The organism is Acidovorax sp. JHL-9, from assembly GCF_000426205.1.
GTDB classification, from domain to species: domain Bacteria; phylum Pseudomonadota; class Gammaproteobacteria; order Burkholderiales; family Burkholderiaceae_C; genus Acidovorax; species Acidovorax soli.
The window spans coordinates 1-54,902 of record NZ_AUEX01000021.1; the positions used below are offsets into that span (position 1 = coordinate 1).

The window sequence follows — 54,902 nt, forward strand, 5'->3', positions numbered from 1 at the left end:
AGCCTCACACACAGAAATTCGGACAGGCCCGCTCCAGCCAGCGCTGGTGGTAGCTCCTGACCGTCTTGCGGTCGATACCCGTGATGCGGGCGATCTCGCGTTGCGATGTGTTGCGCTCCAGCAGTGTCTCTATGGTGGCGCGTTGGTTGGACTTCAAGACATTCACTCCTTGGCCTTCCCTCAGGGAAGACCGGATCAATGTCCTGCCAACAGGTGCCGACGACGCCGGCGTTAAACCCCTATCCCCGATCAGTTCAGGTGGGGGAGTTTGAGGTGGCCATAGACGGGGGAATTTGGGTGGCCATCAGGGGGCAAAGGCGCGCTAAAGCCACGCCTCTTGCTCAGCCTTTCGCCCCTCTTTATGCATTTCCAGACACAACTCGCGCAGCACCTGCGGCAGACTGGGGCGGGCCAGAAGAACGTCGATCAAACGACGGTCATGATCGTTCAGAGGCCAGTCTTGTGAGGTCTCGGACAATTGAGTCACACCCATTCGATGAGGCTGCCAGGACAAGCCCTGAGCCTGCCACACCGCGCCAACCGTGCAGGCGATGTCCACCCCACTTGGATCAGCGTCGGCACTGATCCAAGCCGGCGCAGGTGCGCGTCGCAGCAGGTGAGCAACCGCTTCCAGCCAAGCGATCGACGGGCGCCCCGGCATCCACACCAGCACCACCCCAACTTCAAGTTGCAGCGCCTGGCGCTCGAAACTCGCGCGGTTTTCGATCAACCACCAGCGCTCCGGCTTCGATGCCGCACTCACCCGCATCAGATCAGCCAAAAGCAATCCCAGGCAGTGCAAGGGGCCCAGTTGAACCTGCTGGTCGTTCCATTGCAGGTTCAAGTTCCCTGCCAACCAGGCCACCGCCGCGAAGCGCGCAATACGCAGCCTCTCCAGATCGAAAGCCACCTCCAACCAGCGCCAGTCGGCGTCGCCCAAAGCTTTCGTCGCGCCACGCGCGTGCAAGGCGAAATCGCGCCGCGACCCTTGTCGGCCATCGTCATGCCATACAGCGACCGCGCGCAGGAGTTGAAGGCGAATCGCCAGCAAGTCCAGCCGCAGGGCTTTTTCCTCGCGCAACTGCATCAACGCCCTGCCCAGCTCATCCAAGAGATCTGGATCCAGCGCAGACCCGTCGGCCGTCTCAGCGCGTGACTGCAGCCAGGTATCCGCATCCTCGATCAGCGCCTGCCGCTCCTCCACACGCAAGCGCGGGCTCGACACACCCAGTAGCCCTTGCAGCCGAGGCAGATCCCGCCAACTGATGAACGCCCACTGCCAAACGCCACCCACCAGTCGATCGTGCCGAACGATCCACCCTTGGCGCAGCAGCAAATCACACAGTGCTTCTGCAGTCTCAATGGACACCGGCGCAGCGTCCTTCAGCAGGGCTGAGCGGCTGCGGCGAGCCCCGTCGCTGCGCGCCCAACGCTGCAACACGGCACCGTGATCCGGATCAAGCATGGGCAACGCCTCCGGCACAGGCCCAGATGCATGTCGGTCCCGCGCACCTCGCCCCCGTGCCGTATCAACCCACTCCATAGCTCTTCGCCCTCTTCTTCAGACTGTCGCGACACGGCGCTGCAACACACCAATCGGAGGTGCCCAGCGCGCATCGCGTGCTTTCTTGGACGTGACCAGCGTGATGTCCGCCGGCTCGAACACCTCCACGTTGTGCGTGATCGGCGTGGTCAGCACGTACTGGGCTCGGGTTGATTTCAGGAAATGCCCGACCAGCTGGATATTGCGCACATCCAGATGCGCGAACGGCTCGTCGATGAACACGAAGCCACCCGGCGTCTCGTCGTCCTTTAGCAGCCCCACAAGCAGAATCAGTGACTTGATCACCTGCTGCCCACCCGACGCCTCTCCATCGTTCAGCCCGATGTTGCCTTTGCCATCGAAGTTGAAGCTGACCTTGAGTTCGGCCTGGCGCAGCACGGTGTCGTCGTTGTCCAGGTGCGGCAGATCGGCATGCACCTCCACACCAGCCAGCACACCCAGTTCCACGATGTTTTTGCGGTAGCGGCGCACAGTGGCTCGCATTACGTCGATGTAGCGTGCACGCGCATTGCCAACCGCTTCAGAAGCGGACACATTGCGCTTTTTGCATTCGTCCAGACGGTGCGACTGCTCGCCCACGGTGGCATTCATCAGCGTGAGCTTTTCTTCCACGGCAGGGTCCGTCTCCCACTGGCCCTGCTGCAGTGCCAAGTCCACATCCCGGCTGCGCAATTTGGCCTGCGTCGCATTGACGTAGTCCGTGCACAACGTGCCGAGAGCCGCTGTTTTGACCCAGCGCGCCGGAAAACGGCGCTTCTGCGCTTGCGACTGGACCGACTTGACTCGCAACTCCTCTCTGCGAACACGCCATTCACGCTCGTAGCGCTCCATCTCACGCTCGCTCTCGGTCATGCGCTGCTGCATGGTTCGGTAGCTGGTCTCGGCCTGCGTCTCACCGACGACGGCATTCTTGTATGCCTGCTCCAAATCCTGCAAGCGCTTGCTGGCGTTGACGCGAATCTGTTTCAGCGCTGGCAACTGCTGACGCGCCTGCTGGAATTCATCGCTGCGCCGTGCCAGTTCTTCTGCGGCTCGGTGCCCCTTGCCAGCTTCGATCGCTGCATCCAGCTGACGCTTCACGTCCCTTTGATCCTGCGAAATGCCGCTCAAGTCCTTGTCGAGCTTGATCAGCCGCTGCTCGATTGAAGTCTTCCGCGATGCCAGGGCAGCCGCGCCATACTGATGGTCTGCAGGATCTACCCAAACACTGCGTCCTCCTCGACCGTCTCGCCAGTACGCCTGGGGCGTGATCCACTCCCCGCCATGCCGCGCCCCCTCTTCCGTGCTTTCGACACGGCGAATATGAGCCAGTTGCCGCAACAGCCACACCGGAGCCGAAGCTGAGAACCGCAGCACTGCTAGCAGGCTGTGGGGCTCGGGTTGGCGCGGTGCTTCGGCAGCATCTGATACTAGGTAGTGTTTGTAGCGCTCGCGCTCGGCCATGGCCATGGCCTGACCTTCATCAGCCTTGGTCTGCAGCACGACGACCCAGCGAGCAGCCTTCAACACACCCTCTGCGGCAACACGCCAGTGCTCGTCGGCGATCTCGATCACATCGGCCATCACATGGTGGGCGATGTCCTTTTGTCTCAAAACACGCAAAAAACGCTGCACCTCGGGAGGCGGTGGTGCCTGGCGCTGGCCCTGTAGCCGATCCAAAGCGTCCTGGGCCACCTGGCGCTGCCCGCTCACCTCGTGCCAACGCCCCTCCAACTCGCTCTTGCGCTTTTCCAGCTCACCCACACGGTCGGCCAACTGTGCAGCGTCGTTTTCCACGGCGGCCAGCGCCTGAAGTTCATCGGCACGCTTGACCAAGTCCTCTGCCGGACGCTCGGCATCTCGGGCCTGCTGTTGGGCGCCCTGCGCGTCGGTCTTTTGCTGCTCCAGTTCACCGACCAGTTTTGCAGCAGCGTTTTTCGCCTCCAGCAACTGCAGCAACTTGGTGCTGTCTTCGCCGCGCTGGCGCTTCTGTGCCGCATGGTGCACGCGTTGCCGATGCATATCGCCCAGTTTGGAGGCAGTGTCTCGGCGCGCCTCGTGCCATTCGAGCACGGGAATGACCTCGGTCGCCAGCAACTCGCGCTCACGGACCTTGGCCTGGTACTGCCGAAACAGATTGACCCGTGCTTCCAACTGCGCCAGTTGGGCCTGGCCATGGGCCAGCTCGCGTTCGGCCGTCTCAACTTCGGCGGCCAGTTCGCGTTGGTGCTTGCGCGCTTCCTCGTAACGGTCCAGCACCTCCTGGTCGCCGAACACATCGAACACCAAACGCAACAGCTCTTTGGGCGAGTATTCGCACAGACGGTCGGTCTGCCCTTGCTCCAGCGCTAGCACTCGGGCAATAGCTCGGGACAAGCCCGCCCCCTCCAGGCGTCTGCGCCAGTGTTCGATGCCCAGCCACTCCTTTTCGGGCGACTGAATCAAAGTTTCTATCGGCACATCGCCCTCGGCCATGATGTAGCGGCGCTGCCAATCGCCACCGTTGCGATCGATGCGACATGCCAGCGTGACCTGGTCCGCATAAAGCAAGTTGCGTGCAAACGGTCGGCTCGATGTCTGCCGGCTATGCGGGCGGTTGTCTACGGTGGCGCGCAGCCAGGTGGTGTCGGCGTTTGCGTGACGAGCGTAGGTCTTGTAGCTGCGGCCGCCGGAACAATCCAGCCCCAGCAGCGTGCGCATGGCATCGAGCAGCGTCGTCTTGCCCGAACCGTTGGGACCGGCCACGGTGATGATGGCGCCGTCCAGTGGCAGCGTCAGTCGCTGGCAGTAGTCCCACTGGAGGAGTTCAATAGATTGCAGATGGAACATCAGTCCTGCGCCTCCTGCGCGGTGTCACCGGAATCAATGGCCTTGTCCGCAACTTCCGCCTGACTGCGCTTGCGAGCCAGAATGTCCCCCAGCGCACCGTCAAGAATCCGGGGCGCAAGCGCGTCGTAGTCCAGCAGCAAATCCAGCAACGGACCTTCGGCGATGTCATCGCCACGTCGAGCGATGAATCCGTGCGTCTCCAGCCGCTTGAGATTGCCATCCAAGCGTGTCTTGCGACCCAACTGGGTTCCGAAATCGGCCAACAAGGCTTTGTAGGACACCAACGGACTCACGGTCGCAGCAGTGGGCATGGGTCGCTCGGTGCGAAACATCTCGTCCTGCGAATCACCCTCGGCTGAAGCAGCCCGCGCGGCCTGGCGCTCGCGCTTGGGCAGGATGATGAGGGACCACAGAACCACCAGCAAGGAAACCGCGTCTCGAGGCAAATCCACGTTGTTGTTGGCATCGAGGCCTACCTCGCCGAACACGGCGGACTCCACCCCGCGCAGCAAGGCCACGCTGACATGGTCGGCATGGATGTTGTCGATCAGGCGCAGTCCGATATGAGCCAACCGATCTTGAACCGATTGCCAGAGGTCGGCGTCAATCAGTGCACGGCGCACGCGGGGGTGTTGTCGCGGCAGCCAGCGGCGCGCCAACAGTTCCGCCGCCAGCAAGGCGGCTTCGTCGGGGGCTTCAATCATCAGAGTCGCTTTCGATATCGGGTTGAAGCTGGCCAACGCTGATGGCGGCCACCTGTTCGTCATCCACGCGTTGCACCACTGGCTGCAGCTCCACACTCCATGGCAGACGCGCTAGTTCGCCAGTCCGGCCCCGGAGGGTGCGAGCCTGCGCATCACCCAGCAGAGGCAGCAGTTGCATGCGGTAAGCCGCCTGGGCAAAGCGGCCACCGAGCACAGCGTCCGCTACGGGGTGCGCCTCGGGCACGCGACCCACGCTCGCGCCCGTCCATACGCCTATTTGGGCAATCAGGTCCGCCAGTTCCACGGGCATGCCGAGCACCTCCATCTCACCCACCCCAGCCTGGGAGGGTGGCGGCAAACCTTGTGACCGATGTGGATCCGGGCGGTCTCGATCAAGTTCGGCCTCGGCGACATCGAGCAAATCGTGTCCGCTGACGAACACAGGACGCACACCAATCGACAACGCATCTCCCAACAGTCCGTGCAAGGCCGGGTGAGCCTGCAGCCACTGGCGCACGTCCGAACTGGTGACGCCGGTGGAGCCCAGCGTCACGCGTTGACGGTCGGCCTGCTGCAAGGCACGGGTGAACTGGCTGGCCATGGCGAGCAGCTTCGCCTGCCCGAAACCCAGTGCTCGCGCTTCTCGCTCCAGGCGAGGATCATCGTGCTCGCTGCGGATCAGGGCCGTGAGCGCCTCCCCTGCTCGCTCGACCAGTTTCAAAGCCCGCTCAAAACGGGGCTGCGCCTCACGCAAACGCGCTTCGGATCCACTCGCAATGGCATCGGCAAAGTCGTCATACAGGCGGGCCAGCTGCGCGTGCAGGTGCCGTATCTGACCGGCGTCTGAGAGCCCCAATGCCTGGGCACCTGCCACCTGCGCCAACAAAGACGCCATGTCATCATCTTCGCTTGCTGTGCGGGCCAGTGGAGCCAGCAAGGCTTGTACCTGGAGGGCAGCAGGTGAGAGGTGGTAGTCCTGCGCCGTGGCCTCCCAGATCAACAGGCCCAGATCTCGCAAGCGCTTGAGCGCCATGTCCAAAGCCTCAGGTTTTAGGCCGTGGAACAACTGGTTGAGGTCTTCGCGCTGCAACCGGGCATGCGGCTGGGCAGCCAGTTCCAAGAATACCCAAAGACGCAGACGGGCAGTGGCCTGACCGCCGGAAAGCAGCCCCCGCAACGCATCGATCGCATCCACACGCTGCCCCAGCGCCCAGGCCAGAGGTGACTCCGCTGCGAATCCGGGATCGCGAAAATAGCCCTCGAAGGAACTGGCCTCAGGCTCCTCTGCAGGGTGTGGAATTCCCATGTTGCGATCAGCTGTGTTCATTTTCCTGACGGAGGATACAGCTTGAGCGGTTTGCCGAAGGAGCCCGCCGCGATGCGAGCGGATGCCCTCTGTCCATACCGCCCATGGGACAGACGCTCACCGATGTATAAAACGGCCATGTCCCGCGCTTCGAGTTCACCCTCCTCGCTCGATGTCCTGATCGAGTGGCTGTACGACGCAGCGGTGGACGCACGGGCATGGGACGGTGTGGCACCGGCGCTGGCCGCCACCTTCGACGCTGACAGCGCCGTCTTCAAGCTCCATGGCAACAGCGGCGTGCATCTCCTGGAATTGACCGACAACCTCCATACCGATTCCAAAGACGATGCGTGGGCCGATCACTGGCACCGCAACGACCTGTGGGTGGAGCGCACGTTGGCGCTTAACACCTCGGGCATCGTCACCAGCCAGCAGTTGCTACCCGATGCGGAATTCGAGCGCAGTGGCTACTACCAGGACTGGAACCGCCGCCTTGGCGTGTACCACATGATCGGCTCGGTCTTCCCCGTTGCCAATGGCCTCAGTGGCGTGTTGGGCATCCACCGCCCCCGCGCAGGTGGCTCATTCGGTACAAGGGAACGGCACCGCTTGGCCAAGCTGTTGCCACATCTCCAGCGAGCCATGCGCATCCGCAGCCACCTGGCGCCCTCAAGGCTTGTCGCAGACGCTCAGGCCGCCGCGTTCGACCGCCTTCAGACGCCAACTCTGGTGCTCGATGCGGAGGGGCGACTTCTGCATGCCAACGCCCAGGGCGAGAGCTTGCTGCGCGAGAGTTCAAGTCTGGCCCCGAGCGCTGGCAGAGTGGTTGCAGTGGATCCGCATTTGGGGGTTCGCTGGCGCTTGCTAGTGCAACAAGCCGCATGTGCCGTCGGCGGTTCTTTGCTGTTTGAAAGAGCGGGTCGCCAGCCCATCACCGCGTTGGTCTCGCCGCTGCGTGGTGTGTCGCTGCCCGACGCTGCGGTCCTGGTGCTGTTGCGCGACCCTGAGCACCAGGTCCCGTCACCCGATCTGCTCTGTCAGTTGTTTGGCCTCACGGCGACGGAAGCCAGGGTTGCCGCAGCGATCGCCGAAGGGCAGGCGCCCGAACAGATCGCGCGGCGCATGGCCATCGGCGTAGGCACGGTGCGTTCGCACCTGCGCCAGGTGCTGACCAAAACCGGCACCCACCGGCAGAACGAGCTCGGTGCCCTGATCATGCGCAGCGTGGCGATGCTGGGCGAGACAGCCCACCCCGAGCGCGGCTGAAGCGCGCCCTTTCCCGACCGCCCCCCTCTTCCATTTGGCAGAGGCGCATCTGCCGCGTCGTGGCTATCCTGCGCCTGAATCCACCGAAAGGAATCTCGTCATGCGCAGGCCCTTCGCTCCACCCCGTGCCAGCCTGATGGCTTTGTTGCTGGGTGCCACCCTGGCACCGGTGCTTGCAGCGCCGGGCAGCTTTGACATCGTCGGCCTGCGGCTTGGCATGACCGAGCAACAGGCCCGCGATGCCCTCAAGGCACACGACCCACAATTGCGGCTCAACACGAAGACCGTGAGCTACACCTATTCCGATGGCGTGAAGCAGCACCAGACCGCGCCCGCGTTGGCCGAAATCGTGGCGGCATCCATGCAGGGAACAGAGAACATCACCCTGCTGTTCTCCCAGCCGCCCCAGCCGGCACGTCTGGTGGGCGTGCGCCGCGTGGCTTCCTTGCCCAACCCACCCACACACGACCAGATGGTGCAGGCCACGTTGCAGAAGTACGGCCCGCCCGCCGTGAACCGACCACGTGAGCGGCTCAAGCCCGAGACGCGGCTGATCTGGATCGAACCCGGCAAGCCCCAGTGCTGGCGCACTAGCGCGAAGCAGGTCGCGGTGTTCACACCCGCATCGCCCGTGCTCGACGTTCTGCAGCAGTTCGCACAACGCCAGAAGATGGGCTTCGCTCCAGCCGACCTGTCGCAATGCGGCGCCATCGCTCAGTTCGTCACCGCCACCGATCCGGTGCGCAGCTTCACTGTGGAGATGACCGACACCGGCCCGTGGCTGGACACCCTGAAGGCCACCAACGCATGGGTATCGGGCTTGGAGGCGGAAGCAAAGCGGACCCGGGTGGGTGTGGGTGCGACACCCAAGCTCTGAAGGCGCAGCAAGCAGCCTTTCGTCTGTGCCGCAACAGCAATAAAAGGACCCTCTGATGCCTGATTGTTGAATTCCACTGATCTCTGACCCGAGGGGGGTGCGGACGAAAACTTGGACTACCAGGAGGTAGTTCATGTATTCGTACGAAGACCGAATTCGGGCGGTTGAGCTCTACATCAAGCTTGGCAAGCGCCTCAGGGCCACCATCTGCCAGTTGGGGTATCCGACCAAGAACTCGCTCATTGGCTGGTACCGGGAGTACGAGCGGAGCCAGAACCTGCGAGTCGGGTATTCGCGATCAGGACAGAAATACTCCGATCAGCAGAAGCATGCGGCGGTGAAGCACTACCTTGATCACGATCGGTGCATTGCCTCGACCATGCGGGCATTGGGATATCCCGGTCGGGCGTTACTGACCGAGTGGATTGATGAGCTGCACCCCGAGGTTCGCTACCGTATGGTGGGCCGCGCACCGAACATCCTGCACCCCGACGCGCTTAAAAGTGCGGCGGTGATTGAGCTTTGCACCCGAAAGACCAGCGCACAAGAAATCGCCCAGAAGCTGGCGGTGTGTCGGCCTACGCTGTACAACTGGAAAAACCAGTTGCTCGGGCGCGAGGTACCCGCATCCATGAAACGTCAAAACAATTCACCGCCAGTGCCTGATGCTGCCGAACTGCAGCGCCAAGTCGAGTCGCTTCAACAGAGCATTCACCGTCTTCAGCTCGAACATGACATCTTGAAGAAGGCCAATGAACTGTTAAAAAAAGGCCTGGGCGTCAACCCTCAGCTCCTGAGCAAGCGGGAGAAGACCCTGCTGGTTGACGCCCTGAAGCCTATCTACTCGCTCACAGAGCTGCTCGGCGAACTTGACCTAGCTCGCAGTTCCTACTTCTACCACTGCGCCCGCCAGCGAAGGCCTGACAAATACGCTGACGCCCGCGTTGCCGCTGCCGATGTGTTTCAGAGCAACCACCGCAGCTATGGTTACCGGCGCATGCGTGCGGCGCTGGGCAGACGCCAGTTGCACCTGTCTGAAAAAGTCGTGCAGCGCCTGATGAAGCAGGAGGGCTTGAGTGTTACCGCGCGCAAAAAGCGTCGATACGGGTCCTACCTCGGAGAGATCAGCCCTGGGGGTGCGGACGTTTACTTGGACTGGTTTTATGCCGTGAGTCCAAGGCTCTCCCGGTATTCGATGGGACTGAGAGAGCCAAGGGAGATCTTGATGCGCTTCTCGTTGTACCAGCGGATGTAGGAGTCCACAGCGTCAATGAATTGCTCAATGGTCGTGGCCTGCCAATTCCTGGGATAGAACAGTTCCGTTTTCAGTCGGCCGAAGAATCCCTCGCATGCAGCGTTGTCCGGTGAGCACCCCTTGCGCGACATCGAGCGAATCAGGTTCGCTCCCCCGATCCTCGATAGCCAGCCAGGCCAACGATAGTGGGCTCCACGATCAGAATGGACGACTGGCCGGTCGTTGGTATCGACCACCGTTTCAATGGCTGCATCGAGCATCGTGTTGACGAGTTCAGCGTCAGGGCGCGTCCCGATGGTCCAGCTGACGACCAAGCCATCGAAGCAGTCGATGATGGGCGACAGGTACACCTTGCCGGCCGGGATCTGGAACTCGGTGATGACGCGACTGCAGCGTTCGGCGAATCACCGATGACCTGATCACGGCTTGGGAGCTCTATCTGTTCTGCAGTGCGGTCGACGACGTTTCAGCCCGCATTCATCCCAGAGAACGATGCAGGGAAGTTCTCTGCCAGGTAGCTCTCACCCCGCTCCAACACGAAGTAGCGAAAGGCCTCGGCAGCTGGAGACAGCAGCTTGGACAAGGTGTGCACTACGTTCCAGGCGCGCACCACCGGAGCACCTTCCACGTCCAGCACCGTCAGCAGCCGGCTGTTCAGCTCCAGCCCCACGGTATGCAGCGACAAGAAGCTCAGACCCATGCCGGCCATCACGGCCTGTTTGATGGTCTCGTTGCTGGCCATTTCCATGATCACGCGCAACTCGACGTGCTCGCTGAGCAAAAACTTCTCCAGCGCGGCGCGTGTGCCGGAACCCTGCTCACGCACGATGAAGTCGTATTCCTTGAGCAGAGCTGCGGGCATCTGGGCCGCCAGCGCCAGCGGGTGATCGACCGGTGCCACGAACACGTGCGGGTGCGCAGCAAACGGCTCGGCGCGCGTGGCCAGTTCCTTGGGCGGGCGGCCCATGATGGCGATGTCCACCTCGTTGGCGTGCAGCATCTTCACCAGTTGTTCGCGGTTGCTCACTGCCAGACGCAGGTCGATGTTGCCGTGCTCGCGCCGGAACTCAGCCAAGAGATGCGGCAGAAAGTATTTCGCCGTGCTCACCATGCCGATCACCAGAGTGCCGGTCTCCAGTTTCTGTAGTCGGGCCGCGGCGTCTTCTGCATCCTTGAGCGTGGCCAGCATCTTGCGCGCATAAACCAGCATGTACTCGCCCACGGTGGTCAGCGCCACCTTGCGGCCGTTGCGCTCGAACAGGGGCATGCCCACGTGCCCTTCCAGCTCCTTGATCTGCATCGTCACCGCCGGCGGGGTGAGGTGCAGCACCTGCGCCGCCCGCGCAAAGCTGAGGTGGCGCGCCACCTCGCTGAACACGCGCAATTGCCGGAAGGTGGCGTTCTTCATTAAGTAAAACCTTAATCGAAATTCAAGAAATCGTGAATTTACTTTATTTACACCCAAATTTAAAGTCCGCTCCACCCCAGACAAACCTCACTTTTTGGAGCAACACATGAGCAACGCCCCCGTAGGTTCCACCGAGATCAAGGACGCCAAAAAGCGCTACAGCGCAGGCGTGCTCAAGTACAAGCAAATGGGCTACTGGATGCCCGATTACGTGCCCAAGGACACGGACACGTTGTGCCTGTTCCGCATCACCCCGCAGGACGGGGTGGACCCCGAAGAAGCCGCCGCCGCTGTGGCCGGCGAATCGAGCACCGCCACCTGGACGGTGGTGTGGACCGACCGACTGACCGCCTGCGACAGCTACCGCGCCAAGGCCTACAAGGTGCAGCCGGTGCCCAACCGCCCGGGCGAGTACTTTGCCTGGGTGGCCTACGACCTGATCCTGTTCGAAGAAGGCTCCATCGCCAACATGACGGCGAGCCTGATTGGCAACGTGTTCAGCTTCAAGCCGCTGAAGGCCGCCCGCCTGGAAGACATCCGCATCCCGGTGGCTTACGTGAAAACCTTCAAAGGCCCGCCGACCGGCCTGGTGGTCGAGCGCGAACGGCTGGACAAGTTCGGCCGCCCGCTGCTGGGCGCCACCACCAAGCCCAAGCTGGGCCTCTCGGGCCGCAACTACGGCCGCGTGGTGTACGAAGGCCTCAAGGGCGGGCTCGATTTCATGAAGGACGACGAGAACATCAACTCGCAGCCTTTCATGCATTGGCGCGACCGCTTCCTCTTCGTGATGGACGCGGTGAACAAGGCCAGCGCCGAGACCGGTGAAGTGAAAGGCAGCTACCTGAACGTAACCGCCGCCACGATGGAAGACATGTACGAGCGCGCCGAGTTCGCGAAAGAACTGGGCTCGGTCATCGTGATGGTGGATCTGGTCATTGGCTACACCGCCATCCAGAGCATGGCGAACTGGTGCCGCAAGCACGACATGATTATGCACATGCACCGTGCGGGCCATGGCACCTACACGCGGCAGAAGAACCACGGCGTGAGTTTCCGCGTGATCGCCAAGTGGCTGCGCCTGGCGGGCTGCGACCACCTGCACACCGGCACCGCGGTCGGCAAGCTCGAAGGCGACCCGCTCACGGTGCAGGGCTACTACAACGTCTGTCGCGACAGCTACACCAAGACCGATCTGCCACGTGGCCTCTATTTCGACCAGGACTGGGCCGACCTGAAGAAGGTCATGCCCGTGGCTTCGGGCGGCATCCACGCCGGCCAGATGCACCAGCTGATCGACCTCTTCGGCGACGACGTGGTGCTGCAGTTTGGCGGCGGCACCATCGGCCACCCCATGGGCATCCAGGCCGGCGCGGTGGCCAACCGCGTCGCGCTGGAATGCATGGTGAAAGCGCGCAACGAGGGCCGCAACCTGCTGGAGGAAGGCCCGACCATCCTGAAGCAGGCCGCGCAGCACTGCAGCCCGCTCAAGGCCGCGCTCGATACCTGGGGCGAGATCAGCTTCAACTACCAGAGCACCGATTCCAGTGACTACGTGGCTACGCCCGCGATGGCCTGACCCGCTCCAACACAGAGGACCGCACACCATGATGACCAACCCCACCGGCCGCCTCACACAAGGCCAGTTCAGTTTCCTGCCCGAGCTCACCGACGCGGAGATCACCGCGCAGATCGAGTACGGCCTCAAGCGTGGCTACGCCTGGAGCGTGGAATACACCGACGACCCGCATCCGCGCAACACCTACTGGGCCATGTACGGCCACCCGATGTTCGACCTGCAGGACGCTGCCGGCGTGCTGCAGGAAGTGCAGGCTTGCCGCAAAGCATTCCCGCGCCACTACATCCGCATGATGGCCTTCGACTCGACGCGCAACGTCGAGACCATCGTGATGAGTTTCATCGTCAACCGACCCCCCACCGAACCCGGCTTCATGCTGGAGCGACAGGAAGTGAACGGCCGCAGCCTGCGCTACACCACGCGCGGCTACGGCGCGGTGCGCCCTGAAGGCGAGCGTTACCAAGACGCAACCTGAAAGCACGGGCCGCCATGTCGTACCTCATTCCTGGCAGCACGCCGCCACCACTCGATGCCGCCGTGACCACCGCGGCCGCATCGGTGGAGGGCCCGGCACCGGCCCACACCCCGGCAAAGGCACCGCGCTCGGTGGGCGCGGTGCTGGCCAGCACGCAGGTGGAGGCCGTGCTGCAGGAACTGGACGATGAGCTTGTGGGCCTGGCGCCAGTAAAGGCCCGGGTGCGCGACATCGCGGCGCTGCTGGTCATTGACAAACTCCGCACCGGCCTGGGTCTGCCTTCGCAGCCGCCCAGCCTGCACATGTGCTTCTCGGGCAACCCCGGCACCGGCAAAACCACGGTGGCACTGCGCATGGCGCAGATCCTTCACCGGCTGGGCTATGTGCGCAAGGGCCACATGGTGGCCGTGACGCGCGACGATCTGGTGGGCCAGTACATCGGCCACACCGCGCCGAAGACGCGCGAGGTTTTGAAGAAGGCCATGGGCGGCGTGCTCTTCATCGACGAGGCGTACTACCTCTACCGCCCCGAGAACGAACGCGACTACGGGCAGGAGGCGATCGAGATCCTGCTGCAGGTGATGGAGAACCACCGCGACGACCTCGTGGTGATCCTGGCCGGCTACGAGGACAGGATGAACACCTTCTTTCAGTCCAACCCCGGCATGCGCTCGCGCATTGCGCACCACCTCACCTTTCCCGACTACAGCGCCGGCGAGCTGATGCAGATCTCGCGCAGGATGCTCGCCGAGCAGAATCACCGCTTCAGCCCGGAAGCCGCCGAGGCCTTCGGACGTTACCTCGGCCTGCGGCTGGAGCAACCCCATTTCGCCAATGCGCGCAGCGTGCGCAACGCGCTCGACCGTGCACGCCTGAGACAGGCCAGCCGTCTGTTTTCGCAGCCTGACCACGAGCTCAGCGCGGAAGAACTCACCACGCTGCAGGCGAGCGACATCCTTGGCAGCCGCCTCTTCGGCGCCGAAGGAGCAACCCATGCTTGAGGCCCTCATCTTCGACGTCGACGGCACCCTGGCCGACACCGAAGAAGCCCACCGCACCGCCTTCAACGACGCCTTTGCCGAAGTGCGCCTGGACTGGCATTGGGACGAGACCACCTACATCCGCCTGTTGCAGGTCTCTGGCGGCAAGGAACGCATCGCACACCACTGGCACATGGTCGAACCCGAGATCGCCAGCGGCGCCGCGGCGCGAACCACCATCGACCGCGTGCATGCCATCAAGACGCGCCTCTACGAAAGCCGCGTGAGCGGCGGCCAGCTGCCGCTGCGCCCAGGCGTGTTGCGCCTCATGCGCGAGGCGCTCGCTGCCGGCCTTCGCCTGGCCATCGCCACCACCACCACACCAGCCAACATCGATGCCTTGCTGCGCACCCCGCTCGGGCCGGATTGGCGGCGCCACTTCGCGGCCATCGGTGATGCGGCCACCGCCGCACGCAAGAAGCCCGACCCGCTGGTGTACCAGCAGGTCTTGTCCACCCTGGGCCTGCCGGCGCAGGCCTGCCTGGCCTTCGAGGACTCGGCCAACGGCCTGCGCGCGGCCACCGCCGCCAGCATTCAGACCCTGGTCACACCCACCGTGCACACCACCGGCCAGCGTTTTGACGACGCCCTGCTGGTGTTGCCGCACCTGGGCGATCTCGCACAACCCTTGCCCCAGGGTGTCGCTGGCATGGACCAGCGCTGGGTCACGGTGGACGCCCTGCGCCGCTGGCACGCCGGCAGCACCCTGTTCGAGTCGGCCTGATCGGTCGCGTCCATTTCCCCCACACAACAGAGTCGCCCCACGATGTCCCGAGCGAACCCGCCCCTCCTGCCACCCTCCCCCGTTCGGCTGGCACCCTCCATCCTGTCAGCCGACTTCGCCCGCCTGGGCGAAGAAGTGCGCGCCATCGAAGCGGCGGGCGCGGACTTCGTGCACTTCGACGTGATGGACAACCACTACGTGCCCAACCTCACCATCGGCCCGCTGGTGTGCGAGGCGATCCGCCCGCATGTGCAGATTCCGATCGACGTGCACCTGATGGTGGAGCCCGTGGACGCGCTGGTGCCGCTGTTCGCCAAGGCGGGTGCGAGCTGCATCACCTTCCACCCCGATGCCTCGCGCCACGTGGACCGCACGCTGCAACTGATCCGCTCGCACGGCTGCAAGGCAGGGCTGGTGTTCAATCCCGCCACGCCGCTGGCCTGGATGGACCACGTGATGGACAAGCTGGACATGGTGCTGCTCATGAGCGTGAACCCGGGCTTCGGCGGCCAGGCGTTCATACCTGCCACGCTGCACAAGCTGCGCGAGGCGCGCCGCCGCATCGACGCGCACACCACCGCCGGTGGCCAGCCCATCTGGCTGGAGGTGGACGGTGGCGTGAAGCTGGACAACATCGGCCAGATCGTGCAGGCCGGCGCCGACATCTGCGTGGCCGGCAGCGCGGTCTTCGGCGCGCCCGACGCGGGCGGCGGCTACTACGGCGTCATGGGCGCGCTGCGCAAAGCCGCAGATTCAACCGATCGTCATTCCAGCAACCCCACGCGGAGCACACCATGCCATTGACCGGCCGCAAGACCCTCACCCAGTACCTGATCGAAGAACGCCGCCGCTTCCCCCAAGCCAGCGGCGACTTCAACGCGCTCATTCTTGACGTGGCCATGGCCTGCAAGGCCATCGCGCGCGCGGTGGCATTCGGCGCGCTGGGCGACGTGCTGGGCAACCACGCGGCCGAGACCGGGGGCTCGGTCAACGTGCAGGGTGAAACACAGAAGAAGCTGGACGTGCTGAGCAACGAGTACTTTTTGCGCATCACCGAATGGGGCGGCCACCTAGCGGGTATGGCGTCGGAAGAGATGGACGCGCCGTACCAGATTCCCCGGACCTACCCGCGCGGCAAGTACCTCCTGGTGTTCGACCCGCTCGACGGCTCCAGCAACATCGACGTGAATGTGTCGGTGGGCAGCATCTTCTCGGTGCTGCGCGCGCCGGCAGCCGAAGACCGCGAGGTGACCGAGTCCGACTTCCTGCAACCCGGCACGCAGCAGGTGGCCGCCGGCTACGCACTCTACGGCCCCACCACCATGCTGGTGATCACGGTGGGCAATGGCGTGGCCGGCTTCACGCTCGACCCCAACCTGGGCGAATTCATCCTCACCCATCCCGATCTCACCGTACCCGCCGACACGCAGGAATTCGCGATCAACGCGTCCAACAGCCGCTTCTGGGAAGCGCCGGTGAAGCGGTACGTGGACGAATGCCTGGCCGGCAAGACCGGCCCGCGCGCCAAGGACTTCAACATGCGCTGGATCGCCAGCATGGTGGCCGAGGCGCATCGCATTCTCATGCGCGGCGGCGTGTTCCTCTACCCGCGCGACACGAAGGACGCATCGAAGCCCGGCCGCCTGCGCCTGTTGTACGAGGCCAACCCCATCGGTTTCATCATGGAACAGGCCGGCGGGCGCGCCAGCACCGGGCGCGTTCCCATGCTCGGTGTGCAGCCCGAGGGCCTGCACCAGCGCATCGGCCTGGTGTTCGGTTCGAAGGACGAGGTGGAGCGCATCGAGCGCTACCACGCCGAACCCGTCCGCAAAGACCTGGACAACCCCCTGTTCCACGAACGCAGCCTGTTCCGCGTCTGAGCGGTCGGCCTCCACGCTTGCATTCGCACCGATTCTTCAACTTCACGGGACGTCACCATGTCTGAGCGCCACCCCATCATCGCCATCACCGGCTCGTCGGGCGCGGGAACCACTTCGGTCACCCGCACCTTCGAGAACATCTTCCGCCGCGAAGGCGTCAGCGCCGCCATCATCGAAGGCGACAGCTTCCACCGCCACGACCGCAAGGAGATGAAGCAGCGCCAGGCAGAGGCCGAGCGCGCCGGCAACGGCCACTTCAGCCACTTCGGCCCGGAGAACAACCTCTTCCCCGAACTCGAAGCGCTGTTCGCCGCCTATGGCCGCAGCGGCACCGGCATGTCGCGCAAGTACCTGCACGATCCCGACGAGGCCGCCCCCTACCGGCAGGAGCCGGGCACCTTCACCCCATGGGAAGAACTGCCTACCGGCACAGACCTGCTGTTCTACGAAGGTCTGCACGGCGCAGTGATCACGCCCGACGTGAACATCGCCCAACACCCCGACCTGCTCATCGGCGTCGTGCCGGTGATCAACCTGGAGTGGATCCAGAAGCTCTGGCGCGACAAGTCCAAGCGCGGCTACAGCACCGAGGCGGTGACCGACACCATCCTGCGCCGCATGCCCGACTACGTGAACTACATCTGCCCGCAGTTCGCGCACACGCACGTCAACTTCCAGCGCGTACCGTGCGTGGACACGTCCAACCCCTTCATTGCGCGCGAGATTCCCGCGCCGGACGAAAGCTTCGTCGTGATCCGCTTCGCCAAACCCAAGGGCATCGATTTCCAGTACCTGCTGAGCATGGTGCACGACTCGTTCATGTCGCGCGCCAACACCATCGTGGTGCCCGGCGGCAAGATGGAGCTGGCGATGCAGCTCATTTTTACGCCCTTCATCTGGCGGATGATGGAGCGCAAGCAGAGGGCCTTCGCATGAGCACCGCCCGCCAACAACCCAATCTCGATCTTGCGCGCCGCATGGCGAACGCCATCCGCATGCTGGCGGTGGACGCGGTAGAGGCCGCGAACTCGGGCCACCCGGGCGCACCCATGGGCATGGCCGACATCGCCGAGGTGCTGTGGAACCGCCACCTGCGCCACAACCCCGCCAACCCCGCCTGGCACGACCGAGACCGCTTCGTGCTCTCCAACGGCCACGGTTCCATGCTGCTGTACGCGCTGCTGCACCTCACGGGCTACGACCTGTCGATGGACGACCTGCGCCAGTTCCGCCGCCTGCACAGCAAGACCGCCGGCCACCCTGAAGTGGGCGTGACACCGGGTGTGGAAACGACCACCGGACCGCTGGGCCAGGGCCTGGCCAACGCGGTCGGCATGGCGCTGGCCGAGAAGCTGCTCGCGCACCAGTTCAACCGCCCCGGCCACGACATCGTGGACCACCACACCTACGTGTTCCTGGGTGACGGCTGTCTCATGGAAGGCATTAGCCACGAGGTGTGTTCGCTCGCAGGAACGCTCCGCCTGTCCAAGTTGATCGCGCTGTACGACGACAACGGAATTTCCATCGATGGCCATGTGCAGGGCTGGTTCACCGACGACACACCGCGCCGCTTCGCTGCCTACGGCTGGCACGTGGTCACAGTGGACGGTCACGACCCCAGCCTGATCCACGCCGCGCTGCAGCGCGCACGCAGCGCGGCCGCGCAGGCCGAGGGAAAGCCCACGCTGATCTGCTGCAAGACCGTGATCGGCAAGGGCGCGCCCAACAAGCAGGGCAGCCACGACGTGCACGGCGCCGCCCTGGGCGCCGCCGAGGTTCAGGCCACGCGCGAGGCGCTGGGCTGGAGCACCGCGCCCTTCGAGATTCCGGCCGACATCGCTGCCGCATGGAACGCCACCGAGCGCGGGTGTGCGCTGGAAACGCAATGGCTGGCGCGTCTCGCCGCCTACCGCCAGGCCTTCCCGGTCGAAGCCGCCGAGTTCGAACGCCGCATGGCCGGCGACCTGCCCGAGGCCTTCGTGAACGAAATTCCCGCGCTGGTGGCGGCGCTCGGCCAGTGCACCGATGCGGTGGCCACCCGCAAGGCCAGCCAGCTCGCGCTCGATGCCATGGCACCGAAGCTGTCTGAAATCTTCGGCGGCAGCGCCGACCTCACCAGCTCCAACCTCACCAACTTCAAGGGCTGCGTCACCGCCGGGCCAAACAAGGCTGGCCGCTTCAGTGGTGGCAACCACCTGAGCTACGGCGTGCGCGAGTTCGGCATGGCCGCCATCATGAACGGCATGGCACTGCACGGTGGTTTCATTCCCTACGGCGGCACCTTCCTCGCGTTCAGCGACTACAGCCGCAACGCGGTGCGCATGGCCGCGCTGATGAAGCTGCAGGTGGTGCATGTGTTCACGCACGACAGCATCGGCCTGGGCGAAGACGGTCCGACCCATCAGCCGGTGGAGCATGTGCCCAGCTTGCGCATCATCCCGGGGTTGGACGTGTGGCGGCCCGCCGATGCGCTGGAAACGGCCGTGGCCTGGTCCCATGCGCTGCTGCGGCGCGACGGTCCCACCGCGCTCGCGCTCTCGCGTCAGAACCTGCCGCAGCTGGGCGATGCGTCGCGCGCAGCGGACATCCGGCGCGGGGGCTACGTGCTCTCGGACATGGACGGTGCTCAGGCGGTGATCGTCGCCACCGGTTCCGAAACGGCGCTCGCCATGCAGGCACAGACCGCGCTCGCGGCCGAAGGCATCGCCACACGCGTGGTCTCCATGCCCTGCACCAACCTGTTCGACCGGCAGGACGCCGCCTGGCAGGACGCGGTGCTGCCGCCCGCGCTGCCCGCTATCGCGGTGGAGGCCGCGCACCCCGATTTCTGGCGCAAGTACGTCGGCCGCACCGGGCGCGTGGTGGGCATGGCCAGCTTCGGCGAATCGGCACCCGCGAAAGACCTGTACGCACACTTCGGCATCACCGCCGCGCGCGTGGCCGACGAGGTGCGCGCACTGGTGCACCCACGCCCGCGTGTGCGCGCCGGCATCGAAGCGGTGACGGCATGAGCGCGAACGTCCAGGCTTTCGACTTGGCAATGTTCGACCTCGACGGCACCCTGGTCGCCACCGCCGGCGAGATTGGCGACGCCGTCAACGACACGCTGGTGCGCTTCGAGCTGCCAGCGGTCTCGCAGGTGCAGGTGGAGCGCTGGATCGGCCACGGCACGCGCGAGCTGCTGATCCAGGCACTGGCATCGGCCAGCGACACCACCGCCGAGGTGATCCGGTCCAGCAGCTCACTGAGCTTGATCGCTGCCGAATTCGATCGCCACTACCAACGCCGTTGCGGCACGCGCAGCCAGCTCTACCCCCAGGTGCGCGACACCCTGTTGGCCCTGCGCGAGCGCGGCGTCAAGCTCGCCGTCGTGACCAACAAGGAAAGCCGCTACACCGCCACCGTGCTCGATGCACACCGCCTCGCACCGCTGTTCGACCGCGTGATCAGCGGCGACACCCTGCCCACCAAGAAGCCCGACCCCGCTGGCATCCACAGTTGCCTCACGCAGTTCGGCGCGGCCGCAGAACGCGCGCTGTTCGTGGGCGACTCCTCCATCGACGTGGCCACCGCGCGCAACGCCGGCGTGCGCGTGTGGGCGCTGCCCTATGGCTACAACATGGGTGAGCCCATCACCGCCAACCAACCCGATCGCGTCATTCCCGACATCTCTGTCCTGTTGAACTGAATTTCCCTCGAACACCCCATGACACAGAAAGCCCCCATCAAGATCGGCATCAACGGCTTCGGCCGCATCGGCCGCAACGTGCTGCGCAGCGCCATCCAGAACTTCCAGGACATCGAAGTCGTGGCCATCAACGACCTGCTGGAGCCCGAGTACCTGGCTTACATGTTGCAGTACGACAGCGTGCACGGCCGCTTCAAGGGCGACGTCAAGGTCGAGGGCAACACCCTGATCGTCAATGGCAAGAAGATCCGCCTGACGCAGGAGCGCGACCCGGCCAACCTGAAGTGGGCCGACGTTGGTGCGGAGGTCGTCATCGAATCCACCGGCCTGTTCCTGGACAAGGTCACCGCGCAGAAGCACCTGGACGCGGGCGCCAAGAAGGTCATTCTGTCGGCCCCGAGCAAGGACGACACCCCGATGTTCGTCTTCGGCGTGAACGACAAGACCTACAAGGGCGAGGCCATCATCTCCAACGCCAGCTGCACCACCAACTGCCTGGCGCCCATTGCCAAGGTGCTCAACGACAAGTGGGGCATCAAGCGCGGTCTGATGACCACGGTGCACGCGGCCACGGCCACGCAGAAGACGGTGGACGGCCCGAGCAACAAGGACTGGCGCGGCGGTCGCGGCATCCTGGAAAACATCATCCCTTCCAGCACCGGTGCGGCCAAGGCCGTGGGCGTGGTGATCCCCGAGCTGAACAAGAAGCTCACGGGCATGTCCTTCCGCGTGCCGACCTCCGACGTGTCGGTGGTCGACCTGACGGTGGAACTCAACAGCGAAGCCAGCTACGACGAGATCAAGGCCGAGATGAAGGCCCAGTCCGAAGGCGCGCTCAAGGGCGTGCTGGGCTACACGGAAGACAAGGTGGTCGCCACCGATTTCCGCGGCGATACCCGCACCTCGATCTTCGACGCCGAAGCCGGCATCGCGCTGGACAAGACCTTCATCAAGGTGGTGAGCTGGTACGACAACGAGTGGGGCTACTCCAACAAGTGCCTGGAAATGGTGCGCGTCGTGGGCTACGCGAAATGAAGCCTCTGCGATTCAGCGATGTGTGTGCAACCGGCTTCGCGCGCGGCAAGCGGGTCTTCATCCGTGCCGACCTCAACGTGCCTCTATCGCCCCCCATGCTTCGCTGCCCCCCCGAGGGGGGAGCAACCGCCTTGGGGCGGCCCGGCGGCGGCTGGGACGACAGCGGCCGCATCACGGAAGACACGCGCATCCGCGCTAGCATCCCGGCCATCCAGATGGCGCTGGACGCCGGCGCGGCGGTCATGGTCACGAGCCACCTGGGCCGGCCCACCGAAGGGGCGTTCAAGCCCGAGGACTCGCTCGCCCCCGTGGCCGCACGCCTGGGCGAGCTCATGGACCGCCCGGTGCGCCTCGTGGCCAACTGGATCGACGGCGACTTCTCGGTCGCCCCCGGCGAGGTCGTGCTGCTGGAGAACTGCCGCCTCAACGTGGGCGAGAAGAAGAACAGCCCCGAACTCGCGAAGAAACTCGGCGCGCTGTGCGACATCTTCGTGCACGACGCCTTCGGCACCGCCCACCGGGCCGAAGGCACCACCTACGGCATCGCCGAGACCGCGCCCATCGCCTCCGCCGGCCCGCTGCTGGCGGCCGAGATGGACGCCATCGCCAAGGCGCTGGCCGCGCCGAAGCGCCCACTGGTCGCCATCGTGGCCGGCAGCAAGGTCAGCACCAAGCTCACCATCCTCAAGAGCCTGGCGAACAACGTGGACAACCTGATCGTCGGTGGCGGCATCGCCAACACCTTCATGCTGGCCGCCGGCCTGAAGATCGGCAAGAGCCTGGCCGAAGCCGACCTGGTGGACCAGGCCAAGGCGGTAATCGAGGCGATGAAGGCGCGTGGCGCCGAGGTACCGATCCCGACCGACGTGATGACCGCCAAGGCTTTCAGTGCCGATGCGCCGGCCACGGTCAAGAAGGCCACCGACGTGGCCGACGACGACCTGATCCTGGACATCGGCCCCGAGACCGCGGCCAAGCTGGCGGCACAGCTCAAGCAGGCCGGCACCATCGTCTGGAACGGCCCGGTGGGCGTGTTCGAGTTCGCCGCGTTCGAAGGTGGCACCAAGGCGATTGCGCAGGCTATTGCCGACAGCAGCGCCTTCAGCATCGCCGGTGGTGGCGACACGCTGGCCGCGATTGCCAAGTACGGCATCGAGAAGGACGTGGGCTACATCTCCACCGGCGGCGGCGCTTTCCTCGAAGTGCTCGAAGGCAAGACGCTGCCGGCGTTCGAAATCCTCGAACGCCGTTCGTCCTGATGCCCCCTTTTCTTTTTCAATCCACAGGAGATTCCCATGGCGCTCGTTTCCCTCCGACAGGTGCTCGATCACGCAGCCGAACATGGCTACGGCGTGCCCGCCTTCAACGTCAACAACCTTGAACAGATCCTCGCCATCATGGAAGCCGCGCAGGAGACCGACAGCCCGGTGATCCTGCAGGCCTCGGCCGGCGCGCGCAAGTACGCGGGCGAGGCCTACCTGCGCCACATGGTGCTGGCGGCGGTGGAGGCCCACCCCGACCTGCCCGTGGTGCTGCACCAGGACCACGGCGCCACGCCGGCGGTGTGCATGCAGTCGATCCGCTCCGGCTTCACCAGCGTGATGATGGACGGCTCGCTGCGCGAGGACGGCAAGACGCCGGCCACCTACGACTACAACCTCGCGGTGACACGCCGCGTCTGCGACATGGCGCATGCCGTGGGCGTGTCGGTGGAGGGTGAACTCGGTTGCCTGGGTTCGCTGGAAACCGGCGAGGCGGGTGAAGAAGACGGCGTGGGCGCGGTGGGCAAACTTACGCACGACATGATGCTGACCGATCCCGACCAGGCCGAGGACTTCGTGCGCCGCACCGGCGTGGACGCACTGGCGATCGCCATCGGCACCAGTCACGGCGCCTACAAGTTCACGCGCCAGCCCACCGGCGACATTCTCGCCATCGACCGCATTGCAGCCATCCACGCCAAGGTGCCGAACACGCATTTGGTGATGCACGGCAGCTCCAGCGTGCCGCAGGAGTGGCTGGCCATCATCCGCGAGCACGGTGGCGACATCAAGGAAACCTACGGCGTGCCGGTGGAAGAGATCCGGCGTGGCATCCAGAACGGCGTGCGCAAGGTGAACATCGACACCGATATCCGCCTGGCCATGACCGGCGCCATGCGCCAGACCTTCGCGAAGGAACGCAGCGAGTTCGATCCGCGCAAGGCGCTGCTGGCCGCCAAGAAGGCCGCGCGCGGCGTGTGCCGAGAACGCTTCGAAGCGTTTGGCAGCGCGGGACAGGCAGGAAAGATGAAACCCGTGCCGCTGGACGCAATGGCCGACAGCTACGCCTGAGGTGCCAGCGGCAGCTCCAGCACAAACTCGGCACCGCCACGCTCGGCATCGGATTCCGCGTTGCGGGCGCTCAGCCGTCCGCCGTGCTGCTCCACGATGCCGTAGCTGATCGACAGGCCCAGGCCCGTGCCCTTGCCCACCGGTTTGGTGGTGAAGAAGGGATCGAAGATGCGCAGCAGGTGCTCGGGCGGAATGCCCGGGCCGTTGTCGCGCAGCACCACGCGTGCCATGCCATCGGCCTGGTCGATGCTCACCCAGATGCGCGGTGCCGCGTGCTGGCCCACGGCGTCAAAGCCGTTCTGCAGCAGGTTCATCATCACCTGCTGCAACTGGCCGGCGCTGCCCATCACGGTGCAGGGTGCGCCGCCGGCCCATTGCACATCGATGGGCGTCGAAAGCCCCTTCTGCACCCAGTGCACGGCGCGCTCGATCACGTCCACCAGGTTGACCGGTTTGCGCTCCTCTGAATCCATCGCCGAGAAGCGTTTGAGGCCATGCACGATGTCGGCTGTGCGCTGCGCGCCTTCCAGCGTGCCCTCAATCAGCGAGGGCAGATCGGCCAGCAGGTGCTCGATTCGCAGCTTGCGTCGCATCTCATCCAGCACGGCCGGCGGCTCGTGAGCATGCATCGCAGCGAGGTAGGTGCGCAGTCGGTCGCTGTACTTGCTGAGCGCGTGCACGTTGCCCAGCACGAAGCTGATCGGGTTGTTGAGCTCGTGTGCCACGCCAGCTACCAGCTGGCCGAGCGAGGCCATCTTCTCGGAGTGCAGCAGCTGCTGCTGCGTGCGCTTCAAGGCCTCGTGCGCGGCGCGCATCTCGTGGTACGCGCGCTTGAGCTCGGCCGTCGGACGACCCACCCACACCGTGCCGACGCGACGGCCCCGCTCGCCGATGCGCGGTGTGCAGTTCGCATCCACCGAGACGGCCTGGCCTTGCCGGTCCAGCAGGTTGAGTTCGATGCCCTCGCCTGCACGCGGTGCGTCGGCCTTTTCCATCGCCGCACGCGCCAGCTCCTGGCTCTGAGCGTCGGCCAGCAGGCCGTAGAGCGGCGTGCCGCGCAGCTGCTCCTCGGGGCGCCCGGTCAGCTCGCAGAGCGCGGCGTTGGCCTGCTCGATCACGCCGCTGTCGTCGCAGACCACCAGCACGTCGGACATGGAGGTGAGCACGCTGAAGATGAACTGTTGCGACTGCTCCAGCTCGGCGTTCTTCTTCTCAAGTTCGACCTCATCGTCGATCAGCCGGGTGTAGACCTCGTCCATCTTCTGGATGACGTCCATCCAGGTGGATTCGTCCACACCATCCATCGGGCCGGTGGGAAGCGGCAGACTGGGCGGGCGCGGCTTGTTCATCGTCAGTGGACGGTGCAGACCATGCACGGGTCGAACGAGCGAACGATGTGCTGCACAGCCACCGGTGTCTTCTCGCCTTCGCGCACCGGCGCGTTCACCAGCGCCTGTTCGAGTGCGCCCGGTATGCCGGCGGCGTCTCGTGGCGAGAAGTTCCAGCTGGTGGGCGCCACGATCTGGTAGTTGGCGATGCGCCCGTTCCTCAGGACCACCCAGTGCCCCAGGCTGCCGCGCGCGGCTTCCGACAGGCCGACGCCACTGCCCTCGTCGGGCAACTCGGACGGCACGCAGAAAGGCTCTGTCGGGCGCAGAGCGCCGAGCCAGTCTTCCATCATGGGGACCACGCGCGCGAGCTCCAGAACACGCGCGAGCACGCGGGTATAGACGTTACCGCCACAGCGCACCACCGCATCGCGCACTAGGGGGTGGCCGGCGGCGAGCTGGCGCGCGATGGCACCGGTCTCGATCACTTCGCCACCAAGACGCGGCGCCTTGTTCCAGGTGTAGCCGCGCGCCTTGTCGGGGTCGGGCCGGGTCTGGCCCTGCAGCGGGTGCAACGGGCCGCTGCCGTCGGCCAGCCACGCGTGTGTGGCGTCTTCGGTGATGGCGCTGGCGTCCACCGCGTCGAGCCGCGCCATATCGGCGCGCCACACGCCACCGGGCAGAGCCCAGCCTCCATCGGGCTGGGCATAGGCGCCGTAGCTCAGGTAGCGACCCGGCCCGGGGCCGAGCGTGTGCAACTGCAGCTCCCGCACCAGCGTGAGGAAGAAACGGAGGTCGCCGCTCAGCGGAGCTTGTGCGTGCCAAGTCCACAGCGCGTCTTCGCTGTCGATGCTGTTGATGGCTTCCAGTGGCGCGGCAAACAGCTGGCGTTCCAGGAATGAGCGGAACTCGCGCACACGCGAGAGCAGCCGCACGCGCTCGGCGGCGTCGATGGGGCGCGTGCTGCCACCGGGTTCGATGGACTGCGTGTGCGGCCACTTGCCACCCAGCGTGCCCAGCAAAGTGAACCAGCGCTGGCGCGCCGCGGTGGCCGCGCGCACCTGCTCACCGCGGTTAGGCGCAAAACGGCGCACCGCCTCGGCATGCCAGCCGTGGCCGGCGTACACCGGGCGCGCAAAGTCGGGCATGAAGAACAGGTAGAAGTGCGTGAGGTGGTCGGCCAGGTTCTCGGTCGCCAGGATCACGTTGCTCGCGTGCTGCCCGTTGGCCGGCATGGCGATGCCACCCAGGTGCGCCAGCGCGCGCGCCGAAGCCACCGACTGCGACACCGAGCAGATGCCACAGATGCGTGGCACGTACACCAGCGCATCGTGCGGCGCCTTGCCCTGCAGGATCTGCTCGAAGCCGCGGTACATGGTGGCGTTGACCTGCGCCGAGGCCACGCGGTCGCCCTGCACGTCGAGCTGGACTTCCAGATCGCCTTCGACGCGGTTGAAGGGGCCAACGAGCAGACGTGTCATTTCAAGCGTGTCTTCCGCACAGCCGGCTTGACGACGAGGTGGTCGGCCACCGCGTTGTGCTTCACGCGCTTCGGCGTGGCGCTCTTGGAGAGCGACGCCAGCGCCACGAACCAGGCCTTGGGCATGTCGGTGGGCAGGCCGATGGGAATGCCGGCGAGCTTGGGCGTTTCGTGGAACGGGTGGCCGGGTTCCTGGAAGCCCGGTTCGGTACAGGCGATGCAGGCATAGCCGCCGCGGGTGCACGAGCCTTCGCCGTTCCACAGCCGCGTGTTGCAGTCGGCGTGCACCTGCGTGCCCTTGCAACCCATGTGTTCCATCATGCAGCCGAGGTCGGACGGCTTCTCTGCACTCGCCTTGAACTCGTAGTACTCGTTGCGCGTGCAGCCGTGGTGCACCAGCTGGTCGGCGTAGAAGCGCGGGCGGTTGAGCGGGTCGAGGTCGTCTGCGCCGAAGCTGTCGGCGGCCAGCGCCATCAGTGTGTCGATCACCCAGCTCGGGTGCGTCGGGCATCCGGCCACATTGATCACTGGCAGGCCACTGGCCGAGCGGAAAGCCGCGCCGAGCAGGCCACCCGCTTCGTCGTCTTCGTATTGCAGACCGCACGCGTCGGTGGGGTTGTCGCCACCGGCGGTTATGCCGCCCCAGGCCGCGCAGCTGCCCACGGCCACCACGTGTTTCGCGCGCGCGCTGAGCCGGCGCACCCAGTCGATCATCGGCAGCTGCGTGCCGGCCAGCATGTGGAAACGGCCGGTGCCGTTCGGGCCGCGCAGCAGCGAACCTTCTACGCACAGCGCGTCCAGCCGCGTGCGGCCGTCGAGCACCGCGTCGAGCAGGTCCAGCAGTTCGTCGCCGCTCTCCATCGACAGCGAGGGATGCCAGAGCAGGTGGATGCCTGCGTCGCGCAGGTGGCCCTGAAAGTCGGTCGTGTCCGCGCACAGCAGCGACATGCTGCAGCCGCCGCACCCACCGCTCTGAAGCCAAAGAACGTTCAAGCCCCCACGCTCCACCGCTGCGCGGGTCGCTGCCCCCCGAGGGGGCTGATCCGGCTTGGGGCGGCCCGGCGCCGTATCGTTCAGTGCCATGTCACTTCTCCAGTCCCAGGCGTTGCATCTTGCCGCGCAGGCCCACGCGCGAGAGGCCGAGTTCCTGCGCCACGCGGGTCTTGTTCCAGCGGTGGCGCTGCAGGGTCTCGCGCAGCACCATCGCCTCGATCACGTCCAGCCGCTCGGCCAGCGTGCCGCTGGTGGGCAGGGCGGCCTGCAGGTCTTCGCCGCCCTTGCCGTGGCCTTGCAGCACGCGCGCCGAGAACGACGCGGCTTCCAGCTCGCGCCCGTCCTGCAGCGCGAGCGCGCGCGCGATCTCGTTGCGCAGCTCGCGGATGTTGCCGGGCCAGGGGTAGGCGAGCAGGCAGGCCAGCGTGGCGTCGGGCAGCGAGGCGCCGGGGTGGCCCAGCTCGTTTGCCACGTCCTGCACCAGCTGGTGCGCGATGGGCGCGATGTCGGCCGCGCGCTCGCGCAGCGGCGGCACGGTGAGCGTGACGCCCGCCAGCCGGTAGTACAGGTCTTCGCGGAACAGGCCGTCGCGCACGCGCTGCTCCAGGTCGCGGTGGGTGGCGGCGATCACGCGCACGTCCACCGGCATCGGGCGCGCGCCGCCCACGGGCCGCACCTCGCCTTCCTGCAGCACGCGCAGCAGCTTCACCTGGAACGCGGGCGAGGTCTCGCCGATCTCGTCGAGGAACACGGTGCCGCCGTGCGCGCGCTGGAACAGGCCGGGGTGGTCTTCGTAGGCGCCGGTGAAGGCGCCGCGCTTGTGGCCGAACAGTTCGGACTCGAGCAGCGTGTCGGGAATGGCCGCGCAGTTCTCCACCACGAAGGGGCCGGTCAGGCGCGGCGAGGCGTAGTGCACCGCGCGCGCCAGCAATTCCTTGCCGGTGCCCGACTCGCCGAGCACGAGCACCGCGATGTCGTAGCGCGCCACGCGCTGCGACATCGCGCACACGGCGTCCAGCGGGCTGCCCGGCGCGCGCACGATGCGGTCGAAACCGAAGCTGGCGCGCGCGCGGTCGATCTGCGTGGCGGTGCGCTGGCGCAGCACGCCGGTGCTGGTGCGCAGCTCCAGGTCGAGCCGGCTGGTCTGGCGCTGCAGCGACTGCGCCTCCACCGCGTTGCGCACCGAGTCCAGCAGGTGGTCGGGCGCCCAGGGCTTGAGGATGTACTGGTAGATGCCGGCCTCGTTGATGCCGGCAATGATGTCCTCGCTGTCGGTGTAGCCCGAGATCACGATGCGCACCGCCTCGGGCCAGCGCTCGCGCACTTCCTTGAGGAAGGCCACGCCGGTGATGCCCGGCATGCGCTGGTCGCACAGGATCACACTCACCGGCTGGCGCTCCAGCAGGCCGCGCGCCTCGTCGGCGCTGCTGGCGGTGAACACGGTGAAGTCCTCGTCCAGCGTGCGGCGCATCGCGTCCTGCGAGCGCACCTCGTCGTCCACCACCAGCACGGTGGGCAGGGCGTCGATGGGCAATGGCGCGTTCATCGGTGCAAGGCCAGGTGGCGCGGCGTCCAGGCGTGCGGCACCTTGTGCACGAAGTGGTGGCGCGCGACGTGGTAGCTGGGATCGAAGCCGTAGAAATTGCGGTGCATGCGCGCGAGTTCCTGTTCGCGGTGGTGGGCCAGCGGGCGAAGGTTTTCATCGCGCTCGCGGGTGGCCTGGCGGGCCGCCAGCCTCTGCGGCAGATTGTAGGAGGCCGCGAGCGCCAGCGCGCGTTCCAGGCAGCGCGTTTCGAAGCCCTCGCGTGCCCCATCGTCGCAGTGGTCGATCAGGCCCATCGCCGCGGCCTCGCGCGCCAGCAGCGGCAGGCGCTGCGCCATCAGCGCCTTCGCGCCGGCCTCACTCAGGCGGCGCGGCAGCAGGTAGGTCCAGTACTCGGAGCCGTAGAGGTTGCCCATGTTCTTGTAGTGCGGGTTGAGCACCACGCCACCGTGCGCCCACACCTCGTCCGCCGCCAGCGCCAGGAAGGCACCGCCCGCGCCCGCGTTGCCGCGCAGCACGCTCACGGTGAGGCGGTCCGGCGTCTCGATCACGGCGAGCGCCGCGTCGTTCATCGCCTGGATGTGGCGCCACGAGGCGTCGGCCGCGCTGTCGCCGGGCCGGTGCGCGGCCGCCTCGATGGCGTTGAGGTCGATGCCGTTGCTGAAGAAGTCTTCACCCCCCAGCAGCATGAGCACGCGCACCGGCCGCTCTCGCAGTTCGAGCAGCGCGTCGCGCAGGCGCTCGCAGCGCGCGATGGACATCGCACCGTTGTGGAAGTCGAAGCGCAGGCAACCCACGCGCGCGCCGTCGGGGCCGTGTTCGGTGTAGCGCAGCTCGCTCCACTCGTCGTCGGCGCGTTGCAGCGGCACGGGCAGGCGGCGCAGGGCGAGGGCCTCGGTGGCGAAGGCGTCGGCCGCGGCCTGCTTGAAGCCGGGTGCGCCGTCGGCCACGCGGCGCGCCTGGCCGATCCACACGCCGCCATCGCGCGTGCGGCGCAGCAGCGCGCCATCGCGCACCGCCAGCACCTCACCCGGCGCGGCGTGCGCGAAAGCCGCCATCGTGGCGGCAGAAGCGGCGTGGCCGTCGCCCAGGTGGCAGGCGTGGCCCCAGAGCGCATCGAGCACGCCGGGCTGGCCGTCGGCGCAGCGCAGCCGCGCCAGCACCTCGGCGGTGCCGTGCCGCGCCCAGTCGATGGCGCGGTCGGCCTGCCGCATCGCGGGCCGCCATTGCGCGGGTGGTGGTGCATCGCCATGGCGCTCGCCGTTCCCGAAACGCTGCACGGCGGCGAGCGTGGCCTGCAGCGCGGCCTGCGTGACCTCGCGGCGGTACAGGCTGCCCTTGCTAGCTTCGCGCATGGCAAACGCCGCGTGCGCCCACACCGGGCCGGCGTCGAAATCGGCGTTGGCCTGCAGCACCGTCACGCCCCATGTGCGCTCGCCGCGCAGCACCGCCCAGTCCAGCGCGCTCGGCCCCTGGTCGCCCGGTGGGCCGGGGTGCACCACCAGGCAGGTGAGCGCCTGCCACACGCTGGCCGGTATGCGGCGCTTGAGAAAGGGCGCGAGCAGCAGGTCGGGCCGGAACAGCGCCACGGCCTCTTCGGTCACGCGGTCGTTGATGTCGAGTTCCACGCTCACCGTGTGGCCGCGCGCGCGCAGCTCGGCGAACAGGCGCTGCGTGAGGCTGTTGAAGCTGTGGCACAGCAACAGGATGCGCAGGCCGCCGGGTGCTGCGCTCATGTGGGTGGCCGCAGGCCCTGCAGCTCGCGCGCGGCGTGCTTGCGGCCCATGTGGGCCGAGAGCCGCGTTTCGATGTGGTCCAGCGCGGTGTTGAACGAAGTCACCGTGCGCGCGGCGCGCAGGGGCTGCACCACCTCGGGCGTGTCCACGCCGAAATGCGCCGCCAGCCGCGCCAGGGCCTGGCGGCACAGCGCTTCGTGCACCGGCGCCGGCAGCTCGCGTTCCAGCTCGGTTGGGGGCGAAGGCGGCGGTGGTGACGGTGCGGCCGGCGGTGCCACCGGTTCGATCAGCCCCAGCGCCAGCAGCGCCTGCATGTGTTCGCGCACCTGCGGCACACCGCGCTCGGCCAGCGCGCGCACCGTGTCGCTGCCGTTCACCATGATCAGCACCGAGCGCATGGCGGCCGGCACGCGCTCCGAGCGCTGCACGATCTCGGCCCGTCCGCGCGCGGTTTTCTGGAACACCTGAGAAGACACCATCAACTCCTTCCGGCGCGAAGTGCTTTCATCCAGAGACAACGAGGGTCCGGCTTCGCCGGCCCAAGTTGTCGCCCCCTCGGGGGGAGGCGCCGAAGGCGACGCAGGGGGGTCAACATATCCTGGGAAGCTGTTCACCGCTGAGCCAGTCGACCACGCGCCGCCCGCCGAAACGCGTGGCCATCTGCACGAAGTGGTGCGGGTCGGTGGTGACCTCGCCGATGCGCGCGGCCTCGGCGCCCAGTGGATGGGCGCGCATGGCGGCCAGCACCGCGTCGGCCGCCTCGGGCGCACACACCGCGACCAGCTTGCCTTCGTTGGCCACGTACAGCGGGTCCAGGCCGAGCAGTTCGCAGGCCGCGTCCACCTGGGCGCGCACCGGAATGGCGGCCTCCTGCAGCAGCATGCCCACGCCGGACTGGCGCGCGATCTCGTTCAGCGTGGTGGCCAGCCCGCCGCGCGTGGGGTCGCGCAGCACGCGCACCGCGCCCGGCGCGGCGTGCAGCATGGCGGCCACCAGCGTGTGCAGCGCGGCGGTGTCGCTTTCAATGGTGGTCTCGAACGCGAGCGACTCGCGCTGCGAGAGCACCGCCACGCCGTGGTCGCCGATGGTGCCGGAGAGCAGCAGCACGTCGCCCGCGCGCGCGTTGCGCCCGGCGATGTCCACGCCCGGCGGCACCACGCCGATGCCGGTGGTGCTGATGAACACGCCGTCGCCCTTGCCCTTCTCCACCACCTTGGTGTCGCCGGTGACGATGGGCACGCCGGCGGCGCGCGCGGCCGCCGCCATGGAACGCACGATGCGCTGCAGCTCGGCCAGCGGAAAACCTTCTTCCAGGATGAAGCTCGCGCTCAGCCACAGCGGCGTGGCGCCGGACATGGCCACGTCGTTCACCGTGCCGTGCACCGACAGGCAACCCACGTCGCCGCCGGGAAAGAACAGCGGCGAGACCACGTGGCCGTCGGTGGCCATCACCAGCCGGCCCTGGCCGTTCGGGAACGCGGGCAGCGGCAGGCGCGCGCCGTCGTCGCCCTGGCGCAGGTAAGGGTTGTCGAAGGCGGCGAGGAACAGTTCCTCGATCAGCTGCGCCGCCGCCTTGCCGCCCGCGCCGTGGCCCATGTCCACGCGGCCGTGTTTGATGTCGAGCGGTCGGGTGTAGTTCTTCTTCACCGGCTTCGGCGCCGGGGCCTCGCCGCTGGCGGTCTGGTCGATGTCGGCTCTCATGGTGTGGCCTCCTCGGTGGCGGCCACGACCGGAATGTCGCGGAAGCGCCCGTAGGTGTAGTGCGCCGCGCAGGCGCCTTCGCTCGACACCATGCACGAGCCCACCGGGTTCTCGGGCGTGCACACGGTGCCGAAGATCTTGCAGTCGGTCGGCCGCTTCACGCCGCGCAGGATCGCGCCGCACTCGCAGGCCTTGTTGTCGGCCACCGGCTTGTAGTCGAGCGCAAAGCGGCGCTCGGCGTCGAAGGCCGCGTAGGCCTCGCGAATCTTCAGCGCGCTGTACGGCACCTCGCCCAGGCCGCGCCATTCGAAGCTGGGCCGCAGCTCGAACACCTCGGACACCACGGCCTGCGCCTTCAGGTTGCCTTCGGAGGTGACGGCGCGGCGGAACTGGTTCTCCACCTGCGCGCGGCCTTCGTTGACCTGGCGCACCAGCATCAGGATGGCCTGCATCACATCCAGCGGTTCGAACCCCGCGATGACGACCGGCTTGCGGTATTCCCCGGCGAAGTGTTCGTAGGGGCCGGAGCCGATCACGATGCTCACGTGCGCGGGGCCGACGAAGCCGTCGATGGGCACGGTGCCGTACTGGCGCACCTCGGGCGATTCGAGGATGTGCGTGATGGCCGAGGGCGTGAGCACGTGGCAGCACAGCACGCTGAAGTTGGTCAGGCCTTCGCGCTTCGCGAGCTGCAGGGTGAGGGCGGTGGGTGGCGTGGTGGTCTCGAAACCGATGGCGAAGAACACCACCTCGCGCTGCGGGTTCTGCCGCGCGATGGTGAGCGCGTCGGCGGCGGAATACACCATGCGGATGTCGCCGCCGCGCGCCTTCGCGCGGATCAATGAAAGGCTTTCCGAAGCCGGCACGCGCATGGTGTCGCCATAGGTGCAGACGATGGCGCCCTGCGCGAGCGCGAGGCCGATGGCCTGGTCGATGCGGCCGATGGGCAGCACGCACACCGGGCAGCCGGGGCCATGCACCATCTTCACGTTGGGCGGCAGCAGCTCCATCACGCCGTAGCGCGAGATCGCGTGCGTGTGGCCGCCGCAGAACTCCATGAAGCTGTAGGTGCGCGCCGGGTCGGCCTCGGCGGCGATGCGCGCGCCGATCTGCTGGGCGAGTTCGCCGTCGCGGAATTCGTCGATGTATTTCATTTGATCGTCTCCACCACCACGTCTTCATTCAGCTGCGCCATCTCCGCGAACATCGCGAGCGTGCGCTCGGCCTCTTCGGGGTCGATGGTGCCGATGGCGTGGCCCACGTGCACGATCACGTAGTCGCCCACCTGCACGTCGGCGACCAGGGCGATGGAGATCTCCTTGCGGATGCCACCGAGGTCGACCACGGCCTGGTCGTCGGGTCGCAGCTCCACCAGCCGCGCGGGTATGGCTAGGCACATGGTTGAGATTCCTTTTCGTGGGTGTCGTTGTGGTGTGCGGTGCCGGCTTCGAGCTGGCGCGCCGCGACCCAGGCCTGGCCGAGGGCGAGACCGGCATCGCCACAGCCGCTGGAGCCTGGCAGGTGCACCGCGAGGCCGGCGGCGCGCAGGCGTTCGCTCACGCGCTCGCGCAGCACACGGTTGAAGAAGCAGCCGCCACCCAGGCACACGGTGCGTGTGCCGTGTGCGCGCGCGGCCTGTGTGGCCCAGTGCGCCAGCGCGTCGGCCAGCGCGAGGTGAAAGCCCGCCGCCGCTTCGTCCACGCGCTCCGCGGGCACGTCGAGCAGGCGCGCGAACAGACCGCGAAGGTCCAGGCGGTGCTGGCCATCGGGCAGGGTGTCGGTGAGCAGGTCCACCAGCGCGTCGGCCAGCGGCTCGGGGCCCGCGTGGTGCGCAAGCCAGCGGCTGGCCGCCGCTTCCAGCGCGATCGCGGCCTCGGCCTCGTCGGTCTGGCGCACGCTCAGGCCCAGCGCGGCGGCGGCGGCGTCGAACCAGCGGCCGGTGCTGCTGGTGAGCGGGCTGTTCAGGCGGCGGTCCAGCATCTGCCGCACACCGCTCGCCGTGGCCTCGCCCACCGCTGGGGCGAAGCGCGGCACGATCTCGTCGCCGCGCTCCAGCGCGTGCAGCGCGCTCGCGGCCATGCGCCAGGGCTCGCGCGCAGCGCGGTCGCCGCCGGGCAGCGCGAGCGGGTGCAGGTGGCCCAGGCGCCGCAGCCGCGCGCCGTCCACCAGCAACAGTTCGCCGCCCCAGGCTTCGCCGTCGTCCCCGAGGCCCACGCCGTCCAGCGCGAGACCGATCACCGGGCCTTCGATTCCCTGTTCAGCCACCACCGCCGCGATGTGCGCGTGGTGGTGCTGCACGCCGATGACGGGCACGCCCAGCGCGTCCGCGAGTTCCACGGCGAAGCGGGTGCTGAAGAAATCGGGGTGCAGGTCGTGCGCCACCGCCTGCACCGGCTGGCCGTGCCGGCCCAGCAGCGCGCTCGCCGAGGCTTCCAGTGCGGCGCAGGCCACCGGGTCGCTCAGGTCGCCGTGCACTGGCGACCAGTGGGCCTGCCCGCGCGCGTCGAGCAGGCACGCGGCGTTCTTCAGCCAGGCGCCGCAGGCGAGCACGGAAGGGGCGGTGCGTTCCATGATGCTGGTGTCAGCCCGCGGTGGTGGCGCTCAGGGCCTCGCGTGTGCGGGCGAGTTCGGCCTCGAGCTGGCGCACGCGCTCGCGCAGCGCGGTTTCGCTGCCGTGGGTTTCGTCGTGGTGGTGATGGTGGTGGTCGTGGCCCATGCGGTGGTCCAGCCAGTGCAGCCATGCGTCCATGCCCTCACCCGTGGTGGCCGAGAGCTGGATCACCTCGATGCCCGGGTTCACGCGCCGCGCGAGTTCGATGCAGCGCGCCACGTCGAAGCGCACGTGCTGCAGCAGGTCGATCTTGTTGAGCACCATGAGCGAGGCGGCGGCGAACATGTCCGGATACTTCAGCGGCTTGTCCTCGCCCTCGGTCACCGACAGGATCGCCACCTTCGCGGCCTCGCCCAGGTCCCACACGGCGGGGCACACCAGGTTGCCCACGTTCTCGATGAACAACAGGCTGTGCGCGTGAGGGTGGTGGTGGCCGTGGTCATGACCGTGGTCGTGCGTGTGCAGGCGCGCGAAGGCCTCGGACACCATGGGCGCGTCGAGGTGGCAGCCCTTGCCGGTGTTGACCTGGATCGCCGGTGCGCCGGTGGCGCGGATGCGGTCGGCGTCGAAGCTGGTCTGCTGGTCGCCTTCGATCACCGACACCGCCAGGCCCGGCGCGTGCGCCTTCAGCGCTTCGATGGTGGCGCACAGCAGCGTGGTCTTGCCCGAGCCCGGGCTCGAGACGAGGTTGAGCGCTGTGACGCCGTGCGACTCGAAGTGCGCGCGGTTCTGCGCGGCCACGCGGTTGTTCGCGCCGAGGATGTCGGTCTCCAGCTTGATCGCGCGCGCCTGGCTCATGCCCGGCACCGACACGCGGGCCGAGCCCGCGCCGAAGTGCAGGTCGCCGTTGGCCGGGTTCACCTGCACCGGCGCTTCCGTGGCCGGGGCGTGGTGGTGCTGGTGTGAGGGGTGTGGGTGCGTGGCACCGCTGTCACTGCATCCGCATACGACGCACATGTCGAGTCTCCTGTTCTGTCTCGTGAGGCATTTCAATCATCGGCCACTTGCATGTCGAGCACGCGCAATTCGCTGCCGCCGGTCGGTTGCAGGTGGAAGCTGCCGCAGGCCGGGCAGGCGTCGCCGCGCTGCGCCAGGGCCACAGTCGTCGAGCAGCCCAGGCACCAGGCCTGGCCGGCCGGTTCGTCGATCTCGATGCGCGCGCCGTCCAGCAGCGTGCCGGGCGCCAGCGCCTCCAGCGCGAAGCGCAGCGCGCGCACGTCCACGCCCGCGAGCTGGCCGGCTTCGAGGCGCAGCGCCAGCAGGCGCGTGAAGCCTTCGCGCGCGGCGGTCTCTTCCACCAGCTGGAGCACGCCGCCGGCCAGGCTGGCTTCATGCATGGCCGGCCTCCTGTGCCTGGGCGCGGGGCAACGCGCGGTGTTCGATGGCGAACGGCACGCAGGGGTCGAACGCGGCCACCAGCAGGTTCACGCGCCGCGCGAGCGCGGCTTCGGGCAGGGCGGGGTCGAGCCGGGCCACGTGCCGGGCCACCTCGCCCTGCGGGTGGAAATTCCATTCGGTGGGCGCGACCACGCGGCAGGCCAGCACGCGCTGGGACACCGGGTCCACCTCCACCTGGTGCACCAGCAGGCCGCGCGCCATCTCCACCCAGGCCAGACCCCGGTTCGGCCCGGTGGAAAGCCCGCCCCAGTGCAGCCAGGCGTCGCCACCGTCGAGCGCAAGGCGCGACAGCTCTGCCAGGCGGCTGCCCAGCAGCGCCCAGGGTGACAGCGGTGTGTCGTCGGCCGCGCCGGCCAGGCGCGTCCACGGGCCGGTGTGGGCGCAGGCGCCGTGCCACTGCGGGCGCAGCGCGAACTGCGGCTTGAGCGCGAGCGTGGCGCCCAGCATGCGCAGGCCGGGCGGCTCGGCGTGCGGGCGCAGCGCGTGGTCGAGCGACAGCGGCGCGAAACCGTCGGCGCTGCTGCGCGCGCCGGCCACCAGCGCGGGCATCCAGTGGTGAGTGTGGCGGCGGCTCCAGGTGTGCAGCCAGTCGGGGCCGCCGGCCTGCCAGGCCGCGAGCCAGTCGGCGGCGGGCATCTGCAGCAGCGTGTGTTGCAGCCACTCGCGCAGCGGCGGCCAGGGTTCGGGCAGGGCCTGCGTGGGCGAAGGCCAGTGGCGCAGCGCGGACAGCGCGCTGGCGGCGTGTGCGCTGCGCGCGGCGCCATCGGCCAGCAGGCGCGGCCAGTCCAGGCCGATGCGGCGCACGTGCTCCATCGCGGTCTCGCGGCGCAACTGTTCGGCCACGCGCTCCTGTGGCGGCAACAGGCCGGGCGCGGCGGCGTCGATGGCGAGCTGGCTGCACAGGCGGTGCGCTTGGCTGCAGAGGTTGAACAGGCTGCCCATGAGGCCGGGCAGGCGCGCCGCCGGCACGCCATGGCCCATGCGCGCGGCCCAGTCCTGGCGTGTGCTCATCAAACCGAGTGGCGGCGGCGCACCGGGGGTGATGCGCAGCGCGCCCGCGAGCTGCTGCAGGCCGGGCATGGCCGCTGCGCTCATGCGCGCACCCCCGCACCCCGACCGAGAAAGAACGCCCGGCGCGCCGGCACGGGTTCAACCGGCACCGGCGTGGCCACCGGCGCGGGTCGGGCCAACGCCAGCGCTTCCTGCGCGGTCTCGCGCGCCAGCGCCTGGGTGGTGAATTCGCCCATGGGTGAGAACAGCGCGCAGGTCTCGTGGTAGCCGATGGCGGGATCGTGCGCGCCGATGAAATCGAAACGCTCGCTGCCGAAGTTGCGCACGAAGCTGCGGCCCACCTGGTTGCCGTGCGGCAGCGGTGGCGCGGGCAGGCGCACCAGGCTCATGAACCACGGCGTGATCAGCACGCCCTCGGCCACCGGCTCTTCGGCGTCCGCGCCCCATTCGAAGCCCACCGCTTCCACGCACAGCGCCGCGTTCAGCAAGGGAATGCCCTGCATGCGCTCGACCTGCACCCGGCGGTAGAAATCCACCAGGGTCTGCACGCGGGTTTGCAAGGCGGCGTTCATGGAAGCAACAGAAACTGATCGGGTTCGCAATCGCAGTTCGGGCAGCGCCAGTGCGAGGGCAGATCGGCGAAGGGCGTGCCGGCGGGAATCTGCCATTGCGGGTCGCCCGTGGCGGGGTCGTACACCCACCAGCAGATCTTGCATTCCAGGCGCGAGTCCGGCCGCAGCACCTCGCGGTTGCCGAGGTAGGAGCCCTCGAAGCCTTCGAAGTGTTCCACGCTCAACTCCCTTCCAGCCAGGCCATCACCTCGCGCAGCCGGTCGTGCGAGTCGCGTAGGTCTTCGGGTGCGGCCATCGCCACCTCGGGCATGTCCACCACCTCCACCGTGTTGAGGATGACCTTGTCCATGGAGTTGTAGTACACCACGCGCCAGCAGTTCGGCAAGCGCGTGTTGGAGATGCGGCAGTTGCCGTAACCGCGCGACAGCATCAGCACGCGGCCGGTGCCGAGCTGGTGGTCCAGAAAGCCGATGTCTTCCGGCGACACCGGCAGCAGCGTGAGGTTGACCACGTGCGGCACCTGGCCGGGCCGCCACTGCGCCACCTGGTCGCGGATCTCGTCCACCAGCAGTGGCGCGTTCTGCACGTTGGGCGGCAGCTCGCCGCGCCACACGGGCTGTTCGGCCCACACATCCTCGGCGGCGATGGCGGCGAACAGCGAAGGCACCGGGCCGACCTCGATCGCGTCGTCCACCGGCACCAGCACGGGTTCGTCTGCGCCCTCGCCGCGCCGCCAGGTCATGAGCCGCCAGACGCCGGCGAATACCGATTCCTGCACGCGCACTTCCAGATTGCCTGCGCTCAGCTGCACGATGGCACTGGCCTCGCCCTCGCCCATCACCTGGTTGATGACCTGGAAGTCGCGCGGGGCCAGCCGGCCCAGCGGCACCATGCCCGGCGCGCCGCCATTGGCGCCGCGCTCGAGCAGCGCCAGCACCTGCTGCAGCGCGTTGCGCGCCTGGTCCAGGCCCGCGAGTTCCTCGGGCTCGGGCAGCATCGGCGGGCGGTAGGTGTCCATGTCTTTCGGCATGGGCATGTAGTCGAGCGAATCGTCCTCGGTGTGCGTGCCGGGGCCCAGGGCCACGAGGGGAATGGGGAATTCTTTCATGGGGTGTGTCCTTGCAAGGTGCGGGAAGGCGTGGCGTTCAGTGGCAACCGCCGGCGTCGCTGGAAGAAGCGGTCTTGCTCACCACCGGAATGCCGATGGTGGGCGGGCGTGAGGGCGGCATGCGCAGCGCGGCGTCCACGCCCTGCAGGTACACGTCCCAGTCCTGCATGCCGGCGATGGCGGTCACGTACTGGCCGCCGCGGAAGAAGAGGAGCGAAGGCCAGCGCTGCGAGCCGTAGCGGCGCGCCACCGCGTCTTCGCTGTCGCGCGGCACGGCGGCCACTTCGAAGCGCTGGGGGAACACCTTCATCAGCTCGGGCAGCACGGCGGCCACGTCCTGCCCTTCGGGGAAGCGCACCGCGTCGCCTGCGAGCAGCAGCACGCGGTCGCCGGGCAGCGCGGCCCAGTCGGCCACGCTGGTTTCGTCCACCAGCGCGGCGCCGAAGTCGCGCACCAGGCGCATCACCAGCGGCGCGGCGGGGTCGGTGCTGGGCGGGGTGACGGCCAGCGGGCGGAAAGCGGTTTCGATGGTCATGAAGGTCTCCAGAAAATCAAGGGCCAGCAAGCTGGCGGAGTTGTTCGGCGCTCATGCGCGAAGGCAGCTCGAAGCCGGCATCGCCACTCAATACATCGCCCTGCATGGCGCCCAGCACCAGATCCAGCGTGGCGTTGACTTCGCTGGCGCGAGCGGCGTCGATGCACTCGCGCGCGTCACTCAGAAACACCAGCAGCCAGTCGCCCGGCGCCACGTCACCCACCAGTGCGGTGTTGACGCGGCGGCGTTCACCGCGCCCTTCGCACACCGCATGGCCCGGCTCGACAGCGGTCACTTGCATGGGAATGCCGATGCACATGTCAGGCCGCCTCTTTGGGGAAGAAGCGATCATCGCCTTCGCGGCAGGCCGCTTCCGGCGCGGGGCGCTGCGTTTCGTAGGCCGCGAGCGCAAGCTCGTCCATGGTTACGGTCTCGCGGCTGCTCAACGGCGCCAAGCGCGGCGCGGGCTGGCCGCCCCAGCGCGCGATCTCGGCCACGCCGAGCAACAGCGCTTCTTCCATCGCGGCCTTCACCACCGGGCGCAGGCTGCCGCCGTAGTCTTCCAGCTCCTGCGGCTGGCAACCGATCAGCAGCACGCGCGACGGGTACTTGCCCGTGAGCTGCGCGAGCGACAGCACTTCCTGGAAGCCGGTCTGGTGCAGGCTCATCTTCTTCGCGCCCATGAAGCGCGGCACCGCGTCGTCGCGCACCAGCTTCAGCGTGCCGGGCGCCAGGCCGTAGTCGATGGCGTCGAAGATCAGCAGCGCGTCCGCTTCCTGCACGTGCTGGATCAGGTACAGGCCCTGCGTGCCACCGTCCACCAGCGACACATGCGGCGCGAACGCGTGGCGCTGCTGCAGCGCTTCCACGCAGCGCACGCCAAAGCCCTCGTCGGCCCACAGCAGGTTGCCGATGCCGAGCACGCAGATGGAAGTGGGCGGCGTGTCACCACCGGGGTGACAGGTCGTTTGGGGCGAGGTGGGGCGCATGGCTGGGCTCACTGGGAGATCAGAAGGATGAGGAAGGGGAAGAGGCGGAACGCAGCCGCTTCCAGGCGTGGAAGCTGTCCCAGGCGGCCTGCTGCGTCAGCCAGAACGCGGCGTCGACGCGGAACACGCGCGCGCAGCGGATGGCGGTGTCGGGCGACATGGCACGCTGGCCGTGCACCAGCTCGTGGAGCCGGCGGCGCGACATGCCGAGCAGCCGCGCGGCTTCGCTCTGGTTCAGCGAGAGCGGCAACAGGCAGGTGCGCGCCAGCAAGCGGCCTGGGTGCGTGGGCACGCGCAGCGGCACTCCCACCGGTGGTTGCACCGGTGCCGCCCTGAACCTGGAGCGGGCTGCGCGGCTCACGTCATTCCTTGAACGTGCGGTGGCCGGAAATCATCGTGCTCACAATGCTCTGCCGGCCCATGATGTCTTCGCGGATGGCGGCGTAGATGTGCAGGATGACGAACAACACCACGCCCCACATGCCCATGCGGTGCCAGGTGTGCACGTCCTGACTCTGACCAAACAGCGGGATCACCCATCCAAACATCCGCTCCTGCCACGAGCCCATCTGCGAGCCCTCGCCGTACAACGCGAAGCCGGTCACGACCATGAAGATCGACAGCATCAGGTAGAAGAAGAACATGGCAAAGCGCGCCAGCGGGTTGTGGCCCACGTACTGGTTCGGCTTCGGGATGAGAAACAGGTACCAGCGCAACATGTTGAACACCTCGAGCCAGTACGCCTTCTGGAACACCGGCACCCAGAACAGTTCCTTGGCGTGGTGGTTGCCCACGAGCGCCCAGTAGGCGCGCCCCACCAGCCCCACGGCCATGATGTAGCCAGCCGCAAAGTGCGCGAAGCGGATGTAGCCCATGAGGTAGTTCGCGCTGGCCTCGCCCGGCATGGTAGGCAGCGGCACACCGATGAAATAGCCGGTGACGCACAGCACCGTGATGGCGAGCGCATTGATCCAGTGCCAGAGGCGCACCGGCACTTCGTACACATAGACCGAGCGGATCGTCTGGCCCTGCTGCAGTTCCAGCGCATCGCGCTCGGCACCCGTGGCGTGGTGAGGCGTGTGTTGGTGTGTGGCGGACATAGTGATGACCTCCTGGAATGAGTGGGCTCAGGCCGCAAGCTGCCCGAAGAGATACAGGCCCGCCGCGCTCAGCAGCGCGCCCAGCCCACCGAGCACCACGCCGCTGCGCTCGGCCAGCCAGCGCTTGATACCCATGCCCATGCCCACGCCACCCCCATGCAGCAGCGCCGTGGTGATCAGGAAGCCCGCCGCGTAGCCGGCAAAGCCGCTCTCGGGCGTTTCGGAACCGTGCGCCAGGCCATGCAGCGAAGCGGCCGCTGCGATCAGCCCGAGGCCAATGGCAGGCGTCACGGTGGCGCGGCGCGCGAGCAGCAGCATTGCGCCGAACATCACCACCGAGAGCGACACGCCGTGCTCCAGGTAGGGCACGGTGAAGCCGAGCATGCCCAGCGTGGCGCTGGCGATGAGCGCGAGCAGGAACACAACCGGGCCCTGCCAGGCTTTACCAGCCGGCAGCGCCGAGACCGACCACACGCCCACGGCCACCATGGCCAGAAGATGGTCTGCGCCGAAGGGATGCACCAGGCCCTCATAAAGACTGCTGGTGCCATGGCCGGTGTGGGCCTGCGAGGTGCTGGCCAGGCCGGCGAGCAGTGCGGCGGCGATCAGGCCGCGCGTTGTTTTTGCGTTCATGGGAGTCTCCTCGTTGTTCTGGGGTGGATGTTCACCGCACCGTGACGCGGCTCATTTCTTGCCCGTCTTCGCTCATCACGTGCGTGGAGCAGGCCAGGCAGGGGTCGAAACTGTGCAGCGTGCGCAGAATTTCCAGCGGCTGCTCAGGGTTGACCATTGGCGTATTCATCAACGAGGCCTCGAAGGCACCGATCTGCCCCTTGTGATCGCGCGGCGAGCCGTTCCAGGTGGTGGGCACCACGCACTGGTAGTTTTCGATCTTGCCGTCCTTGATGCGGATCCAGTGGCCCAGCATGCCGCGCGGTGCAGCCACCGTGCCCACGCCCTTGGCCTCCTTCGGCCAGGTCTTCGGGTCCCACTTCTCGATGTTGGCGGTGCTACTGTCGCCGCCCTTGATGTTGTCGACCATCTGCTTGAAGTCGTCCATCATCATTTCAGCGGCGTACTGGCTTTCCAGTGCGCGCGCCAGCGTGCGGCCAATGGTGGTCGGCAGGAGCTGCTTGGCGGTGTACCTGGTCTCGGGCAGGCCCAGCGCCTTCGGAATGCCGCTATTGATGGCCGCCGCCGCCTCGTCCACCTGCTGCTTCACGCGCTGGCAATACTTGTTGCCTTGCGTGGCGTGCGCATAACCCAGGATGTAGCGCGACAGCGGGCCCACTTCCACCGCGTGGCCGCGCCAGCGAGGCGACTTGATCCACGAGTATTTGGCCGATTCGTCGAGCTGCTCGATCTTCGTGCGCGTGCCCTTGAAGTTCGGCCCCTCGGGGTTGTAGTTTGCCTCGGTCACGCCGTCCCATGGGTGCAGACCCTTGGTCTCGTCGCCGTACTTGTACCAACTGTGCGTCACGAACTCCTGCACCTGCTCGGGATCGCGCGGGTCGATCTCGTGAATCTTGTTCCAGTCGCCATCCAGAATCACGCCGCCCGGCAACTGGTGCGTGCTGTGGTCGTAAGGCACCTTCTCGTACGTACCGTAATCGGCCACGTTGGTGGCCGACAGGCCGCCACCGTACAGCCAGCCCGCCTGCTTGTAGATGGTGCCGATGGCCAGCACGTCTGGCACGTAGACGTTGTTGTTGAAGTCGATCATTTCCTGGATGCGGGCCTGCACGAAATTCAGCCGCTCCATGTTGATCGGGGCCCCCGCAGCGCCGTCGCCGTCGATGTTGATCGCGCACGGCACGCCGCCCACCAGGTAGTTGGGGTGTGGGTTCTTGCCGCCGAAGATGGTGTGCACCTTCACCCATTCCTTCTGCAGGTCCAGTGCCTCCAGGTAGTGTGTCACCGCCATCAGGTTCGCCTCGGGCGGCAAAACATACGCCTTTGAACCCCAGTAGCCATTGGCGAACGGGCCGAGCTGGCCGCTCTCCACGAACTTCTTCAAACGGTTCTGCACATCACGGAAATAACCGGGCGACGACATCGGATGCGACGGCGACACCATGTGCTGCAGGTCGCTCGTCTTCTTCGGGTCCGCCTTCAGGCACGAGATCACGTCCACCCAGTCGAGTGCGTGCAGGTGGTAGAAGTGCACCGCGTGGTCGTGCACCTGCAGCGTCTTGGCCATCATCTCGCGGATGAGGTGGGCGTTCAGCGGAATGCGGATGTCCAGCGCGTCTTCCACCGCGCGCACCGACGCGAGCGCGTGGCAACCGGTGCAGACACCACAGATGCGCTCGACGAACGCCCAGGCGTCGCGCGGGTCGCGGCCTTTCAAAATCACCTCCAGACCGCGCCACATGGTGCCGGTGGAGACCGCATTGCGGATCACGTTGTTGCTGTCGAGGTTCACCTCGCAGCGCATGTGGCCTTCGATCCGCGTCACCGGGTCGACGACGATGCGCCGACCGGTGTTGTCCATGCGGAAGCCTTGAGTTTCGTAAGCACCCATTTTTTCCTCGTTCTCGTCGTGGGGTCAGTCAGTGGTCGGCGGGTGTGCGCTTGTCTTCCGGCTTGCTGGCGTTGTTGTTGTCGCGCACGCGCTTGGCCACCGAAATCGCCGCATGCGCGGCCACTGCCGCACCAACCACACCGGCCGCCGTGCCACCGATCTGGTCGGCGTTGGCCTCGATGCCGAAGGCATGGATGTCGGTCAGGCGGTCGTAGAACGAGCCCTTGTCCCAGAAGCCGTCTTCCGAACAGCCGATGCAGCCGTGACCGGCCTTGATCGGGAAGCTCGTTCCCTCGTTCCACTGCACAGTGGAGCAGGCGTTGTAGGTGGTGGGTCCCTTGCAACCGACCTTGTAGAGGCAATAACCCTTGCGCGCGGAATCGTCGTCCCAGGCCTCGACGAACTGGCCGGCATCGAAGTGCGGGCGGCGGTAGCACTTGTCATGGATGCGCTGGCTGTAGAACATCTTCGGGCGACCCTGGCGGTCGAGCTCGGGCACGCGGTCGAAGGTGAGCATGTAGGTGATCACGCCCGTCATCACCTCGGGAATGGGCGGGCAGCCAGGCACCTTGATGATGGGCTTGTCGGTGATGACCTTGTGGATGGGCGTGGCCTGCGTCGGATTGGGCTTCGCCGCCTGCACGCAACCCCAGGACGCGCAAGAGCCCCAGGCGATGATGGCCTTGGCGTCCTTAGCGACGTGCTTGAGCTTCTCCACGAAGGGCTTGCCGGACTGGATGCAGAACATGCCGTCTTCGTTGAGCGGCGGGTTGCCTTCCACGGCCAGGATGTACTGGCCCTTGTACTTGGTCATGATCTCTTCGAGGATCGCCTCGGCCTGGTGGCCTGCGGCGGCCATCAGTGTGTCGTCGTAATCAAGCGAGATCATGGACAGCACAACGTCTTTGGCCAGCGGATGGGCGCTGCGGATGAAGCTCTCGGTGCAGCAGGTGCATTCCAGGCCATGCAACCAAAGCACCGGTGTGCGCGGCTTGTTCTCCATGGCGTGCGCGATCTGCGGTACGAAGGACGGCGCCAAGCCCAGCGAAGTGGCCGTGAGCGAGCAGTATTTGAGAAAGCTGCGGCGCGAAATGCCTTTGCGGCGCATGACCTCGTAGAAGGTTTCCATGGCGAATGTCTCCAGGTACTTGTGGTGAGCACCACGCTGTCCTGTCCGCATCGGGATGGAGAGACAACGCGGCACGCTTATGGGCGGGGGCGAGTCTTCATTGCAAATCGCGCGCCAGTGCATGCGCCTCGCGGGAATACCCTGGGAGGCCCACGTAAGTCCTTGTTTTATTTGGCCTTCAACTACGCCCAATGCGAGTCTTTAGATCGTCTCGGCTTTCGACTGAGAGATAAAATTCCACAGCCGCCATCAAAGTGAAATGTTACCTTCCAGAACTGGGCCAACTGCATCGAGCGCTACCGATACCTCGTGACACTATTCAAGAAGCTGCCATTGGCGCAGAACGTCAACGACTACGAGGCTCCCGACGCCATCCAACCCTTTCCCAAGGTGATCGTCTCCGCAAGTGGCATGGCCACTGGCGGACGAGTGCTCCATCACATCGCCGCCTTTGGGCCAGATCACCGCAACACCATCCTGTTCTCTGGCTTCCAGGCGGCGGGCACGCGAGGTCGCACGTTGCTCCAAGGCGCGCGCGAGGTGAAGATTCACGGTCAATGGGTCTCGGTGCGGGCAGAGGTTGCGGAGCTGCCCATGCTGTCTGCGCATGCCGATAGCAATGAATTGCTGCGTTGGCTCGGCGGTTTTCGGCGCGCGCCTCGGCGTATCTTCATAGTGCATGGAGTGCCGGACGCCGCAGACGCGCTGCGCGTGCGCATTAAACGGGGAGTGGGCTGGGATGCGGTGGTGTCCCGACAAGATCAAGTGTTCAGTTTGTAATGGATGGCTTAGAGCGCAAAAGCCAGACCTTGCTAAGAAACTCTTTGGCGAGGGCCCAGACAAAGCGAGGAACCTGACGTCCTTACTGACCGTACGGGACCGGATGCGTATCAGGCCCTTGAGGGCACGACCCAGGCTGCCGGCCTCAACGTGTCTGCGACGCGGGAGGGGTCGTCATCAGCATGTAGCACCGTTTTTTTCTAGATACTCTAATCGCCGGATGCTCAAGAAGCTTTTTTTGAACTACTCACTCAGGGCAGAAAAGCCGTAGATGAGACGTGGTGGTATTTTTGGTGGTATCTTCGAAAAACAAATCAAGAAAATCGAGAATCCACGCGGCCTACAGCCCGTCATGTGAACGACGCCCTCCCGCCATATACAACCCCAAGTGATTGATTCACTTAGGGTTTTTTCTTTGGGAGCCTGTCCTCCTGCCCAAACACCCGCCCAAAGCCAACCCGGTAGGGCTTGCACTTGATTGCAGGATCAAGGAAGGCTGTTGAGGTATTTGAGGAAGCTCCTTTGCTCTTCCTCTTTGTCCACGATCTGCATGAACGGCTCAAGGTTAGCCTTCGTCAAGAGGATGAAGCCTGCTTCCATAGATTGCCGCGCTGCTTCTATGCTCTGCTCGACAGTACCCGCCCACTTTGACCACTTCGCCAAATCCCTGGATGTCAGGGTGTCGATGTTTAGCGGTTCAAACACCTTACCGAAGGGTCTCAGCAATAGCTTTGCCTTGTACGCGCATGCGGCGCTCTACGTCCTTGAGCATTTCACATCAACCTGCTGCGCAGCAAGCATTCCATCAAGGGAACATCCGACTTGCTGAAGTTCTGCCAGATCAGCAACAGAGAGATGCGGCATGGCGGCAAGCATTTCGTCGATCCACATCCGGGCGTCTGATTGTTCCGAAGCGGCCATACTCAACCGGGGGGCGGAGATTGGTTCGGGCATCTCAGCCCCTTATGCAGGAGCGAGCATCAGATGCCCGACTTCAGACTTGGCAGGCCGTACCTTGATTTCAATGTCGTAGCCCAGCCGGGTGAGGCAGTCCATCAGCTTGCGCTCGGAAAGGTTGCTGAAGTCGCCGCGCATCATGTCTGAGACTTTGGGCTGCGTGATGCCCATCAGCTTGGCAGCCTCTTGTTGAGTCAAGCCACGACTGCGCATGGCCTTTCTGATCTCGACGACCAGTCCGGTTTTGATCTTGAGCTTTTCGGCGTCAGCCAAGCCGAGATCGGCAAACACGTTGCCAGAACCGCGATGCACTTCAACACCATCGACAAGTCGAGTTTTCATTTGCGCAACTCCTTCACATACGCTTCGGCCACTCTGAGCCTTGCGTGAACAATGTCCATGTCCTCTTTGGGCGTGGCGATTCCGCGCTTGCTCTTCTTTTGAAAGCAGTGAAGGACAAACACCGCTTCTGCGAACTTGACGGTGTAGACAGCGCGGTAGGTGCCACCGGCGTCGTCTTCCACCACTTCAAGCACACCAGCACCACCAAAGCCCTTGAGCACCTTGGCGTCGTCGTGCTTGTCGCCAGCCTGTGCCAGCGATAAGGCAAAACCGAAGTGGCGCCGTACATCGTCAGGCAATGCCAACAAGTCTCTGTAGCTGCTGCCGATCCACTCCAGTGGTTTTTCAGGCATTGGCATGGTTAAAAATATACATGAAATGGTATATGTGGTCAATGTCCGCATTTCGGCGAGCACCACCCCAGCAACTGGCGGAAAGCAATGGCCGATGGCCACCCCACTCGCGCGCACTCAATAGGGTGTCGTCTCTGAAAAGTAGCCTCCAAAAAATGTTTTTTGGCGCCGGTACCTGGCCATCGGCATCTTCATCGCCTGTGTCGATGGGCTCAAGGGCTTTCCCGAGGCCATCGAGGCCGTGCTCCCCAAGGCGGTGGTGCAGCTGTGCATCGTGCACATGGTGCGCCACAGCCTGAACTACGTGTCTTGGAAACGCAGGAAAGAGGTGGCCACCGATTTGAGGCGCATCTACCAATCGGCCACCGCCGAGGAGGCCGAGCTGCGCCTGGGTGAGTTCGAGGCCAAGTGGGATGCCGAGTACCTGCCCATTGGCCAGTCCTGGCACAGGAACTGGAGCCGCTTGACCCCGTTAAGTGACGAGGCGCTGAGCAAGCTGTTCTATTTGGCCCTGCGCAACATCAGCCAGAAGTGGACCATGCCTATCCGCGATGGGAAAGCTGCACTGACCCGCTTTACCATTCAGTTCGCAGACCGCATCTCTGTCAACTGAAGTCCGGCCCGTTTACACAAAAATTCGGACACGCCCGGTGGCTTAGTTTGTTTTTTTATCTAGTTATTTATTGACAAATGACTAGCTTTTGCAACAAACTGCATGAATGGCTCGTGGCGAAAACTCAACGATGGAATACGCCGTGCTCGCACTCGCCGAGCGACAGCCACTGCTGCGCGCACGCGACCTGACAGTACAGGCGCTGCCGACCGTTGCGCTCAGCCGACTGGTCGCTGCGGGCAAGCTGGAACGTGTGGCCCGCGGCGTCTACAGCCTGCCGGGGCGTGCGCTCAGCGAGCACCGGTCTCTGGCCGAAGTTGCCCTGCGGGCGCCGCGTGGCGTTGTGTGCCTGCTGTCGGCGCTGCGCGTCCATGGTATCGGCACCCAGGCACCGTTCGAGGTCTGGCTGGCGATCCCGCCGCATACACCCACGCCCCGACTGGACCAGCCGGCGCTGCGTGTGGTGCGCATGTCGGGACTGGCCCTCTCCGAAGGCGTTGAACCCATCGAAATCGATGGTGTGCAAGTCCCGGTGTTCAACGCCAACAAAACGGTGGCAGACTGCTTCAAGTACCGCAACAAGATCGGTCTGGACGTGGCGCTGGAGGCGCTGCGCGATGGCTGGGCTCAGCGCAAGCTGACCATGGATGCGCTCTGGCACTACGCCGCGGTCAACCGCGTAGCCAATGTGATGCGGCCCTACCTGGAAAGCGTGACAGCATGAGCCGCAACCTGGCCGCCTCCATCCGCGCCCGCTTGAAGCAACGCGCCTATGCCACGAAGCAGGACTTCAACCTGACGCTCACCCACTACGGGCTGGAGCGGTTGCTGTATTCGATACGGCCTGCGACCTACTCAGGGCGAACGGGGGAATCGTGGTGCGGCGGATACGGCCTCAGGCCCACTCAAGCCGAACGGGGGAACCCGCCTAATACGCGTTCTTGTGCACAAACCCCTTGAACACCGTCGCCACGATGATCTTCAGATCCAGCCACAGCGACACGTTCTCGATGTAGTGCAGGTCGTATTCCACGCGCTTTTCCATTTTGTCGAGCGTGTCTGTCTCGCCCCTGAAACCATTGACCTGCGCCCAGCCCGTAATGCCGAGCTTGACCTTGTGGCGCAGCATGTAGCCGGGCACCAGCTCTTTGTAATGCTCGTTGTGTGCCACCGCGTGCGGCCGGGGGCCGACGATGGACATGCGGCCTTGCAGCACATTGATGAACTGCGGCAGCTCGTCCAGGCTGGTGCGGCGCAGGAAGGCGCCCAGGGGCGTGATGCGCGCATCGTTGCGCCTGGCCTGGGTGACCTGAAAATCAGGCTCCTGGTGCACCACCATGCTGCGAAACTTGTAGACCCAGATCCCCTCGCCGTTCCAGCCGTGGCGCAGCTGCCGGTACAGCACCGGCCCGTGCGATGTGAGCTTGATGGCCAGTGCAATCGCCAGCATCAGCGGGCTGATCAGCAGCAAAATCAGCGCGCCCAGCAGCCGGTCTTGCACCGCCTTCATCAACCGCACCTTGCCGGTGATAGGCGAAGCCGACAAGTCCAGCATCGGAATGCCCAGCACCTCGCTGACACCGTGGTTGATCAGCCTGAGCGCAAACAAGTCGGGCACCAGGCGGATGTTGGCCGTGCTGTGGCGCAGCGCATCGAGCGTGGCAAAAATGCCCTCTTTGTCGCCCACCGGGAGGCACAGCCACACCTCGTCCACCGGCCGCTCGTCAACACACGCGCTCACACCACGCTGACTGGATATTCAAGCATTACCCACTCAAAATGTGACAATTTGTTCTATTGGTCACCACCTCCACCCCCCATCCATGCTGTCCATGCGGGGGCGTGTCTTGCGGCATCTGCGTCGGTTGTGCCTTTTGCACAGACCGCACGCGCTGCCAATGCCAGTCTTGCAAGGCAAGGCCTGCCAGTCAGCCCTCTGCGGGATGTGCCAAACATGCAACAAAACAATCCCACGCCAGGAGTTGCAAGTTTCGCTGTTGTCTTACAGACGGAACCGGTGCGGTCTGATGAAATCCCACCAACCAGCCAGCCAGCCAGCCATTGAGGCTCGCTGGAGGTTGTTGAGACCTTCCGATCCTTTTCCCTTGTGGAGGATTACCGCCATGAACCGCCACCCCATTCCATCCGGTACCCGTGCCATCGCGGCATTCACCGTCACGGTGGTTCTGTCGGTCTTGGCTGCAGGATTGGGATTGCTGCCCGACATTGCAGTGCAGTCGGCCGATTCCATGGCGCACTTGCCCAGCCAGCTCGATCAGTTGTTGCCGGCAGGGCTGCTCGAATAAGCATCCGTTCGGCAGCTGAGGCGGGCTGGAAGTCTCCGGGCTTTGCGTTGGTGGTTGGTCTCGCCACCCACGGCTCTCCCGTCAATCAGGCTTGCCGCCCCGCTCCACGATGGCGATGCGCCGCTGGAGCGCGGCAGCGGCCCCGGTGTCGCCTGCGGCCTGGGCGCGCTCGGCCTGCACCATCAGCCAGGCCAGCAAGGGCCTGCGCCAGCCCTGTGCCGATGCGGTTTCCACCGCCACCGACAGGGTGGCCGGTGTGGCACGGCCGGTTTTCAGCAGCACCCCCGCGGCCACCAGGCGCGACAAGGGGTCCGGGATGCCGGAGAGCCCGGCCCCGGCCTGGGCCACGCTGCGCTGGGCGGGGGGCAGTTGCGCTGCGTTCTGTGCGGCGAGCTGGCCGGCCAGGTAATCGGCGTAGGCCTTTTCGCTGGCGGGGGCATCGCGCCGCAGTGCTTCAAACGCGGCGCAGGGCTCGAACACCAGGCTGGCCACGCGCCCGGCGCAGCGCAGCAGCTCCAGCCGGGCCAGCAGATCCAGGCGGCCGGTACGGGCCAGGGCTTCGCGGGCCCGGGTCCATTCGAGTTGTTCCACCCGGTTGTCGCCGGCAAGGTAGGCGCTCTGGGCCTTTTGCGATGCGCCATGGGCGTCCATCTGCCATTCGGGGGTGGGCGGGCCGCTGGCACAGGCCGCCAGCAGCCCAACCGCGCACAGCACGCCCCAGCGGGTCAGTGCCTTCATCGGTGCAGGGGCGATGGTCATGGCAGTTGCAGCTCCGTGTTGCGCGCAAAGGGCCATTTGCGGTTGATTTCGTTGACCAGGCTTTCCACCTTGCGCAGATTGCTTTCCACCTCGGCGCGCAGGGCGCCCAGGTCGGTGGTGGCCTCGCGGGCGTTGGCGCCAATGGCCTGCGCCTCGACCAGCACCGCATCCACCTTGCGTAGGCTGGCCCGGGTTTCGGCCAGCAGGCCGTTGAGCTGCACCACGGTGGCGCGGACCTCGGGCACCAGGGCATCCTTGCCGCCCTGGCCAAAGACCTGTCGGTCGGCGCGCGCCACCATGCCGTCCAGGCGGGCCAGCAAGGCGTTGGTGCGCTCCAGCGTGGCCACCACTTTGCCGGCATCGGCCTCGTTGCCCATGAGCACGCCCAAAGCGCCGCCCGGCCCGTTCAGCCGCGCGGCCAGTTCCTGCACCTGCCCGAGGCTGCTGCCCAGGGCGGCGTCCTGGGCCGTGAGGGCGTTGAGGTTGCCCAGCAGCTCGCGCGCCGATGCCATGAGCTGGGGGATTTCGGCCGTGGCATCGCCGCGCAGCACGGGCCGCACGGCGCCGTCGGGCAACAGCGGGTCGGCCAGCATGCCAGTGTAGGCGCGGATATTGGTGCCCCCCACCACGCCGCGCACCAGGGTGAACACGCTCGACTGGCGCAGCCAGTGCGCGTCCTTGCGCGGCACATCCACGACGATGCGGGCATTGCCGTCGTCGGACAGCTCGATGCGCCGCACACGGCCGATCGGAAAGCCCGAGAACGTCATGTCCATGCCCACCACCACGCCTTCGGAGTCGTCGGCCGTGAGCACCAGCGTCTGCGTGGGCTCGAAGGCGCCGCGCGCATACAGCAGGTACAGGCCCGAACCCACGATGAGCGCCAGCGTGAACAGCAGCAACGCCGTGGCCTTGAGCTGCAGATGGGCCACGGGGCGCAGCGTTTCCACCAGCGGCGGCGGTGGCTGCAGTGAGGAAGGGGTAGGTTCTGTCATGGCGCGTTGCAGGGGTTCGGTAAAGCCATCCAACTCAATAGTAGTTGCCGACGAGCGAGCCCACCTCGATCAGCAGCAGCACGGCAAACATGCGTGCGAGGCCGCCCAGCTCGGAGTCGGGCGCAGCGCCCTCGCCCGCGTCGTACATGCCGGCCGCCGTGGGGATCAGGGCCACGGCCAGGCTGGAAAACAGTGTTTTCAGGACAAACACCAGCGTCACCGCCGGCGAGAACACATGGCCGAACATGCGCGTGTAGCCGGGCAGGCCGGCCAGATTGAAGCCATACACGCTGATATAGGCCATGACCAGCGCCACCACGCACGACAGCGCGGCCAGCGTGATGCTGGCAAACACACCGGCCACCACGCGCGGCAGCAGCTCCATGCGCATGGGGTCGCCCCCCTGGGCACGCAGGGCCTCGAAATGGCCCGACTGGCGCAGCAGCGCCAGTTGCGTGCCGTGGGGAATGGTGCAGCGCATGGCCACGAACAGCGTGGCCGTGAGCGGGATGAGTTCGAGCACCAGCACGCGAATCACCATTTCGAGCGCGTAGCGCGACAGGCCATAGCTGAGCGCCGTCACCACCACGATGCGCGTGATGACCAGGGCCAGCAAGGCCGCCAGCACCGTGAACCCCAGCAGGATGGGCGCCGTGTCGAGGTAGATCTGGCGCGCCAGCGTGCGGCGGGCCGACGGGCTGTAGCTGGATGGCGACAGCACCAGCACCAGCACCACCGCCCCCAGGTACACGATGCGCCCCCAGGCCAGCGCCCAGCGCCGCGCGGTGCGCCACAGGCGCTCGGGCAGCGAATATCCGGGCAAGTGGAAAAGCATGGGCGAATCATAGCGGCCAGCTACCATGGAATTTGAAACAAAATACCACGCAAGCACTTGATGCGTATGCACAAGCAGCTATTAATTAAGTAGCACCCTGGTTTTTTGGGCAGAGGCACCCGACCCCAGAGGCGCAAAGGGTCGGACAACCCTGCAAAACAGGCCCCAGCGCTTGCCCACCCGGCGCCAGCAGCTATCCATCGGATGGCAAAACCAGCCCGCCGCTTGCCGCCCGAACTTGACGCAAAGCAAGCCAGGCACGGCCCCTGCATGGTCCAATCCACTCCCGCCACGCCAACGCCGCCCCATGACCCGCTCGACCACCGCCCCCGCTGCCCCCGCCACACCGCCGGCCACCGTGCCGCACAGCGCCACCGAAGATGCGGTGGCGGTCTTCACCGGCGTGCTGCTGATCTCGGTGGGCGTGGCTTTTTTCACCAGCGCCGGGCTACTGACGGGGGGCACGGCGGGGCTGGCCTTCTTGCTGCACTACGCCACGGGCATCGGCTTTGGCAAGATCTTCTTTGTGCTCAACCTGCCGTTCTACTGGCTGGCGCTGCGCAAGCTGGGGCGCGAATTCACGCTCAAGACCTTTGCCGCGGTGCTGCTGCTGTCGGTGCTGACCGAATGGCAGGCGCAGTTCTTGCAGTTTTCCCACTTGCAGCCGCTGTATGCCGCCATCGCGGGTGGCCTGATCACGGGCACGGGCTTTCTGGTGCTGTTCCGCCACCGCTGCAGCCTGGGCGGCGTGGGCATAGCGGCCCTGTACCTGCAGGACCGCTACGGCTGGCGCGCGGGCAAGGTGCAGATGGCGGTGGACTGCTGCATCGTGCTGCTGGCGCTGTGGACGGTGGAGCCGGTGCGCGTGGCCTGGTCGATCGCCGGCGCCGTGGCCCTGAACCTGGTGCTGGCCATGAACCACCGGCCCGGGCGCTACATGGCGGTGTAGCGGCGGGCGGCATGGAACCTTTTGGCGCTGGCGCCTATCATTCAGGCATGCGTCGCATCCTGTCCCTGGCTTTGGTGGTCATGCTGGTCCTTCGGGGCCTCATGGGCACCGCCTTGGCCGCCGGCTTCACGCCCACACCGCCGCTGCAGGACGCCACGGTGCCAGCGCTGGCGAGCCCGGCCCAGAACCCTGGCGACCATGGCAGCGTCCACCAGGCCGCAGCCCCGGCCAACTGCCACGACACACCCGCCAGCGGATGCAGCCCGCACGAAGCCAGTCCCGCCTGCCCTGGCTGCGACGTCTGCCATTCGGCCAT

The 54,902-nt window shown here is 66.2% G+C and carries 57 protein-coding genes and 3 pseudogenes (1 of these 60 running past the window's edge); 21 read left to right on the forward strand and 39 right to left on the reverse strand.

The window, feature by feature from the left end:
* Positions 1-4 precede the first annotated feature (4 nt).
* The 5 genes from K225_RS22225 to K225_RS0113640 all read right to left on the reverse strand — a co-directional run bounded on the left by K225_RS22225 (position 5) and on the right by K225_RS0113640 (position 6,403).
* On the reverse strand, positions 5-157 hold the full coding sequence (locus tag K225_RS22225; protein WP_202900050.1) for a helix-turn-helix domain-containing protein: 153 nt from the start codon (positions 155-157) through the stop codon (positions 5-7).
* A gap of 165 nt (positions 158-322) precedes the next feature.
* On the reverse strand, positions 323-1,465 hold the full coding sequence (locus tag K225_RS0113625; protein ID WP_034712720.1) for a DUF2399 domain-containing protein: 1,143 nt from the start codon (positions 1,463-1,465) through the stop codon (positions 323-325).
* Between the two features lie 96 nt (positions 1,466-1,561).
* Complete coding sequence (locus tag K225_RS0113630; protein WP_026436938.1) at positions 1,562-4,372, reverse strand: ATP-binding protein; 2,811 nt, start codon at positions 4,370-4,372, stop codon at positions 1,562-1,564.
* Positions 4,372-5,076, reverse strand: a complete 705-nt coding sequence (locus tag K225_RS0113635; RefSeq protein ID WP_026436939.1) for a hypothetical protein — start codon at positions 5,074-5,076, stop codon at positions 4,372-4,374. The genes K225_RS0113630 and K225_RS0113635 overlap by 1 nt, the downstream gene beginning before the upstream one ends.
* Complete coding sequence (locus tag K225_RS0113640; protein WP_051248940.1) at positions 5,069-6,403, reverse strand: hypothetical protein; 1,335 nt, start codon at positions 6,401-6,403, stop codon at positions 5,069-5,071. Before K225_RS0113640 ends, K225_RS0113635 begins: the two co-directional genes overlap by 8 nt.
* 117 nt (positions 6,404-6,520) lie before the next feature.
* Here K225_RS0113640 and K225_RS0113645 point away from each other — a divergent pair, with 117 nt between their 5' ends.
* The 3 genes and pseudogenes from K225_RS0113645 to K225_RS20810 form a co-directional block, all read left to right on the forward strand.
* On the forward strand, positions 6,521-7,648 hold the full coding sequence (locus K225_RS0113645; RefSeq protein WP_026436941.1) for a helix-turn-helix transcriptional regulator: 1,128 nt from the start codon (positions 6,521-6,523) through the stop codon (positions 7,646-7,648).
* A gap of 100 nt (positions 7,649-7,748) precedes the next feature.
* The gene (locus tag K225_RS0113650; protein ID WP_155885276.1) at positions 7,749-8,525 is read left to right on the forward strand and encodes a hypothetical protein; all 777 of its coding nucleotides are present in this window, start codon (positions 7,749-7,751) and stop codon (positions 8,523-8,525) included.
* 133 nt (positions 8,526-8,658) lie between these two features.
* Positions 8,659-9,702, forward strand: a pseudogene (locus tag K225_RS20810) (IS3 family transposase); the annotation flags it as partial.
* Here the strand turns inward: K225_RS20810 and K225_RS21770 are convergent.
* Together K225_RS21770 and K225_RS0113665 are read right to left on the reverse strand one after the other, a co-directional pair.
* A pseudogene (locus tag K225_RS21770) lies at positions 9,687-10,160 on the reverse strand (IS3 family transposase); the annotation flags it as partial. The pseudogenes K225_RS20810 and K225_RS21770 overlap by 16 nt on opposite strands.
* 86 nt (positions 10,161-10,246) lie before the next feature.
* On the reverse strand, positions 10,247-11,188 hold the full coding sequence (locus K225_RS0113665; protein WP_026436943.1) for a LysR family transcriptional regulator: 942 nt from the start codon (positions 11,186-11,188) through the stop codon (positions 10,247-10,249).
* A gap of 106 nt (positions 11,189-11,294) precedes the next feature.
* Between K225_RS0113665 and K225_RS0113670 the strand changes: the two genes are divergently transcribed.
* The 12 genes from K225_RS0113670 to fba are packed head-to-tail and all read left to right on the forward strand — an operon-like array spanning position 11,295 to position 23,939.
* Entirely contained in the window at positions 11,295-12,764 is a 1,470-nt protein-coding gene (locus K225_RS0113670) for a form I ribulose bisphosphate carboxylase large subunit (protein ID WP_026436944.1), read from the forward strand.
* Between the two features lie 28 nt (positions 12,765-12,792).
* Entirely contained in the window at positions 12,793-13,239 is a 447-nt protein-coding gene (locus K225_RS0113675) for a ribulose bisphosphate carboxylase small subunit (RefSeq protein WP_026436945.1), read from the forward strand.
* A gap of 14 nt (positions 13,240-13,253) precedes the next feature.
* Complete coding sequence (cbbX, locus tag K225_RS0113680; RefSeq protein WP_081679689.1) at positions 13,254-14,240, forward strand: CbbX protein; 987 nt, start codon at positions 13,254-13,256, stop codon at positions 14,238-14,240.
* Positions 14,233-15,003 (forward strand): HAD-IA family hydrolase, encoded by a 771-nt coding sequence (locus K225_RS0113685; protein WP_026436947.1) that lies wholly within the window; start codon positions 14,233-14,235, stop codon positions 15,001-15,003. The genes cbbX and K225_RS0113685 overlap by 8 nt, the downstream gene beginning before the upstream one ends.
* A 42-nt stretch (positions 15,004-15,045) precedes the next feature.
* Positions 15,046-15,807, forward strand: a complete 762-nt coding sequence (rpe, locus tag K225_RS20815) for a ribulose-phosphate 3-epimerase (protein ID WP_051248945.1) — start codon at positions 15,046-15,048, stop codon at positions 15,805-15,807.
* Positions 15,798-16,883 (forward strand): class 1 fructose-bisphosphatase, encoded by a 1,086-nt coding sequence (locus K225_RS0113695; protein WP_026436948.1) that lies wholly within the window; start codon positions 15,798-15,800, stop codon positions 16,881-16,883. The genes rpe and K225_RS0113695 overlap by 10 nt, the downstream gene beginning before the upstream one ends.
* Before the next feature lie 57 nt (positions 16,884-16,940).
* Positions 16,941-17,819, forward strand: coding sequence for a phosphoribulokinase (locus tag K225_RS0113700; RefSeq protein WP_026436949.1), 879 nt, complete (start codon positions 16,941-16,943; stop codon positions 17,817-17,819).
* Positions 17,816-19,894, forward strand: a complete 2,079-nt coding sequence (gene tkt, locus K225_RS20820; protein WP_081679690.1) for a transketolase — start codon at positions 17,816-17,818, stop codon at positions 19,892-19,894. The genes K225_RS0113700 and tkt overlap by 4 nt, the downstream gene beginning before the upstream one ends.
* Complete coding sequence (locus K225_RS0113710) at positions 19,891-20,571, forward strand: HAD-IA family hydrolase (protein WP_026436950.1); 681 nt, start codon at positions 19,891-19,893, stop codon at positions 20,569-20,571. The genes tkt and K225_RS0113710 overlap by 4 nt, the downstream gene beginning before the upstream one ends.
* Before the next feature lie 18 nt (positions 20,572-20,589).
* Positions 20,590-21,606, forward strand: coding sequence for a type I glyceraldehyde-3-phosphate dehydrogenase (gene gap, locus K225_RS0113715; RefSeq protein ID WP_026436951.1), 1,017 nt, complete (start codon positions 20,590-20,592; stop codon positions 21,604-21,606).
* Positions 21,603-22,865, forward strand: coding sequence for a phosphoglycerate kinase (locus K225_RS0113720; protein WP_026436952.1), 1,263 nt, complete (start codon positions 21,603-21,605; stop codon positions 22,863-22,865). Before gap ends, K225_RS0113720 begins: the two co-directional genes overlap by 4 nt.
* Before the next feature lie 36 nt (positions 22,866-22,901).
* A complete protein-coding gene (gene fba / locus K225_RS0113725) occupies positions 22,902-23,939 on the forward strand; it encodes a class II fructose-bisphosphate aldolase (RefSeq protein ID WP_026436953.1) in 1,038 nt (345 codons plus the stop codon).
* Here fba and K225_RS0113730 read toward each other — a convergent pair.
* From K225_RS0113730 to K225_RS0113845, 24 genes are all read right to left on the reverse strand, one after another.
* The gene (locus K225_RS0113730) at positions 23,930-25,288 is read right to left on the reverse strand and encodes a sensor histidine kinase (RefSeq protein WP_051248948.1); all 1,359 of its coding nucleotides are present in this window, start codon (positions 25,286-25,288) and stop codon (positions 23,930-23,932) included. The genes fba and K225_RS0113730 overlap by 10 nt on opposite strands.
* Before the next feature lie 2 nt (positions 25,289-25,290).
* Entirely contained in the window at positions 25,291-26,748 is a 1,458-nt protein-coding gene (locus K225_RS0113735; RefSeq protein ID WP_026436955.1) for a nickel-dependent hydrogenase large subunit, read from the reverse strand.
* A complete protein-coding gene (locus K225_RS0113740; protein WP_182119114.1) occupies positions 26,745-27,830 on the reverse strand; it encodes a HupU protein in 1,086 nt (361 codons plus the stop codon). Before K225_RS0113740 ends, K225_RS0113735 begins: the two co-directional genes overlap by 4 nt.
* A 1-nt stretch (position 27,831) precedes the next feature.
* On the reverse strand, positions 27,832-29,286 hold the full coding sequence (locus tag K225_RS0113745) for a sigma-54 dependent transcriptional regulator (RefSeq protein WP_026436957.1): 1,455 nt from the start codon (positions 29,284-29,286) through the stop codon (positions 27,832-27,834).
* On the reverse strand, positions 29,283-31,019 hold the full coding sequence (locus K225_RS0113750) for an enoyl-CoA hydratase-related protein (RefSeq protein WP_034712726.1): 1,737 nt from the start codon (positions 31,017-31,019) through the stop codon (positions 29,283-29,285). Before K225_RS0113750 ends, K225_RS0113745 begins: the two co-directional genes overlap by 4 nt.
* On the reverse strand, positions 31,016-31,498 hold the full coding sequence (locus K225_RS0113755; protein ID WP_034712729.1) for a hypothetical protein: 483 nt from the start codon (positions 31,496-31,498) through the stop codon (positions 31,016-31,018). The genes K225_RS0113750 and K225_RS0113755 overlap by 4 nt, the downstream gene beginning before the upstream one ends.
* A gap of 109 nt (positions 31,499-31,607) precedes the next feature.
* On the reverse strand, positions 31,608-32,720 hold the full coding sequence (gene hypE / locus K225_RS0113760) for a hydrogenase expression/formation protein HypE (protein ID WP_051248951.1): 1,113 nt from the start codon (positions 32,718-32,720) through the stop codon (positions 31,608-31,610).
* Positions 32,717-33,874 carry a hydrogenase formation protein HypD gene (gene hypD / locus K225_RS0113765; protein ID WP_026436961.1) on the reverse strand — a complete coding sequence of 386 codons (1,158 nt, stop codon included), beginning with the start codon at positions 33,872-33,874 and terminating at the stop codon, positions 32,717-32,719. The genes hypE and hypD overlap by 4 nt, the downstream gene beginning before the upstream one ends.
* On the reverse strand, positions 33,871-34,119 hold the full coding sequence (locus K225_RS0113770) for a HypC/HybG/HupF family hydrogenase formation chaperone (protein WP_026436962.1): 249 nt from the start codon (positions 34,117-34,119) through the stop codon (positions 33,871-33,873). The genes hypD and K225_RS0113770 overlap by 4 nt, the downstream gene beginning before the upstream one ends.
* The gene (locus K225_RS0113775) at positions 34,110-35,291 is read right to left on the reverse strand and encodes a hypothetical protein (protein WP_026436963.1); all 1,182 of its coding nucleotides are present in this window, start codon (positions 35,289-35,291) and stop codon (positions 34,110-34,112) included. The genes K225_RS0113770 and K225_RS0113775 overlap by 10 nt, the downstream gene beginning before the upstream one ends.
* A 10-nt stretch (positions 35,292-35,301) precedes the next feature.
* Positions 35,302-36,288 carry a hydrogenase nickel incorporation protein HypB gene (gene hypB / locus K225_RS0113780; RefSeq protein ID WP_026436964.1) on the reverse strand — a complete coding sequence of 329 codons (987 nt, stop codon included), beginning with the start codon at positions 36,286-36,288 and terminating at the stop codon, positions 35,302-35,304.
* Positions 36,289-36,320: 32 nt separating this feature from the next.
* Entirely contained in the window at positions 36,321-36,668 is a 348-nt protein-coding gene (locus tag K225_RS0113785) for a hydrogenase maturation nickel metallochaperone HypA (protein WP_026436965.1), read from the reverse strand.
* Positions 36,661-37,824, reverse strand: coding sequence for a hypothetical protein (locus K225_RS20825; protein WP_051248954.1), 1,164 nt, complete (start codon positions 37,822-37,824; stop codon positions 36,661-36,663). Before K225_RS20825 ends, K225_RS0113785 begins: the two co-directional genes overlap by 8 nt.
* The gene (gene hybE / locus K225_RS0113795; protein ID WP_051248958.1) at positions 37,821-38,312 is read right to left on the reverse strand and encodes a [NiFe]-hydrogenase assembly chaperone HybE; all 492 of its coding nucleotides are present in this window, start codon (positions 38,310-38,312) and stop codon (positions 37,821-37,823) included. The genes K225_RS20825 and hybE overlap by 4 nt, the downstream gene beginning before the upstream one ends.
* Positions 38,309-38,530, reverse strand: a complete 222-nt coding sequence (locus tag K225_RS0113800; protein WP_369794863.1) for a rubredoxin — start codon at positions 38,528-38,530, stop codon at positions 38,309-38,311. Before K225_RS0113800 ends, hybE begins: the two co-directional genes overlap by 4 nt.
* Positions 38,531-38,532: 2 nt before the next feature.
* Positions 38,533-39,420, reverse strand: coding sequence for a hydrogenase expression/formation protein (locus K225_RS0113805; protein WP_026436968.1), 888 nt, complete (start codon positions 39,418-39,420; stop codon positions 38,533-38,535).
* 37 nt (positions 39,421-39,457) lie between these two features.
* A complete protein-coding gene (locus K225_RS0113810; RefSeq protein ID WP_026436969.1) occupies positions 39,458-39,955 on the reverse strand; it encodes a hydrogenase in 498 nt (165 codons plus the stop codon).
* Between the two features lie 16 nt (positions 39,956-39,971).
* Positions 39,972-40,274, reverse strand: a complete 303-nt coding sequence (locus tag K225_RS0113815; protein WP_026436970.1) for a HypC/HybG/HupF family hydrogenase formation chaperone — start codon at positions 40,272-40,274, stop codon at positions 39,972-39,974.
* Between the two features lies 1 nt (position 40,275).
* Positions 40,276-40,944 carry a HyaD/HybD family hydrogenase maturation endopeptidase gene (locus K225_RS0113820; protein ID WP_026436971.1) on the reverse strand — a complete coding sequence of 223 codons (669 nt, stop codon included), beginning with the start codon at positions 40,942-40,944 and terminating at the stop codon, positions 40,276-40,278.
* Positions 40,945-40,963: 19 nt separating this feature from the next.
* On the reverse strand, positions 40,964-41,305 hold the full coding sequence (locus K225_RS20830) for a HigA family addiction module antitoxin (RefSeq protein WP_233250309.1): 342 nt from the start codon (positions 41,303-41,305) through the stop codon (positions 40,964-40,966).
* A 1-nt stretch (position 41,306) separates the two neighbouring features.
* A complete protein-coding gene (cybH, locus tag K225_RS0113830) occupies positions 41,307-42,044 on the reverse strand; it encodes a Ni/Fe-hydrogenase, b-type cytochrome subunit (RefSeq protein ID WP_026436973.1) in 738 nt (245 codons plus the stop codon).
* Between the two features lie 27 nt (positions 42,045-42,071).
* On the reverse strand, positions 42,072-42,677 hold the full coding sequence (locus K225_RS0113835; protein WP_026436974.1) for a HupE/UreJ family protein: 606 nt from the start codon (positions 42,675-42,677) through the stop codon (positions 42,072-42,074).
* A 31-nt stretch (positions 42,678-42,708) separates the two neighbouring features.
* Positions 42,709-44,568: a nickel-dependent hydrogenase large subunit gene (locus K225_RS0113840; RefSeq protein WP_026436975.1), complete on the reverse strand. Its 1,860-nt coding sequence runs from the start codon at positions 44,566-44,568 to the stop codon at positions 42,709-42,711.
* 28 nt (positions 44,569-44,596) lie between these two features.
* Positions 44,597-45,697 (reverse strand): hydrogenase small subunit, encoded by a 1,101-nt coding sequence (locus K225_RS0113845; protein ID WP_026436976.1) that lies wholly within the window; start codon positions 45,695-45,697, stop codon positions 44,597-44,599.
* A 288-nt stretch (positions 45,698-45,985) separates the two neighbouring features.
* Here K225_RS0113845 and K225_RS0113850 point away from each other — a divergent pair, with 288 nt between their 5' ends.
* On the forward strand, positions 45,986-46,477 hold the full coding sequence (locus K225_RS0113850) for an MBL fold metallo-hydrolase RNA specificity domain-containing protein (protein ID WP_081679691.1): 492 nt from the start codon (positions 45,986-45,988) through the stop codon (positions 46,475-46,477).
* Positions 46,478-46,963: 486 nt separating this feature from the next.
* Here K225_RS0113850 and K225_RS0113855 read toward each other — a convergent pair whose 3' ends face one another.
* Genes K225_RS0113855 through K225_RS0113865 form a run of 4 tightly spaced genes read right to left on the reverse strand, consistent with a single transcriptional unit; the run spans position 46,964 to position 48,135 of the window.
* On the reverse strand, positions 46,964-47,203 hold the full coding sequence (locus K225_RS0113855) for a hypothetical protein (protein WP_155885277.1): 240 nt from the start codon (positions 47,201-47,203) through the stop codon (positions 46,964-46,966).
* A 30-nt stretch (positions 47,204-47,233) separates the two neighbouring features.
* Complete coding sequence (locus tag K225_RS22230; RefSeq protein ID WP_155885278.1) at positions 47,234-47,431, reverse strand: hypothetical protein; 198 nt, start codon at positions 47,429-47,431, stop codon at positions 47,234-47,236.
* Between the two features lie 9 nt (positions 47,432-47,440).
* Positions 47,441-47,776: a helix-turn-helix domain-containing protein gene (locus K225_RS0113860; protein WP_026436979.1), complete on the reverse strand. Its 336-nt coding sequence runs from the start codon at positions 47,774-47,776 to the stop codon at positions 47,441-47,443.
* Positions 47,773-48,135 (reverse strand): type II toxin-antitoxin system RelE/ParE family toxin, encoded by a 363-nt coding sequence (locus K225_RS0113865; RefSeq protein WP_026436980.1) that lies wholly within the window; start codon positions 48,133-48,135, stop codon positions 47,773-47,775. Before K225_RS0113865 ends, K225_RS0113860 begins: the two co-directional genes overlap by 4 nt.
* A 181-nt stretch (positions 48,136-48,316) precedes the next feature.
* Between K225_RS0113865 and K225_RS0113870 the strand changes: the two are divergent.
* Both K225_RS0113870 and K225_RS0113875 read left to right on the forward strand, forming a co-directional pair.
* A pseudogene (locus K225_RS0113870) lies at positions 48,317-48,742 on the forward strand (IS256 family transposase); the annotation flags it as partial.
* Between the two features lie 106 nt (positions 48,743-48,848).
* Positions 48,849-49,466 (forward strand): type IV toxin-antitoxin system AbiEi family antitoxin domain-containing protein, encoded by a 618-nt coding sequence (locus tag K225_RS0113875; RefSeq protein WP_026436982.1) that lies wholly within the window; start codon positions 48,849-48,851, stop codon positions 49,464-49,466.
* Between the two features lie 204 nt (positions 49,467-49,670).
* On the opposite strand, the gene K225_RS20835 is transcribed toward K225_RS0113875, so the two are convergent.
* Entirely contained in the window at positions 49,671-50,483 is an 813-nt protein-coding gene (locus tag K225_RS20835) for an undecaprenyl-phosphate glucose phosphotransferase (protein WP_155885279.1), read from the reverse strand.
* Positions 50,484-50,865: 382 nt separating this feature from the next.
* Here K225_RS20835 and K225_RS0113885 point away from each other — a divergent pair, with 382 nt between their 5' ends.
* Positions 50,866-51,048 (forward strand): hypothetical protein, encoded by a 183-nt coding sequence (locus K225_RS0113885; protein ID WP_026436983.1) that lies wholly within the window; start codon positions 50,866-50,868, stop codon positions 51,046-51,048.
* 81 nt (positions 51,049-51,129) lie between these two features.
* On the opposite strand, the gene K225_RS0113890 is transcribed toward K225_RS0113885, so the two are convergent.
* Genes K225_RS0113890 through K225_RS0113900 form a run of 3 tightly spaced genes read right to left on the reverse strand, consistent with a single transcriptional unit; the run spans position 51,130 to position 53,637 of the window.
* On the reverse strand, positions 51,130-51,807 hold the full coding sequence (locus tag K225_RS0113890; RefSeq protein ID WP_238323237.1) for a hypothetical protein: 678 nt from the start codon (positions 51,805-51,807) through the stop codon (positions 51,130-51,132).
* Entirely contained in the window at positions 51,804-52,802 is a 999-nt protein-coding gene (locus K225_RS0113895) for an MlaD family protein (RefSeq protein ID WP_026436985.1), read from the reverse strand. The genes K225_RS0113890 and K225_RS0113895 overlap by 4 nt, the downstream gene beginning before the upstream one ends.
* Before the next feature lie 34 nt (positions 52,803-52,836).
* On the reverse strand, positions 52,837-53,637 hold the full coding sequence (locus K225_RS0113900; RefSeq protein ID WP_026436986.1) for an ABC transporter permease: 801 nt from the start codon (positions 53,635-53,637) through the stop codon (positions 52,837-52,839).
* Positions 53,638-53,944: 307 nt separating this feature from the next.
* On the opposite strand from K225_RS0113900, the gene K225_RS0113905 reads away from it, so the two are divergent.
* Together K225_RS0113905 and K225_RS0113910 are read left to right on the forward strand one after the other, a co-directional pair.
* Positions 53,945-54,586, forward strand: coding sequence for a YitT family protein (locus tag K225_RS0113905; RefSeq protein WP_026436987.1), 642 nt, complete (start codon positions 53,945-53,947; stop codon positions 54,584-54,586).
* 47 nt (positions 54,587-54,633) lie between these two features.
* On the forward strand, positions 54,634-54,902 hold the 5' portion of the coding sequence (locus tag K225_RS0113910) for a hypothetical protein (protein WP_026436988.1). The gene runs 121 nt beyond the window's last position; 269 of the gene's 390 nt are visible here — the first part of the coding sequence; it begins with the start codon at positions 54,634-54,636; the stop codon falls past the right edge of the window.

Bases quoted from the DNA above. Each gene is read 5' to 3' on its own strand.
- K225_RS0113895 (WP_026436985.1), bottom strand. From the start codon at position 52,802: ATGACAGAACCTACCCCTTCCTCACTGCAGCCACCGCCGCCGCTGGTG.
- K225_RS20825 (WP_051248954.1), bottom strand. From the start codon at position 37,824: ATGAGCGCAGCGGCCATGCCCGGCCTGCAGCAGCTCGCGGGCGCGCTG.
- K225_RS0113840 (WP_026436975.1), bottom strand. From the start codon at position 44,568: ATGGGTGCTTACGAAACTCAAGGCTTCCGCATGGACAACACCGGTCGG.
- K225_RS0113650 (WP_155885276.1), top strand. From the start codon at position 7,749: ATGCGCAGGCCCTTCGCTCCACCCCGTGCCAGCCTGATGGCTTTGTTG.
- hybE (WP_051248958.1), bottom strand. From the start codon at position 38,312: ATGAACGCCGCCTTGCAAACCCGCGTGCAGACCCTGGTGGATTTCTAC.
- K225_RS0113675 (WP_026436945.1), top strand. From the start codon at position 12,793: ATGATGACCAACCCCACCGGCCGCCTCACACAAGGCCAGTTCAGTTTC.
- K225_RS0113805 (WP_026436968.1), bottom strand. From the start codon at position 39,420: ATGAAAGAATTCCCCATTCCCCTCGTGGCCCTGGGCCCCGGCACGCAC.
- K225_RS0113810 (WP_026436969.1), bottom strand. From the start codon at position 39,955: ATGACCATCGAAACCGCTTTCCGCCCGCTGGCCGTCACCCCGCCCAGC.
- K225_RS0113665 (WP_026436943.1), bottom strand. From the start codon at position 11,188: ATGAAGAACGCCACCTTCCGGCAATTGCGCGTGTTCAGCGAGGTGGCG.
- gap (WP_026436951.1), top strand. From the start codon at position 20,590: ATGACACAGAAAGCCCCCATCAAGATCGGCATCAACGGCTTCGGCCGC.
- rpe (WP_051248945.1), top strand. From the start codon at position 15,046: ATGTCCCGAGCGAACCCGCCCCTCCTGCCACCCTCCCCCGTTCGGCTG.
- K225_RS0113770 (WP_026436962.1), bottom strand. From the start codon at position 34,119: ATGTGCCTAGCCATACCCGCGCGGCTGGTGGAGCTGCGACCCGACGAC.
- K225_RS0113735 (WP_026436955.1), bottom strand. From the start codon at position 26,748: ATGACACGTCTGCTCGTTGGCCCCTTCAACCGCGTCGAAGGCGATCTG.
- K225_RS0113845 (WP_026436976.1), bottom strand. From the start codon at position 45,697: ATGGAAACCTTCTACGAGGTCATGCGCCGCAAAGGCATTTCGCGCCGC.
- K225_RS0113900 (WP_026436986.1), bottom strand. From the start codon at position 53,637: ATGCTTTTCCACTTGCCCGGATATTCGCTGCCCGAGCGCCTGTGGCGC.
- cybH (WP_026436973.1), bottom strand. From the start codon at position 42,044: ATGTCCGCCACACACCAACACACGCCTCACCACGCCACGGGTGCCGAG.
- K225_RS0113750 (WP_034712726.1), bottom strand. From the start codon at position 31,019: ATGAGCGCAGCACCCGGCGGCCTGCGCATCCTGTTGCTGTGCCACAGC.
- K225_RS0113695 (WP_026436948.1), top strand. From the start codon at position 15,798: ATGCCATTGACCGGCCGCAAGACCCTCACCCAGTACCTGATCGAAGAA.
- K225_RS0113820 (WP_026436971.1), bottom strand. From the start codon at position 40,944: ATGCGCCCCACCTCGCCCCAAACGACCTGTCACCCCGGTGGTGACACG.
- K225_RS0113630 (WP_026436938.1), bottom strand. From the start codon at position 4,372: ATGTTCCATCTGCAATCTATTGAACTCCTCCAGTGGGACTACTGCCAG.
- K225_RS0113755 (WP_034712729.1), bottom strand. From the start codon at position 31,498: ATGGTGTCTTCTCAGGTGTTCCAGAAAACCGCGCGCGGACGGGCCGAG.
- K225_RS0113625 (WP_034712720.1), bottom strand. From the start codon at position 1,465: ATGCTTGATCCGGATCACGGTGCCGTGTTGCAGCGTTGGGCGCGCAGC.
- K225_RS0113905 (WP_026436987.1), top strand. From the start codon at position 53,945: ATGACCCGCTCGACCACCGCCCCCGCTGCCCCCGCCACACCGCCGGCC.
- K225_RS0113700 (WP_026436949.1), top strand. From the start codon at position 16,941: ATGTCTGAGCGCCACCCCATCATCGCCATCACCGGCTCGTCGGGCGCG.
- K225_RS0113640 (WP_051248940.1), bottom strand. From the start codon at position 6,403: ATGAACACAGCTGATCGCAACATGGGAATTCCACACCCTGCAGAGGAG.
- K225_RS0113890 (WP_238323237.1), bottom strand. From the start codon at position 51,807: ATGACCATCGCCCCTGCACCGATGAAGGCACTGACCCGCTGGGGCGTG.
- K225_RS0113670 (WP_026436944.1), top strand. From the start codon at position 11,295: ATGAGCAACGCCCCCGTAGGTTCCACCGAGATCAAGGACGCCAAAAAG.
- K225_RS0113730 (WP_051248948.1), bottom strand. From the start codon at position 25,288: ATGAACAAGCCGCGCCCGCCCAGTCTGCCGCTTCCCACCGGCCCGATG.
- cbbX (WP_081679689.1), top strand. From the start codon at position 13,254: ATGTCGTACCTCATTCCTGGCAGCACGCCGCCACCACTCGATGCCGCC.
- K225_RS0113745 (WP_026436957.1), bottom strand. From the start codon at position 29,286: ATGAACGCGCCATTGCCCATCGACGCCCTGCCCACCGTGCTGGTGGTG.
- hypE (WP_051248951.1), bottom strand. From the start codon at position 32,720: ATGAGAGCCGACATCGACCAGACCGCCAGCGGCGAGGCCCCGGCGCCG.
- K225_RS0113815 (WP_026436970.1), bottom strand. From the start codon at position 40,274: ATGTGCATCGGCATTCCCATGCAAGTGACCGCTGTCGAGCCGGGCCAT.
- K225_RS0113885 (WP_026436983.1), top strand. From the start codon at position 50,866: ATGAACCGCCACCCCATTCCATCCGGTACCCGTGCCATCGCGGCATTC.
- K225_RS0113865 (WP_026436980.1), bottom strand. From the start codon at position 48,135: ATGCCAATGCCTGAAAAACCACTGGAGTGGATCGGCAGCAGCTACAGA.
- K225_RS0113860 (WP_026436979.1), bottom strand. From the start codon at position 47,776: ATGAAAACTCGACTTGTCGATGGTGTTGAAGTGCATCGCGGTTCTGGC.
- K225_RS0113740 (WP_182119114.1), bottom strand. From the start codon at position 27,830: ATGGCACTGAACGATACGGCGCCGGGCCGCCCCAAGCCGGATCAGCCC.
- fba (WP_026436953.1), top strand. From the start codon at position 22,902: ATGGCGCTCGTTTCCCTCCGACAGGTGCTCGATCACGCAGCCGAACAT.
- K225_RS0113685 (WP_026436947.1), top strand. From the start codon at position 14,233: ATGCTTGAGGCCCTCATCTTCGACGTCGACGGCACCCTGGCCGACACC.
- K225_RS0113785 (WP_026436965.1), bottom strand. From the start codon at position 36,668: ATGCATGAAGCCAGCCTGGCCGGCGGCGTGCTCCAGCTGGTGGAAGAG.
- K225_RS0113710 (WP_026436950.1), top strand. From the start codon at position 19,891: ATGAGCGCGAACGTCCAGGCTTTCGACTTGGCAATGTTCGACCTCGAC.
- K225_RS0113635 (WP_026436939.1), bottom strand. From the start codon at position 5,076: ATGATTGAAGCCCCCGACGAAGCCGCCTTGCTGGCGGCGGAACTGTTG.
- K225_RS0113775 (WP_026436963.1), bottom strand. From the start codon at position 35,291: ATGGAACGCACCGCCCCTTCCGTGCTCGCCTGCGGCGCCTGGCTGAAG.
- K225_RS0113875 (WP_026436982.1), top strand. From the start codon at position 48,849: ATGGCTCGTGGCGAAAACTCAACGATGGAATACGCCGTGCTCGCACTC.
- K225_RS0113720 (WP_026436952.1), top strand. From the start codon at position 21,603: ATGAAGCCTCTGCGATTCAGCGATGTGTGTGCAACCGGCTTCGCGCGC.
- hypB (WP_026436964.1), bottom strand. From the start codon at position 36,288: ATGTGCGTCGTATGCGGATGCAGTGACAGCGGTGCCACGCACCCACAC.
- K225_RS22230 (WP_155885278.1), bottom strand. From the start codon at position 47,431: ATGCCCGAACCAATCTCCGCCCCCCGGTTGAGTATGGCCGCTTCGGAA.
- K225_RS0113645 (WP_026436941.1), top strand. From the start codon at position 6,521: ATGTCCCGCGCTTCGAGTTCACCCTCCTCGCTCGATGTCCTGATCGAG.
- tkt (WP_081679690.1), top strand. From the start codon at position 17,816: ATGAGCACCGCCCGCCAACAACCCAATCTCGATCTTGCGCGCCGCATG.
- hypD (WP_026436961.1), bottom strand. From the start codon at position 33,874: ATGAAATACATCGACGAATTCCGCGACGGCGAACTCGCCCAGCAGATC.
- K225_RS0113835 (WP_026436974.1), bottom strand. From the start codon at position 42,677: ATGAACGCAAAAACAACGCGCGGCCTGATCGCCGCCGCACTGCTCGCC.